This window comes from Marinobacterium sp. MBR-109, from assembly GCF_040547565.1.
GTDB lineage: Bacteria > Pseudomonadota > Gammaproteobacteria > Pseudomonadales > Balneatricaceae > Marinobacterium.
The window spans coordinates 395,972-452,783 of the sequence record NZ_JBEPPZ010000001.1 but is presented as its reverse complement, the minus strand read 5'-3'; the positions used below and the strand labels follow the sequence as shown (position 1 = coordinate 452,783).

Here is a 56,812-nt window from a genome sequence, read left to right as displayed (position 1 = left end):
TTTAAGGCTATGAAGCAGCCTTGGAATGATCTAAGCCGTGGTGCTAAACATTGGATCGACGGGCCGGACGAAGTTGCGGAGAGTATAGATTTGCTACCTATGATGAGTGGTAAGCATTCTGAAGATGAGGGCCTGTTTATCGTTCAGCATCACTACTGGCAGAAAGTGCTGGCCGAAGCGGCACGCAAGGAAAAGGGGGAGTAAGCCATGACTATCAGCTACGACGAAATTCGTGATTTCCTGCACTCTGAACAGCGTGCGCTGGATGACAAGGACTATGACAACTGGCTGGAGCACTACGACAAGGGTGCCGAGTTTTGGGTGCCGAGCTGGGATGTGGATGGTGAGCTGACCGAGGACCCGCAGTCCGAGATCTCCCTGATCTACTACGCCCGTCGTGATGGTCTGGAAGACCGTGTGTTCCGGATTTGTACCGACCGCTCCAGCGCCAGCTCGCTGCCCGAGCCGCGCACCCAGCACATGCTGAGCAACCTGGAAGTGTTCGCCGCATCGGACAATGACGCTGAAGTGCGTTACAGCTGGATGACCAACAGCGTGCGCTACAACACCGTGGATACCTATTTCGGTACCGCGTTTGTCACCCTGATCCGTGGCGAAGACGGCAAGCTGAAGATCAAGCGCAAGAAGGTCGTGCTGAAGAACGACTATATCCACCACGTTATGGATATCTATCACCTCTGATCCCGGCCCAACATAACAAGTGTCCCTCGGGGTGTCATCGACACCCCTGAAGGGGACCGAGGTAGCACACAATGTATAAAGTAGCGCTCAATTTTGAAGACGGTGTCACCCGCTTCATTACGACCCTGCCGATGGAAACGGTGGCCGATGCTGCCTATCGTTTCGGGCTCAATATACCGCTCGATTGCCGTGACGGTGCCTGTGGTACCTGCAAATGTCACTGCGAGTCGGGCCGCTATGAGATGGATGGTTATATCGAGGATGCGCTGTCCGATCAGGAAGCGGAACAGCATTATGTGCTGACCTGCCGCATGATTCCGGAATCGGACTGTGTGGTTACCGTACCGGCATCATCCGAAGTCTGTGTGCGCAGCCAGCAGGCGGATGTACATGCCAAACTGACCGATATCAATCGTCTGTCTGATTCCACTCTGTCTTTTACTGTTGCCGGTGATCAGGTGCGCGCCATGCACTTTCTGCCGGGGCAGTACGTCAACGTGCAGGTGCCGGGTACCGACCAGTCCCGTGCCTACTCCTTCAGTTCCATGGTCAACCAGGCTGACGAGTCGGTCTCTTTCCTGATCCGTGTTGTACCAGAAGGCCTGATGAGTACCTATATGGCTGAAAAGGCCAACGTCGGTGACAGCATCACCTTGCGCGGTCCTTTCGGCAGCTTCTACCTGCGCGATATCAAGCGTCCGGTGTTGATGCTGGCCGGTGGTACCGGTCTGGCACCTTTCCTGGCGATGCTGGAGAAGATTCAGCAGGATGGCAGCCAGTACCCGATTCATCTGATCTACGGCGTCACCCACGACACCGATCTGGTCGAGATGCAAAAGCTGGAAGCCTTTGCCGCCGCCATCGACAACTTCAGCTTCAGCGCCTGCGTCGCCTCGGAAGAGAGCCGCTGGCCACAGAAAGGTTATGTCACCAACCACATGGAGCCCGGTCATCTGCATGACGGCGATGTGGATATCTACCTCTGCGGTCCGCCGCCCATGGTAGAGGCGGTGAACAGCTATATGCAGGAAAAGGGCATTCAGCCGGCCAGCTTCCATTATGAAAAGTTTGCAGCCAGCAAGTAAGGACGATTCCATGAGAGCTGAACGTTTTGAAAACAAGGTAGTCGTGGTTACGGGAGCGGCACAGGGAATCGGCCGTGCCGTTGCCCTGCAGATGGCCGCCGAGAAAGCCAGTCTGCTGCTGGTAGACCGCTCCGAAATAGTTAAGGAAGTGGCCGAAGAGGCCCTGGCCGCCGGTGCCGCTAATGTCCAGACCATCAATGTGGATCTGGAACAGTATGCCGGCGCCTGCAAGGCGATGGATGCGGCAATAAGCCATTTTGGTCGCATCGACATTCTGGTCAACAACGTGGGCGGTACTATCTGGGCCAAGCCCTATGAAGCCTACGAAGAGGAGCAGATCGAGGCCGAGATTCGCCGCTCCCTGTTCCCGACCCTCTGGTGCTGTCACGCCGTTCTGGCGCAGATGCAGAAGCAGCAGAGCGGCGTGATCGTCAACGTGTCGTCCGTCGCAACCCGAGGCCTTAACCGTGTGCCCTACGCCGCGGCCAAAGGCGGTGTGAATGCGATGACCGTGTGCATGGCGTTTGAGAATGCCAAACACGGCATCCGGGTCAATGCGGTAGCGCCGGGCGGAACCGATGTGGGTGAACGACGGATTCCGCGCAACAACGACACCATGAATCAGCAGGAGAAGGACTGGTATCAAACCATTGTCGACCAGACCATCGACTTTACCTTCATGAAACGCTACAGCGTACCGGAAGAGCAGGCCAACGCCATACTCTTTCTGGCCTCGGACGAGGCCTCCTATATCACCGGTACCATCTTGCCGGTGGGCGGTGGCGATCAGGGCTGACCCTTATATCCAAACCAAGCAGGGCTCCGGCCCTGCTTTTCCGTTTTTATGCCGAGGAGAAACATGATGGCAACAAAAACAATAATTGTGCCTGAAGGAATGGAATTCATCCGTGACGAGATCGGCTACGCCCCGGCGGTGCTGGTGAATGACACCCTCTATATTGCCGGTCAGATCGGTCGCAACGATCAGCGTGAACTGGTGGCCGACAAGGAATCCCAGTTTGTGCAGGTGTTCGAAAACCTGAAGCGAGTACTGGAAGCGGCAGGCGCCCGTTTCGAGGACGTTGTGGAAATTACCAGTTACCACACCGATATGCGCGATCTGCCGCTCTACATGGAAGTACGCAACCGCTACATGAACGATTGCTACCCGGCCTGGACTGCCATTGGGGCTGCATCCCTGTGTGGTGCGCCGGGCTATTTTCTGGAGGTGAAAGCGGTCGCCGTCATCGAAAGGGGGAATGAGTGATGCTGAAGGATCTCTCCGTCTCAGCCATCATCGCCGGCCTTATGGCCGTGCTGGTGTCATATTCGGGGCCGCTGGCGATCTTTTTTCAGGCGGCACAGAATGCAGGCATCTCGGTGGAGATGATGACCTCATGGGTCTGGGCGATCTCCATTGGTGCGGCCGTGACCGGGATTGTGCTCAGCCTGTGGTTTAAAATTCCGGTGATCACCGCCTGGTCGGCACCGGGTACGGTGCTGCTGGTGACGCTGTTTCCGCAACTGTCGATCAACGAAGCGGTAGCGGCCTATATCACCGCAGCAGTCATTATCTTCCTGATCGGTATCACCGGCCTGTTCGACAGGGTGGTACAGATGATCCCGAAAGGGGTCGCCGCCGCCATGATGGCGGGCATCCTGTTCGACTTTGGCCTGGGAGCCTTCAGGGCGCTGGACTCGGTGCCACTGGTGACCAGTGTGATGATCCTTGGTTTTGTGCTGTTCAAGTTTGTCAGTCGGGCCTACTTTCTAGTGCTGATGGTGGTGCTGGGTGTGGCGTTGTCTGTCACCGCCCTAGATGCCAACCTGAGCCAGCTGGAATGGCGACTGGCCAGCCCGATGTTGATCATGCCCGAATGGAGCTGGAACTCGACACTGGGATTGGCCCTGCCGCTCGTCATTGTCAGTCTGACGGGGCAGTTTCTGCCGGGCTTCACCATCCTCAAGGCCTCGGGCTACCGCTTCGCTTCAAGACCCATCGTGTCGATGCTGTCACTGGTGTCGATACCGACCGCGTTCTTTGGTGGCATCACCACGGTGATTGCCGCCATCACCGCCTCGATCTGTACCAGCCCCGATGCGCATGAAAATCCGGACAAACGCTACTGGGCTGGTGTGGCCAATGGTGTGTTCTACCTCATCGGCGGCATTCTGGCCGGCAGCATCGTGCTGTTCTTCACCAGCTTCCCGAGCGAAATGATCGCGATCATCGCGGGTCTTGCGCTGCTCGGCGCCATCAGCAACAGCCTCAGCGCCGCGCTGGAAGACAAGGCGCATCTGGATGCATCGCTGATCACCTTTATGGCAACGGCTTCGGGAATCAGTATTCTGGGTGTTGGCTCCGCGTTCTGGGGCATTGTGCTGGGATCAGCCGTATATGCGCTGCAGAGCCTGTTGCGGGTGCGTCAGGAACATAAGAAGCCCGTTGCGAATAATCCATAGGCGTTGAATACAACTCGAAGCAAGATGCCAGTCTTGGCATATTGTATTTATCTGCGCGCTAGCCTTGGCGGGTAGAGCTTTGATGGGCGGTGGCGGCGGATGGCTTGGAGGTGCAAGTCCCGCAGGGGGAACCACTATCTGGACGGCATGGACCCTAGTACGGACCCGTATACAGGACGGAGGCCTCAGGGCCCCCTCCTACTCGATACGTCCGCCCAAGACTACGCTTGAGCCAAGGGCCTTCGCATCCAACGGCTTGCGGCAACCTTCTTTGTTTGTACGTGTTGAAGGCGATTAAGCAAAAGCCATAGATAGACTGAAAAATCTCAGGCTCAACTATGGCTTTGGTCAAACCTCTAACGTACTAGAACCGCTCAGGAACCTTGCTCTGGAGTCCCTCCGAACATCTTACCGGCACCCGCCCAGTCGGAAGGTGCAACATCCTCGAAGATGACATAGATGTACTCGGCAGGTGTACCTGTGTTCTTCATGATACTTTCAGTGATCTCTGCAGCAACGATTGCTTTCTGCGACTGCTCCTTACCTTCAAACCAGCTAACGCGTACTACGGGCATGGGGTAATCCTCTGATGATTAAGAAAATTGTTACGACCCCTATGTTAATGTAGAAAAAAATGTCGATAAACAAGCTAAAAGATTAAACTGAGTAGACATTAAATCTACACTGGATGCTTAACATGGTTTCTAATCATTCATTTCAGGGGGTTATCACGTTTACGGTCGCCGCCAGGTGCCATAGCTTTACTGAAGCAGCTGATCAGTTAGGTATTTCGAAATCGGCTGTTGGCAAGGCTATAGCGCGACTTGAAGCACGACTTGGTACCCAGCTTTTTCATAGGACGACTCGAAAAATTTCACTAACAGCTGATGGAGAAGCCTATTTTGCTGCTTGTACAGCAGCTATTGATGAAATCAGCACCGCCGAAAGCGTGTTTGGTTCTGCAGGAAAAGAGCCTTCAGGGAGTCTCAGGGTTGATGTACCGGTCGCGTTCGGTCGGCGTGTAATCGCGCCCGCGCTCTTCGAGATTGCTAGTAAGTACCCGAAGTTGCATCTGCATATGACATTTTCTGATCGATTGGTAGAGCCGATTGAGGAAGGAATAGATCTGCTTGTTCGATTTGGTGAGCTAAGTAATACTTCAGGGCTGGTGGCACGTCGTTTAGCACGACAGAGATGGTCTATCTGCGCGGCCCCTGAATACCTAGAACGTTACGGTACTCCCATTACCCTGGAGGATCTACGTCATCACCACTGCATCGTCGGGCACCGGCTTGGGCAGCCACTTTCTTGGCGAGTTATGCAAGAAGGCAAAACGGTACGTTTCACACCAGCAATCATCCATCAGATTGGGGATGGTGAGGTCATGATTCTCGGGGCCTTGGCTGGTATTGGGCTCTGTCAGATGCCTCGTTGCCTATTCAAGAATGATATAGCAGAAGGAAGATTGATAGAGGTGCTAGTGGATCTGGAACCGGAACCTGTGGATGTTCATGCCCTATGGCCGAAAGTGTCCGACCTACGTCCCAAAGTTCGATATGTTGTAGATGAACTTACAACTTTGTGTAAAAAATGGGCGAAGTGAAAGCGCTTCAGTATTGATTCAGCGATAGCCCAACCTGTACAGGTCTTTTTTATGACAGTCTGTGTGTCAATACATCATGATATATAACACTATTTCTTGAAATAGCTATTAGAGGCACGGCCACCTGAAAAATTATATTTAGCAGCACCTTTTTTTGGTGTGGTCATATATGTGCTTTATATTAACGGCGGTACTTGATGGTTTCGGAAGGTAATTCACCGAACATCTCTCGGTACTCTGATGAGAATCGTCCCAAGTGTGTGAAGCCGTAATCGAGAGCAGCCTGAGTTACGTTACGTAATTTTGTATTTCTAACCAATTCCTCACGTAAATTTTTCATCTTTGCTTTTCTTATATAGCGCTTTGGAGTCAGACCAAAGTATTTTGAAAACTGATTATAAACGGTACGTATGCTGACGTTGCTGGCTTTTGCCATCACGTGTACATCGATATCATCCTTAATATTAACATCTATATAAGTGAGCAATTTGAAGAAGCTCCTATCCATCTGGGAACTACCCATATTATGAATTTTAATCATGCCACTGAACTGCTGCAGCAATTTGCTTATTAATATGTCTCTATATGGGCGCTGAAGAGTGTCTATATCTACTTTTACTTCATTGGCTTCTGTAAGTAGTGCATCAAGGAAACTGAGAAAGCATTTCGAATTATTAAGGTCAACCACTCTTCGGTCAAAATAAAAATCATCATGCGGTAATATACCGATATGTTTTAAATATCCTTCTTTTAGTATCTCTACCGGTATCTTTATAATAATTTTTTCACAGTCATCTGAGTAAGATATATACATCCGTTCTTGTGGGTTTATCATCAAAGCTTGGCCGGGCCGCAACAGCAAACGTTGGTCATCATCATAATGCCAGCAGCACTGCCCACCGGTTACTACATGTAGGTGGTAAACATCAGATAGGCCCAGACAGCAAATCCTAACCTCATCACCATAACTAACGCGTGCAAGCCCCATGTCAGCAAAGACGCGATAGCTGAGTTTAGCGGAGAAGGTTCTGTTTTTTTTGTTTGTATTAATTATTTCAAGACGGTGCGTTCCGACGTGCTGGTTCATATACTCGGAAACCTTTAGTGGGTGTACGCCGTCAAAAACCATTGTGTTATTTAGGACATCAAGAAGCATATTAGATACCTTTTTACTTATTATCCTAATTCTTTAGGGATCCAGATTGGATCGCCCAGCGCTCCTTAAATAAACTGCTATTCAAAAAATATATCTATATCAGGGTATTGAACTGTAATCTTTGAGCAATTGGAATAACAATTTACACATATATAATCGCGACAGCAGCTGCGAAGGATCCCCATTCCTTAAGCTGAATTACTACGTCGACTTTGAGTTCTTCTAGAAAGCCATGTATAGGTATAATATCTCCTATGCTCTAATTCACCCTATAGGCATTGGGTGGTCTATAGAATCATGGTAGTTACCTGCAAGGCTCCTTTATATTGAGATTTCCACCTCTGCAGTGGAAGCGGAAATCTCATGAAGGTTATAGGGCCAAGGAAAAGGAGAAGCCAACGCAATGAGTACCAGAATACACCGGCTTCATTTCAGCTCCAGAGATAAACCCCGTTTACCTGAACATCCCATCACAATAAGTAGGACGATCAGCAGCAACCCAGCAGCACGTGTAATGAGAATAAAGTCATGACCCCCGATATTGGGGAGCAAAAGCAGTATCCCTGCTAGTGCAAATGCAAGTCGTCCTATGGGGCCCCGTTTATAGCCCAGATAGCCCACAAAGCCTACAGATACAGCCCAAACACCAGCAAGTGCACTAACCACAGCCAGTGCTATCTCGACTGTATCCCCAATCAGCAGGAGTGCAGGAGAAGAGACAAACAGGAAGGGCACGATGTAGGCAGTCCAACCCAGTCGCATGGAGGTAAATGCTGTCTTCATGGGGTCCGCCTTGGCAATGCTGGCGGCAAAAAATGCACCTATCGCAATTGGTGGTGTAATCATGGACATCATGCCCATATAGAAAATGAACAGATGTGCCGCTATTGGCTCTACACCAACCTGAACCAGTGAAGGTGCTACCAAAACTGCCAGCAGCATATAGACGCCTACCGTCGGCATCCCCATACCCAACACAATACAAACTGCCGCCGAGATCAGCAGTAGCAAAAACAAGTTACCCTGCCCGAGCTCAACCAAAAAATATGTCAGCCCAAAACCAAGACCTGTCATGTTCAGAATGCCAATAATGAAGCCTGCAGCAGCACCAATCATGATGATATCAACGATTGAATGGCCGGTTTCAGCTAATGAGTCGCGCACATCCCCCAAAGTCATGCGCTTACCTTTATAGCCTTTTGCAAGACCCACAATTAAAGCGCCCAATGCTCCCCAAAGTGCGGCAACTTCCGGGCGCGCATTGAAGAAAAAGAGTGCCCCAATAACTCCAGCGAACGGTATCACAAACAGCCAACCTTGAGAAAAAACATCTTTTTTGGCTGGTATCAATGAAGGGTCGATTTTCTTTATATGTTCTTTCGCAGCTTCCAGGTCAACTTGAATATAGAGCGCTGCATAATAAAGAATGGCTGGCACTAAGGCAGCCAGTACTACATCCGCGTAGCTAATCTGAAGAAATTCAGCCATTAGAAAAGCGACAGCACCCATGACCGGTGGCATAATCTGCCCGCCGGTTGAGGCGACTGTTTCAATCGCCGCCGCCGTCTGGGGCTTAAAACCACCCTGTTTCATCATACGGATCGTTACCACGCCAGTAGCGACAATATTGGAGACCACTACACCTGATATTGAACCGAATAAAGCGGAGGCAATGGTAGCGATTTTGCCAGACCCGCCCTGTGAGCGTCCCATCAAGACAAGTGCCAGATCATTGAAAAAGTCCGCACCACCTGATCGCAGCAGGAGCTGCCCGAACAGTACGAAGCCGATAACAATTGTTGCAGCTACACTCAGTGTCAGCCCTAGCATACCATTTGTATCTACACCTAAGTACACCATCAGGCGCGTCATCTCGATTTCGCGAGTTTGCAACGGCCCTGACAATTGGTGACCCAGCATGGCAAAAGCAAGAAAGGCCAGCACGACTACTACCAGTGCTACACCTACGACCCGGCGTAGACCTTCAAGGACAAGTACAAACAACACACTTGATATAATCAGGGCATCTATTGGCAAATCCAGTTGCCGCTCTACCAAGTCAGGGTATGCCACGGCCATGTAGCCGCCCGCAGAGAGCCCAACGAGACCGATGACACTATCGATACAGCGCCGTTTGAGTAAGGGTTGCGGTTTTAAAAATACCAAAGCCAGACTGGCGCCAAGGACAATCGACAAGTATTGCTCTGTATAAATTGAGAGTCCCAAGCGGCTGAATAGATCAGTGGCATAGGCAATCGCTGCGACTGCGATAAAGGACCCAAGAAGGGTCCGGATCAGTGGCACCGCAATAGGTTCTTTAACATGGGAACGAATGCTCATGATAGACCTCCAAAAGGCTCTGCAGTATTACTTATTTTCAACAACTTATTCTTCCAGCAGACCTTTTTCTTTAAAGTAACGCGCTGCCCCTGGATGGTACTCAAGATCGGGGTAAACCTTGTACGGCTCCTCCACGGCAAGCTCACGAAAGCCGGGGAACAGTTTCACCAACTCGTCCTTATTTTCAAGAATGGCCGTTACGAGTTGGTATACTTTCTCCTCAGAAACATCAGCACCAGCAACCAATACATTATCCCATGTTACCATTTCCATTGGGGATTCAAGCCCCGCCCGATGAGGTGCAGGTTTGACGACAGAGAAGTAGTAAGCGGGCCTAATGGCAGATATGGCTTCTAAGGATTTTTCATCGGTTGCAACTGGAAGAAATTTAACACCGCCAACCGAAGCATCTGCTTCTGCTACTTTGGGACCACCAACAGCAAAAAAGGTTGCATCCAACCTTCCTGAAGCAAAGTTATCTACAGCACGAATCAAGTCAGGCACAGGAACTTGTTCAACATCACTCCATGTAAGACCACCGGTCGCGAGCAATGCAGCCATATTAGGGCGACCCAACGGGAAGGCATTCCAACCTGCAGCGACTCGCTTTCCAGCCAGATCATTAATGCTATCGATACCTGAATCCTTACGAACGAACATGCCGACAGGCTGAGGACTGATCCGTAACACAACCCTCAGATTCCTACGTGCCCGGTCTGTGTAATCGGCTTGCCCACGAGCTGCGACGATAACATCATTGACATCATTGATCGCGAATTCGGCAAAACCTCGGTCAACCGCGTCCATCATTGCACGGTTACCACTAAAGGGCTGTACAACCACGTTAAGATTTTGCTTCGACCGCGCCACATTAGCGATCGATGTACTCATGGTGTTCCACACCGACCCCTGTGGTGGTGATGCGAACGAGAGCATCTGAGCAGATGCGAGTGCCGAACAGACTGAGAAAGACAACCCTGCGAAAAGGGAGATGGCGGTACGCTTCATAGCTATACTCCAGTTTACTTATTGTTATGGGCTGGATTTCAAGGCGTCGTTGAGGCGGACGACCCTGAACATTTATGCGGGAACCACTATAGACTCGCACTTGATATTCAGATATATAATCATGTTTATAGTATATATTCACGGAACTTATATCGGAAGGCTAATGATTCGCTTGCAAGATATCGATTTGAACCTCTTGGTGGTTTTTCAGCTAATGTATCGGGAACGTAAAACCGGGGTAGTGGCAGAACAGCTGGGCCTGAGCCAACCAGCTGTGAGCAATGCACTCAAACGGTTGAGGAAGATGCTTAATGATGAATTATTTGAGCGCACAGCAAGAGGGATGAGGCCAACTCCATTCGCTGACAGTATAGCTGAATCGATAAGTTATGCCCTTAGTGCTATACAGGAGGGGCTCAACTACAACGATTGCTTCGATCCTGGCTCCAGTGATCGAGCGTTTTCAATCGCCATGACAGACTTGGGGGAAATGTATCTTCTACCACGACTGATGGCTTACCTTACAGAGCACGCTCCCAATATCTCATTGAGTACCGTCAGGGACAACGAAAGTGCCTTGAAAGACGATATGGAGATGGGTAATGTCGACTTGGCGATTGGGCTATTACCGCAGCTGGAGGCAGGTTTCTATCAGCGACGTCTTTTTGATCAACGATATGTTTGCCTGATGCGCCAAGGCCATCCACTGTCTGAAGGTGCGTTTACACTCGAAAAATTTTCGCAGGCTAAACACATTGTCATCGAAGCCCGTGGTACAGGACACGGGCGGGTTGAAAAGCAGCTTGCCCAGATCGGGATCACGCGGATTATCCGTTTGCGTTTGACACATTTCATGTCCGCCCCTTATATCGTGAGCGAGACAGATTTCATTACGACAGTAACAGAAAAACTGGCACTACAAACCCAAAAGAGTCTTGGCTTAGTAGTGCGCACTCACCCCGTGGACATACATCCAGTTCAGATCAATCTGTTTTGGAATCGCAGATACCATCGTGATGCCGGTAATATCTGGTTACGCAACTTGATTTTTGAACTCTTTTCTGAGTAGTCATCATGTTATGCGTCAGACTAAGAAATCATTCCGAACTCTGCATGCAAAAGTTACAGACGGTATCAGCCAGCAGTTTACCACCTTTCACCTTCCTCCATTAGTGTCACATTTACAATTTGAGCTCCCGACCCCATTTGCTGACTTGGCAGGCCAGCTCTAGGTCGGGGCAGGCGCATTCAGCTTAATGCCTCATTGTTAATATTCACGCCAGTGATAATGGTTATATTGATTTGAATATTTACTTATATGTCGGCCTTCTCTATTTTCACTCAACACATCACCGTGGGGAGTGTGGTCAGGCAGACACTCACACAACAGCATGAGACGCTGCAACTCATCGGTCTCTGTTAAAAGCCCCTACATGATGTCATTCGCACTTTCTCAATTTTTGTCTACATCTAATAAGAAAGAGATGATCATTATGAATGAAAAAGAAATGAATAAAGTACGCCGTATTGCTGTCGTTGGTGGCGGTATTGGCGGCCTAACCTTTGCGATTGCAATGCGTCACCATGGTATTGATGTCGATGTATATGAACAAGCAGATGAGTTGCGTGAGGTAGGTGCAGCGGTGGCTTTATCCGCTAACGCTACACGTTTCTATTATGATAAATGGGGTATGGGGGAGTCGTTCGAAGAGGCAGCGTTTGAAATCTCTGCCTTAATTTATCGAGATGGAAAGACCGGTCAAGAAATTGGCCGGCATGCAGGAGGGCAGGCATATAGAGAGCTTTTTGGCGCACCATATCTTGGTATTCACCGAGCTGAGCTGCAAAGAATTCTTTCTGCCAAGGTAGGTATGGACCGCATCCACTTGGGCAAGCGTTTGGAAAATATCGATGACACTGGTGAGCAGGTAGTGCTGCAGTTTAAAGATGGCAGCAAGGCGGAAGCGGATATCGTCATTGGTGCTGACGGGGTGCGTTCTACCGTACGAAACTTGATGCTGGGCTATGAAGATTACATCTATGCAGGATACACGGCATTTCGCGGGATTGTACCAATTGATAAGCTACCTAATATGCCTGATCCAACTGCAATTCAATTCTGGATGGGTGAGTCGGGCCACTGCCTCCACTACCCAATAGGTGGGGACAGAAAAGGGGATATCAACTTCTTTCTTGTTGAACGTACGCCGACGACATGGCCGTTAAACCGATCAACGGCACCAACAGAAGACGGTGAGCAGCTTCGTCTGTTTAAAGACTGGCACCCCGCACTTGTCGAGATGATTGCTTCAAATACTTTGAAGACAGTTAACGAACGATGGGGCATGGTATATCGCATGACCTTGGGCCGCTGGAGCAAAGGACGAGTAACACTGCTCGGCGATGCTGCACATTCACTGGTACCACATCATGGGCAGGGTGCTAACCAGTCGATTGAGGATGCAGTAGTTCTTGCAGACTGCATCGCCGCCGCTGGGTCTGAATCAATTGCTGAGACCTTCGAGCGTTACGAGCGTCTGCGTCGTGGTCGTGCACGTAAGGTTGTGTATGCGTCCGTAACTACAGGAGATATGTTGCACTTGCCACCCGGTGAAACCCGAGATCAGCGTGATGCGCGCCTTGCTTCACATAAAGCTATGTTGCATCACCTCGATTGGATTCATGGTTTCGACGCTGGTGATCTCAACGAGCCAAATGATCGCCAAGGTGGGACTTGGCTATAAATAAAGAGCGCTTTTAACACGGCATTTAAATGAAATAAAAAACTTTAAACGTGTGGCACAATTCCGCTTTTTTGAGCGGCATTGTGCCACAGTAGAGGTGATTTCATTTAAGTTGATGTTTCTATCTGTTCTAATCCTTGTTTTTCAATCTAAGGTAGATGCAATCAATTTCGCGGCATAAGATGTACCCGCCTTTACACGTTTTTCGGCGTAGAGTGGATCTGCAAGTCACCTATCGCTGATAGCGATCTCTGCGCGCCAGAAAGGCTTATAGAGCTTGGTATGAAGCGGATTGATGCTTCTATTTCCTGCCCGGTGAGTGAGATGTTCGAGTAACTGCTGATGCCCTGAAAGGCGAAACTTCGAAACATGGAAGTTTTACCGCTACTCGGATGGTTGTTATTAGCTGAACAGGTCAAGGTTTTGCCAATCAAGGCGGAACTGAGCAAAAAATATCGCTGTAGCAAACGGTCCTGAGTACACCGTCTTGAACCTATTGGCGAAGTATATATCAAGGACTGTGAGATGAGCGTCGATTTTGGTGCTGTGACAACCCTTAATGAAGTGGTGACCGTGATTGCCACCGCGCCATTGACAGACAATGAGCATTGGCATCGATTGCAGGCCGGAGAGCTGGTGGTGTTCCGGGATGGCGAAGTGGTGTGTCAGCTACCGGAGGCCCGTTGATGGCGGCACCCGGCCCCGTGTTCGACAGTCTGTCTGATATGGTGCAGCAGCTGGCGCGCCGGTTTGACGAACAGCCGGCCTTTGGTCATATGGGCGCCAGCATCAGTTTTGCCGACCTTGACCGCATGTCGCGCCGTTTTGCGGCTTGGGTGCAGCATGAAACCGACCTGCAGCCGGGCGATCGTATCGCGCTGCAGTTGCCTAATGTGATGCAGTACCCGGTCGTTCTGTTCGGTGCTCGACGGGCGGGGCTCGTGGTGGTGAACACCAACCCTCTCTATTGTTGCGATGAGTTGTGTCAGCACCTGAAGGATTCGGGTGCGCGAGCGCTGGTGGCGTTTGCCCCACTGGAAGCCGGGCTGTGTCAGCGCCTTGACAGTATTGAAGTCGAGTATCTGATTACGACGGAGTTGGGTGACCTGCATCCAATTGGCAAGCGCTGGGCGTTGAATTTGGCTGCTCGCCTGAAGCGTGGCGGGAGTCCGGGGTTGCTGCCGGCAGCGCCCGTCGTTCCGGGTGTGACAGGCATACGATTGACGCAGGTGATGCAGAAGGGCAGTAGCCTGATCTGGCAGCCACCGGAGCGCTTCGGGCAGCTGGAATCACTGGCACTGTTGCAGTATACCGGTGGCACGACCGGGCCTGCCAAGGGCGCAATGCTGACAGAAAAGGCACTGTTGGCGAATCTGGCTCAAATCCGCAATCTGCTGGATGACTATTGCGAGCCCGGGGGAGAAAAGCTGCTGCAGCCTCTTCCGCTCTATCACATTTATTCCTTCATGCTGACGCTGGTGATGTTCAGTATCGGCAGCTGCATCGAACTGGTACCTGATCCGCGCCGCATTCGTGGTTTGGTCAAGTGCTGGGATCGTTTTGATCCCAGCGTGGTCGCCGGTATCAATCCGTTGTTCATTTTTCTGTGTCAGCAGCCTGAATTTCAGAGGCTGGACTTCAGTCGCTTGAAACTGACCATTTCCGGAGGTATGGCGCTGACGCGCTCCGTGGCACAGCGTTGGCAACAGGTGACGGGGCATTCGATTTGTGAAGGATACGGTCTGACCGAGTGTTCGCCGGTTGTCAGCGTCAATCGGCCCGATGCCATTCACCTGGGCAGTGTTGGACGGCCGCTGCCGGATACCGAGATAAAAATACTGGGTGAGCAGGGGCAGGTCCTGCCGGATGGCGAGATTGGTTCCATCTTCGTACGTGGACCGCAGTTGATGCAGGGCTACTGGTACCAACACGAGGAAACCCAGCAAGTACTGCAGGGTGGCTGGTTGGATACAGGGGATATTGGTCTGATCGACGCACAGGGCTATTTATATATTACTGATAGGCGTAAGGAGTTGATTAATGTCTCCGGTTTCAAGGTTTATCCAAGCGAGGTGGAAGATATCATCGCTTGCCACCCAGACATTCTGGAGTGTGCAGTGATCGGGCTGCCGGACAGCTGCAGGGGGGAGCAGATCAAGCTGTATGTGGTGCCTGCAAGTCGGCAGTTGACTATTAAAGCGGTACGCGACTATTGCCGTGAACGGCTGACACTCTATAAAGTGCCGCGTCTGGTTGAATTTTGCCAGCAGCTGCCGCGCACGTCCATTGGTAAGGTGTCGCGACGAACATTGCGCGAACAGGCGCTGGGGCGACATACGGGTTGAATATATCTGCTAATAGCCCCTGAGATGTTGTACTGGCATTAGCATCTTGTCTCTGTTGGGCGGCCGATGGGTACGTTGTCAACCTTGTGTGCGTGGGGGCAGATATTTGAGAGCACAGTTTAGTCCTCCTGTCTTCTTAAAAAAGCGGTTGCAGCCTGTGAAAAGAGATAAGCGCGAGTAGTGTATAGCTTTGATACAAAATAGTGTGCTAACAAGCTGGTAAGAGTTTCCTATACACTCTTTGGCGCTCACATCTACTTGACCATCGGCTGTTTTCACTTTTTGGATAGTGTTGATGTAAAAAATGGATAGTTTTAGCCTATATCGTTCTGTTTTCATTAACCGCCCCAATATTAAAAAGATAATAAATAGGAAGGTTAAATGTTAATCAGAAATAAATTGACGCTGGCAATTATAACAGCAAGTCTCACAACCCAGATTCATGCACTCGAGTTGGGTGAGTTCAATGGCACTTCGTTCAGCATTGGCGGATATGTAAAGGCGGAAGCCCGTTTTACCGATGCTGACAACGGTGACAGCGAGTTTGATGGCACTGCCCGCCAGTCACGCCTCAACTTTACTGCCAAGCGCAATATTGAAGGCCACTCTTTGATGGGCTTTGTGGAAGGGGACTTCTATGGTGGCGATGCCACGGGGTCGACCTACGACTGGCGTTTGCGCCACGCGTTTCTCAAGGTCGATAACCTGACACTGGGACAAACCTGGAGCGGTCAGTTCTTGGCTTCGGTTCCCTATGATGTTCCGCAACTTGACTTCTTCAATCCTGGTAAGGGTAACACTGGTGGAAATGGTGGTGTTGTTCGACCGGATATGGTCATGCATTACCAGATGGGCGATGTCCGCTTCACGTTGCAGGACCCCATTAATGATGATGCGGATTACCCTGACTTCGTTATCAACTATGCGAAAAAATTCGAAGGTGGTCATGCCGCGAGCATTGCTCTGGCTGGACGAGATGTTGCCAGAAGCAACACCACCAACAGCAGTGACGATTCGGAGTTTGGTGCCGCTTTGATCTATGCGGGCAAGTACTCACTGGGCGCGACCACACTGCACTTGAACGGCTATCACGGTGAAGGGCAGGGGGTCTATTCCGGATTCGGTTACGGTGGTGCCTGGCACCCGACTCTCAGGCCAGCCGTTGATGCGAATGCTGCCGGTGAGTTGATTAAAACCACAGGCATCGTTGCGGGTGTCTCGCACAAGTTCAATGACAAACTGACAGGCGCAGTTCGCTATGCCCAAATTGAGGCCGATGAAACGTCAGCCGGGGCCGAAGATACATTGAAGATTGGTCACGTCAATCTGGTGTACAACTACTTGCCAGGGCTTGATTTTGGTATCGAGTGGCGAGACCAGAACCTGGCCACACACGGTACACGTCCTGCGGGGCAGCAGCTTGAGCTGATGGCGATGTACAAGTTCTGATTATTGATTAGAACAGCATGAAGAGTAACCCGGGTCCCCTTCCCCGGGTTATTTTTTTGAGGCGCGGTCAGCATGATGGTACCGGTTGGTGGTTCATCCGGCCAAAGCGGTAAAAACAAAGTTCCCTGTCGATATTCCATGTATGATCCTAATTCCCGAAACTGGAATCACCAACCCCCGTTTTTGCGCCTTCTATCCCGTTTTTGCAACGCTATACTGGATTTCACTCTAATGCACCGCCTTCAGTACAGGCAGTGACTGTGTAATCCGACCATAAAAGTCCGCGACCTGATCAACCCGGTCGCAACCAACAAGGTGAGCCATGAAAGAGTTCAAACACTTTATCAACGGTGAGTATGTCGCCTCAGCCAGCGGCAAGACCTTCGAGAACCGTTGCCCGGTGGACAACAGCCTGATCGGTATGGTCCATGAAGCCGGTGAGGCTGAAGTCGATGCTGCGGTGCGCGCCGCCAAGGCCGCGCTGAAAGGTCCCTGGAGCAAGTTGACTCAGGCCCAGCGTACCACGCTGCTGAACAAGGTTGCGGATCGCATCAACGAGCGTTTTGAAGAGTTTCTCGCAGCCGAGTGTCTCGATACCGGCAAGCCGCGTTCCATCGCCAGCCACATCGACATTCCGCGTGGTGCGGCCAACTTCAAGGCCTTCTCCGAAACCCTTGCCAACCATCCTACTGAAGCGTTCCGCATGGATACGCCGGATGGACAGGGTGCGCTGAACGTGGGTCATCGTACACCCAAGGGCGTCATCGCGGTTATCTCGCCATGGAACCTGCCGCTGCTGTTGATGACCTTCAAGGTCGGTCCGGCACTGGCCTGTGGCAACACCGTTGTGGTCAAGCCGTCTGAAGAGACACCGGCTACCACCACCCTGCTGGGTGAAGTGATGAACGAGTGTGGCGTGCCGCCGGGTGTATTCAACGTGGTGCACGGTTTTGGCCCCAACTCTGCGGGCGAATTCCTGACCACTCACCCGCTGATCAATGCCATCACTTTTACCGGTGAAACCCGTACCGGTGAGGCGATCATGCGCGCTGCCTCCGTGGGCCTGCGCAACATCTCCATGGAGTGTGGCGGCAAGAACCCGGGCATCGTGTTTGCTGATTGCGATATCGAGAAAGCCGTTGAAGGCACCATGCGTTCCGCATTCGTCAACTGCGGTCAGGTGTGTCTGGGTACCGAACGTGTCTACGTTGAGCGCCCCATTTTCGACAAGTTCCTGTCGCGGATGAAGGAAGAGGTGGCCAAGCTGAAGCTGGGCCGTCCGGAAGACCCCGCTGCCAACTTTGGCCCGCTGGTCAGTCTGGAGCACCGCAACAAGGTCAAATACTACTACGATCTGGCCCGCGAAGAGGGTGCAACGGTCGAGATCGGCGGCGGCATCCCGGACATGGGCGCAGAGCTGAATGACGGTGCCTGGATTGAGCCGACCATCTGGACCGGCCTGTCTGATGATGCCCGCGTGATCCGTGAAGAGATCTTTGGTCCTTGCTGCCATATTCGTCCGTTCGACACCGAAGAAGAGGTGATCGAGCTGGCCAATGACACCGAGTACGGACTGGCGTGCGCCATCTGGACCGAGAATTCATCCCGTGCGGTGCGTGTTGCCGAGCAGATGGAAGTGGGTCTGGCCTGGGTCAACTCCTGGTTCCTGCGTGACTTGCGTACCTCCTTCGGTGGTGCCAAGCAGTCCGGTATCGGCCGCGAAGGCGGGGTGCACGGACTCGAGTTCTACACCGAAACCAAAAACATCTGCATCAAGCTGTAAGGGACAAATCATGGATAAGCAACAGATTCAGGCGTGTGGTGACGAACTGTACGAAGCGATGATCAAGCGCACGCCGGTGCGTCCGCTGACCGAACGCTTCAGCGATATCACCATTGATGACGCCTACCATATTTCCCTGCGCATGCTGGAACGCCGCATCGAAGCCGGCGAGCGTGTGATCGGCAAGAAAATCGGTCTGACCTCCAAGGCGGTGCAGAACATGCTCAAGGTTGGCCAGCCGGACTTTGGTTACCTGACCGACTCTATGGCGTTCAGCCAAGGTGAAGAGATGCCGATCTCCGAGCGTCTGATGCAGCCCAAGGCTGAGGGCGAGATCGCGTTCATCCTGAAAAGGGACCTGATGGGCCCTGGCATCACCAATGCCGATGTCCTGGCGGCGACCGATTGCGTCATTCCCTGCTTTGAAGTGGTGGACTCCCGCGTCGAGAACTGGGAGATCAAGATTCAGGATACCGTGGCAGACAACGCCTCCTGTGGTCTGTTTGTACTGGGTGACCGTGCGGTTGATCCGCGCAAGGTCGATCTGGCCACCTGCGGCATGGTGGTGGAGAAAAACGGTTCCATCATCAGCACCGGTGCTGGTGCCGCAGCACTGGGCAGCCCGGTGAACTGCGTAACCTGGCTGGCCAACACTCTGGGCCAGTTCGGCATTCCGCTGAAGGCCGGTGAAGTGATTCTGTCCGGTTCTCTGGTTCCGCTGGAGCCGGTCAAGGCGGGTGATTTCATGAGTGTCAGCATCGGTGGCATCGGCAGCGCATCTGTCCGTTTTGTCTGATCGGTCTCGTTGATTACAGGAATAAAAACATGAGCAAAAAACTCAAAGCGGTCATCATTGGCCCGGGTAACATCGGCACCGACCTGCTGATGAAAATGCAGCGTTCCGAGTGGATCGAGCCGGTCTGGATGGTGGGCATCGACCCCGAGTCCGAAGGCCTCAAGCGCGCCGCCGAAATGGGCATCAAGACCTGCGCCACCGGCGTGGATGGCATTCTGCCGCATATCATTGAAGACGATATCCGTGTCGCCTTCGACGCCACCTCCGCCTACGTGCATGCCGAGAACAGCCGCAAGCTGAACGAACTGGGCGTGATCATGGTTGACCTGACCCCCGCCGCCATCGGCCCGTTCTGCGTGCCGCCGGTGAACCTGGCCGACCACGCCAAGAACCTGGAGATGAACGTCAACATGGTCACCTGCGGTGGCCAGGCGACCATCCCGATGGTCGCAGCAGTCAGCCGTGTACAGCCGGTTGAATACGGCGAGATCATCGCCACCGTCTCCTCCCGCTCCGTCGGGCCGGGCACGCGTCAGAACATCGACGAATTCACCCGCACCACCGCCGGTGCCGTAGAGAAGGTGGGCGGTGCCAAGCAGGGCAAGGCGATCATCATCATCAACCCGGCCGAGCCGCCGCTGATCATGCGTGACACCATCCACTGCCTCACCGAAGGCGAGCCGGATCAGGCCGCCATCACCGAGTCCGTGCACGCCATGGTGAAAGAGGTGCAGAAGTACGTACCGGGCTACCGTCTGGTCAATGGTCCAATCTTCGATGGCAACCGCGTCTCCTGCTTCATGGAAGTGGAAGGCCTGGGTGACTTCCTGCCCAAGTACGCCGGCAACCTGGACATCATGACCGCTGCCGGCTTGCGCACCGCCGAGATGTTCGCTGAAGAAGCGGCCAACGGCGTCATCACACTGCCTGCACGCGGCTAAGGGGAGAACAGCACATGAACCTGAACGGCAAGAAAGTAACCCTGCACGACATGAGCCTGCGTGACGGTATGCACGCAAAGCGTCACCAGATCAGCCTGGACGAAATGGTCCGCATCGCTACCGGCATGGATGAAGCCGGTATGCCGCTGATCGAAGTCACCCACGGCGATGGGCTGGGCGGCGCCTCCGTCAACTACGGCTTCCCGGCCCACAGCGATGAGGAATACCTCAACGCCGTCGTGCCCAAAATGAAAAACGCCAAAATCTCCGCGCTGCTGCTGCCGGGGATCGGTACCGTTGACCATCTGAAGATGGCCAAGGACTGCGGCGTGTCCACCATTCGCGTGGCCACCCACTGCACCGAAGCGGACGTGTCCGAGCAGCATATCGGCATGGCCGCCAAGATGGAAATGGACACCGTCGGCTTCCTGATGATGGCCCACATGGTCAGCCCGGAGAAGATCCTGGAACAGGCCAAACTGATGGTCAGCTACGGCGCCAACTGCATCTACGCTACCGACTCGGCCGGCTACATGCTGCCGGATGACGTCACTGCCCGCATCGGCCTGCTGCGTGCCGAACTGCCGAAAGAGGTCGAGATCGGCTTCCACGGTCACCACAACATGGGCATGGCGATCGCCAACTCCCTGGCCGCGATTGAAGCCGGTGCCACGCGCATCGACGGCTCCGTAGCGGGTCTGGGTGCCGGTGCCGGCAACACGCCGCTAGAAGTGTTCTGCGCCGTGCTGGATCGCATGGGTGTGGAAACAGGCGTTGATCTGTACAAGATCATGGATGTGGCCGAAGACCTGATCGTGCCGATCATGGACCAGCCGATCCGCGTCGATCGCAACGCACTGACCCTGGGCTACGCCGGTGTGTACTCCTCCTTCCTGTTGTTCGCCAAGCGCGCAGAAGAGAAGTACGGCATCTCCGCCCGTGACATTCTGGTAGAGCTCGGCCGCCGCGGTACCGTGGGTGGTCAGGAAGACATGATTGAAGACCTGGCACTGACCATGGCGAAAGAAAAGGGGCTGATCTGATGGCTGAAGTATACGAAAACAAGCTGACACAATCTCAGATTGAAGAGCTGGCGATTCACTGCGAAAACGCCGAACTGGAAGCCTACGAGATCACCAAGATCACCGATGACTTCCCGCAGATGACCTACAAGGATGCGTTCGACATTCAGTGGGAAATTCGTCGCCGCAAGGAAGAGCGTGGTCACAAGATCGTCGGTATGAAGATGGGTCTGACCTCCTGGGCCAAGATGGCGCAGATGGGTGTCGAGCAGCCCTGCTACGGCTTCCTGGCCGACTACTTCAGTGTACCTGAAGGTGGCGAGATCAAGCACGATGAGCTGATCCACCCGAAGATTGAAGCCGAGCTTGCGTTCGTGCTGAAAGAAGAGCTGAAGGGCCCGGGCGTGCATATCGGTGATGTGCTGCGCGCCACCGACTTCGTCATGCCGGCCGTTGAAGTGATCGACTCGCGCTACAAGGATTTCAAATTCGACCTCAAGAGCGTGATTGCCGACAACTCCTCTTCCAGCCGCTTCATCACCGGTGGCCGCATGGCCGATATCGCTGATGTGGATCTGAAAAACATCGGTGTGGTCATGGAGATCAACGGTGAAGTGGTACAGACCGGTGCCGGCGCTGCCGTACTGGGTCATCCGGCTGCCTCCGTTGCCATGCTGGCCAACATGATGGCTGACCGTGGTGAAAGCCTGCCGGCCGGCAGCTTCATCATGATCGGCGCCATCACGGCTGCGGTACAGGTGAACAAGGGTGATGCCTTCACCGTGCGTTATCAGGGTCTGGGTACTCTGAGCGGCAAGTTCGTCTGAGGAGGCCGTCATGCCCGTTGCACAAATCCATATCATGGAAGGGCGTTCGGATGAGCAGAAAGAGCAGTTGATCGCAGAAGTGACCAGCGCGATTGCTCGCTCACTCGACTCTCCCGAGGCCAATGTACGGGTCATCATTACCGAGATGCCGAAACAGCATTTCGGCATCGGTGGCCAGTCGGCCAAAAAGCTGGGGCGCTAGGCCCCGGCGGTTCCATCGTTTCGACTCTCGTTGACTGTAGCTTTTACCCCGCCAATGGCGGGGTTCTTTTTGCGAGCCTGATACGGCCCGTATACAATCGCGTCTTTGGGACATTATCTCGCAGAGGGGCTCATGCACGACAATCAATTGGCCGAATTCATGGCCTTTGCCGAACACCTGGCCGATACCTCGGCCGAGGTCATAAAACCCTATTTTCGCTCCTCGCTTGCTGTCAGTGACAAGGGACAGGGCCGTTTCGACCCCGTATCCGAGGCTGACCAGGCCGCCGAGCGCGTCATGCGGGAGCAGATCCAGGCCCGATACCCCGAGCACGGTATTCTCGGAGAGGAAGAGGATCGCGTGGAGGGGAGCAGCCCATGGACATGGGTGCTTGATCCGATTGATGGAACACGGGCATTCATCACGGGAATGCCCCTGTGGGGTACGCTGATTGCGTTGAACGACGGTAATCGTCCAGTGCTGGGGGTGATGAATCAGCCTTTTACCGGGGAGCGGTTCATCGGCTCTGCCTCCGGCGCCTGGGCTGACGGCAAGCGCCTGACGACCCGAGCCTGCCCTGATCTCGCTGCAGCGGTTTTGATGTGTACCACGCCGGACATGTTCAGCACTGATGAACAGCTGTCCGCCTTTCAGGGTGTTGCACGCCAGGTCAAACTGATGCGCTTTGGCGGCGACTGTTACGCTTATTGCATGCTGGCTTCCGGCCTTGTGGATATCATCATCGAGGCAGACCTCAAGCCCTATGATGTGCAAGCGCTGATTCCGATCATCGAAGCGGCCGGTGGCGTCATCACCAACTGGCAGGGAGGCGATGCGCAGCATGGGGGGGCGGTGGTCGCCTGTGGTGACCCGCAACTGCATGCTCAATTGATCGAGATCCTGCGCCAGGTTCCGGCCTGAAATCTGAGCGCGTGGATCGTTCTGCCGGATTGATTCCGCTGATCAGACATATAGCCTGAACCGATTGGACGCCGTGCTCAGCGCGGCGCTAAGATGGAACGAAATGCCCCAGGAATGGTACTGCTGTCATGGATCAGGTTCAGGCACCCGGTTACAGCTTTCGTGATGCGCTCTGGCGCGAGATTCGTCAGCATCGTTTTGCGGCCATCGGTATGGCCGTTGCCATTTCGGCTGTGCTGTTGCTGCTGTTGCAGAACAGTCTGGTCGAGATCGGCAATGGCGGTGGTGAGCGTTTCGGCTATGCGATGCTTGGCGGTCTGGGCGGTTTTGTTTCAACGGCCATAGGTGCCAGCCTGGCGTTGCTGCTGCGTGATATCAAGGCCAAAACACAGGATACGATGCTTGGGTTTGCTGCCGGTATGATGCTGGCGGCCAGTGCATTTGCCTTGATTTTGCCGGGTATTGAAGCCGCCGAGCAGTTGGTATCGGTTGGTGCGGTTGCCGTCGCAGTCGTGATTACCGGTATGGGGCTGGGTGTGCTGCTGATGCTGGGGCTGGACAAGTTCACCCCGCATGAGCATGAAAACGAGGGTCCCTGTGGTCCGGGATGCGAGCGAATCGGCCGAGTCTGGCTGTTCTTTCTGGCGATCGCACTGCATAACCTCCCCGAAGGCATGGCGATCGGTGTCAGTTTTGCCAACAACGATATGAGCGTTGGCATGCCGCTTACTATCGCCATTCTATGTCAGAACGTCCCCGAGGGTCTGGCCGTTGCGCTTGCGCTCAGGGCTGCAATGTTGAGCCCGGTGATGGCTGCAGTGGTGGCATCAGGCACCGGTCTTATGGAACTGCTGGGTGCGTTTCTGGGCATCGGTCTGGCCGGTGGTCTGCCGCTCGCTTACCCGGTGGGGCTGGGTCTTGCCGCCGGTGCCATGATTTTTGTGGTATCTCATGAGGTCATTCCCGAAACCCACCGCAACGGCCACCAGACACCGGCCACCATCGGCCTGATGGGCGGTTTTGCCGCCATGCTGGTACTGGATACGGTAGTGGGGTAGGCGGCTTTTCACCTTGGTTCACCGGTTTGATTCACTGCCTGATGACTAGTATCACAAGGCTTGATATTTTTCGGGCTAAACAATCTTTAGTTTGATCCATCGATAAATTGGAATGAGGTATCCTTGCACTCGGCTATGTCACCATTCCAGCTCAAAATTATAAAATATCGGAGTTTACAGATGTCGATCAAACGCTTTCTCAGTCCTGTTATGACCGGAGCATTGGCACTTGCGATGGTGCTGCCGGCACATGCCCGCGACTTCCGTCTTGGCCTGATTACCCCTCCGTCTCATCAGTGGACACAGGCTGCCGAGGCCTTCGCCAATGAGGTGAAAGAGCAATCCGGTGGCGAGCATAGTATTGCAATATTTCCGGCTCAGCAGCTGGGCAATGAAGCTCAGATGGTGCAGCAGCTGCAAACCGGTGCGCTGGATATGGCGTTTTTGACCATCGCCGAGATCTCCAACCGAGTACCTGATTTTGGTGCACTTTACGCGCCCTATCTGGTTGACAATATTGATCAGGCGGCGGCACTGCTGCGTTCTGACACGGCTATTGAGCTGCTGGATCAGCTACCCGCCGAAGCAGGACTGGTCGGTGTTGGCTACGGCATGGCGGGGATGCGTCAGGTCATGAGCCGTACAGCTGCCAAAGGACCGCAAGACTTGGCTGGCAAGAAACTGCGCATTACGCCGTTCGAGCCGCTGCGTGATTTCTATATCGCAACCGGTGCTGCGCCGACTCCTCTGCCGCTGCCGGCCGTATACGATGCGCTGGCCAATGGGCAGATCGATGCAATTGACATGGATTTCGACTCCATCCTGATCTTCAAGTTTTATGAGCGTGCCGATAACCTGCTGATTTCGAACCACATGATGTTCCCGATGGTGGGTGTTGTGTCCGGTCGCGTTTGGAAAGATCTGAGCAAAGAGGATCGTCAGCTGTTCCAGACGAGCATGCGTAAGCACCTGGATGGAGTGATTGATCACTTCCAGCAGCAGGAGCGTCAGCAGGAGCAGCAGCTGCGTGCACTCGATATCACCATTGAAGAAGCAGGCAAGGACGATTTTGCCACTGCCATCAGTGATTGGGAAAAAATCTGGTCCAACAAGGCCAAATCGTTGCCCAGCCTGCGACAGGCTGCCGCCGAGATCAAGGCTAACTGATCCAGAGCGATTTAGTAAAAGCCCGCAGCGCTCAGCCGCTGCGGGTGAGGATTCAACATGTTGAAAACCTTTTCCGAAGCTCTGGCCAAAATTGAGATGGCCGCGGCAGCCACATTGGCCGCAGCTGTGACGCTTTTGGTTTTGCTGAACATCGCCAGCCGCTCCCTGGGGATGGCGATCTACTGGGTCGATGAGCTGGCTATCTATGCCATGGTCTGGACCACATTTCTGGCTACATCGGTTGTGCTTAAAAAACGTCAGATCATTGCGGTCACTCTTTTGGTCGATCTGCTGGGCGAACGCAGCAGGATCTGGATGCAATGCTTTTCCGACTTGATGATTCTGACCTTTGCAGTCAGTTTAATGCTGCTATGTTGGCGCTGGCTTGAGCCCGCAACGCTGTATTCCTTTGATTTCGATATTCGTGCCTTTCAGGGTGATACATTCAACTTTGTATATTCTGAAAAAACAAACACTCTGGGGGTGCGCAAGATATGGCCTTGGCTGATACTGCCCTGGTTTGCATTCAGCCTTTCGATCCATGCTGCCGGCAATATTCTGGGCAGCCTTAAGCGGGCGATTTATTTCAAAAGGGCGGCTGTATGACACTGGCGTTTTTTCTGGTACTTCTTTTCTGTGCTGTTCCCATCGCGCTTGTTTTGGCCCTGACGGCGCTCTGGTATATCGCAACTTCCGGTAATACGGTGCTGTTCAGCTCCTATCCGCAGCAACTCTTCGGCGCCATCGAGAGCTACGGTCTGCTGGCGATTCCGCTGTTCATGCTGGCCGGCGAGCTGATGAACGAGGGTGGGCTGACCTCCCGCCTGATCAATCTGGCGCGCATCTTTGTCGGTGGCTTCAGGGGTGGGCTTGCCTATATCAACCTGGTCGCCAACATGATGATGGCCGCGATCATGGGATCGGCAGCATCACAGATCGCGATCATGTCGCGCGCCATGGTGCCTGCAATGGAGAAAGAGGGGTACTCCGGCTCCTATGCGGCCGCGATTACGGCTGCGGGCGGTTTGCTCTCGCCCATCATTCCGCCCTCCATGCTGTTTGTTCTCTTTGGGGTACTGGCGCAGATCCCCATTGCAGAGATGTTCATCGCCGGTATCGTACCGGGACTGTTGATGTCGGGGCTGTTTTTTATTGTCATTGCCGTAATTGGGCTGGTACAGCAGTATCCTGCCGGTCAGTGGCCTGACCGCAAACAGATGAAAAGCTACCTGTTGATGGGGATTCCTGCCGGTCTCATACCCATGGTAATCATAGGCGGCATTCTCACTGGCCTGGCGACACCGACGGAGTCGGCCGCGCTGGCCTCGCTGGCCGCACTGTTGATCGGCAAGTATGTCTATAAAGACCTGAAGTTTTCCCACCTACCGGAGATTCTCAAGCGCACCGCCCTTAACTCTGGCATGGTGATCATGCTGATCTCGGCAGCTGGTGTGTTTGGCTGGGTGATTGTGTACGAGCAGATTCCGCAGGCGGCCGCCGCGTGGATTGCACAGCAGACGGCAGATCCCTTTGTGTTCCTGCTGATGGTGGTAGGTGTACTGATTCTGGTGGGCATGGTGATCGATGGCATCGCGGCCCTGATTCTGGTGGTGCCCATCCTGTTGCCGATCGCACAGCAACAGTTTGATATCAGTGCCTATCAGTTTGGTGTTGTGGTGTGTCTGACGCTGGTCATGGGGCTGCTGACACCACCTGTGGGGGCAGGGTTGTTCATCGGGTCGTCAATGACCGGCATCCCGCCGATGAAAATCTTTCGCTCACTGCTGCCGTTCCTGCTGGCAACACTGGTCACTCTGGTACTGCTCAGTGCTTTCCCTCAGCTGTCACTGATGCTGCTCTAACCGGTCATCAGACTCAAGGCAAGGCGCGGGCTTTCAGGCCTGCGCCTTGCGTTTGGTTTGGCTGGGCTTCTCGCCAAACAGCAGCTGATATTCCTTGCTGAAGCGCCCCATATGTGAAAACCCCCAGTGTATGGCTGTGTCGGTAACGGTCCGGTGATTATCAGGATTCTGTAGCGATTCTCGTACGCGCTGGAGCCGAACGTTACGCAGGAACTCCATCGGACTCATGTGGCGAAAGTCGCGAAACCCGGCATACAGTGTACGTACGCTTACACCCGCCAGTTCGGCCAGCATGCCGGGAGTGAGCGGGTCCTGAGCATGGGTCTCGATGTATTCTTCCACTCGTTTGACATGGCGGGGAGCCAGTGAGCGAGCATCCTGTGTGAGCTCCTCCAGGTAATTGCTGGACTGCTGGCTCAGCAGAGTGCTGATGACCAGCTCTTCCAGCTGCCGGGACACCAGCGTTTGCTGAAGACAGTCAGGTGCATCTTTTTGCAGCTGAATGATGTATTCAAGCATATGCAGCCAGGCAGGCGAGTGCAGCCAGTCAAGGTGACAGTCAAACTCTATCGGATGTTTGAGGTTGTGCCCCAACAAACGGCTGCAGACTTGCTCCAGCTCCAGGCGGCTAATGCGCAGCATCAACTGATCGCATTCGCTGTTGTAGTGCATCTTGAGACGTTGGGTCGGGTTTAAAACCACTCCCTGCTGGCAGTTTGAGAGTAACGAACAGTCACCACAACTGATCTCGGCCTTGCCTGCCAGCGGCATCTGGACCAGGAAAAAGTCGTCCAGACATTCCGGGTCAACCTCGACCTCTCCACCATACTTAAGTCGGTGAAATGAGACGTGCCCCACTGAAAACTGGTGCAGTCTGGATTCGAGAGCGGACGTGTGTCGGACAGGCTTCAAATTATGAGGCTTGAATGACTGGCCAACCGTATTTCTGACCTCGTCAATATCGCATGAGCTCAGTACCAGATTTTCGGGCTGGTACAGCAAGGCGTTCGCCAACACGGGCGGAATGGCTTTTTTGGGTGGCATGGGCTACTTCCCTTCTTATATTTATCTTTCCGCATTTAGAGCTGCGGCTGCTCAGGGTGTGATCATTATAAACAGGTGATGTGCAGGAGGTGGATAAACAATTTTACTTTTCTGCACTATATGGATAGTTGCTGCTGGAAATGGATCGTTTAAAAAGGCGAATTCTAAATAGTATGGGCTCTGTAATATGAAAAATAATAAAAGGAGCCATATATGGGAATTCAGATTGATATCGACTCAAAAGACGGTTCAGGCGTATTTGCCGGTTATCTGGCGGTTCCGTCGGCAGGGACGGGTCCGGGTCTGGTTTTGCTGCAGGAGATTTTTGGTGTCAACGCTACGATGCGCCAGATCGCGGACTACTATGCCGAGGAGGGGTATGTCGTTCTGGTGCCGGACCTGTTCTGGCGTCAGGAGGCCAATGTAGAGCTGGGCTATGACCAGAACTCCTGGCAGAAGGCGTTTGGGCTTTATCAGGGCTTTGATCAGGACAAGGGTGTTGATGATATTGATGCCGCCCTGACAGCCCTGCGCAGCCGGGAAGAGTGTACCGGGGGCGCTGCTGTACTGGGCTTTTGCCTGGGTGCTCGCATGGCGTATCTGACGGCCTGTCGCTGTGACGTGGATGCGGCCATCGGTTACTACGGCATGGGGATGGAGAACCACCTGGACGAAGCGGATAACATTAAGGGACGCCTGCTGCTGCATTTTGCCGAGAACGATGAATACTGTCCGGCCTCCGCACGTAACGATATCTTTGCGGCTCTGGAGTCGCGCGAGAATGTTGAGCTGTACCTCTACCCCGGGGTAGATCATGCCTTTGCGCGTCCAGGCTCTGAGCATTATCACAAACCTTCAGCCCTGATTGCTCATGAACGTTCAGTTGCCGTATTGCGCCGAGCCATCGGTCCTCATTACAACCTGTCTCACCTGTGGGACAAGCACTGTGAGTACGAATTCGATACCCGCAACGTCGACGATACCATGGCAACCATGGTGGCAGACCCCTATGTTAACCACATTCCGACGCTGACCGGCGGGGTGGGTTACAAGGACCTGTACCGTTTTTACAAACATCACTTCGTCAACTCAAATCCGGCTGACACCAAGCTGATCCCGATTTCCCGCACCATAGGGGATACCCAGATCGTGGATGAGCTGCTGTTCTGTTTTACCCATGACCGCGAAATCGACTGGCTGGTGCCAGGTATCGAGCCGACCGGCAAGTATGTGGAAGTTCCTTTTGTTGCAGTGGTGAAATTCCGCGGCGACAAGCTTTATCACGAGCATATCTACTGGGATCAGGCCACGGTACTGGTACAGCTGGGCGTACTGGATCCCAAGGGATTGCCGGTGGCCGGTCGTGAAACGGCCGCCAAATTGCTGGACGAGACTCTGCCATCCAATGAGCTGATGCCAACCTGGCCCAGCAGCGCTGGAAAGGAGTGAGGACGCGGCCATGAATGAGTTCAATAACCGCACGGCGTTGATCACAGGCGGGGCCACCTTGATTGGTGCGGCTCTGGCTGAAGCCTTTGTTCGCGATGGAGCCAATGTGGCGATTCTGGATATCGATGCCCAGGCTGGCGCGAATCTGGCTGACCGGTTGGGTCCTGCAGCTCTGTTTATCGAAACCGACATTACCGACGACAGTCAGCTCGAAGCCGCTGTAAGGCAGACGGCAGAGCACTTCGGCGGGCTGCATTTTCTGATTAATCTGGCGTGCAGTTACCTCGACGAGGGCGCCGACTCCAACCGTGAGGACTGGCTCAAGGCGTTGGACATCAATGTGGTCAGTGCCGTCATGGCCGCACGGGCAGTGCGTCCCTGGCTGAGCGAGTCAAACGGCGGCTGCATCGTCAACTTTACCAGCATTTCGGCTCAGGCCGCCCAGACCGGCCGCTGGATTTACCCCGCCAGCAAAGCGGCTCTCAAGCATTTGACCCGCAGCATGGCACTGGATTTCGCCGCGGATGGCATTCGGGTCAACTCGGTCTCGCCGGGCTGGACCTGGTCTCGTGTAATTGAAGAGGTCAGTGGCGGTGACCGAGCCAAGGCTGACCGTGTTGCAGCCCCTTTTCACATGTTGGGGCGTCTGGGTGGTCCTGATGAAGTGGCGGAAGTGGTGCTTTTCCTCTGCTCGCCAAGGGCAAGTTTTGTAACCGGTGCGGACTACGCCGTTGATGGTGGCTATTCCTCATTGGGGCCTGAACAGCAGGAACCGGCCATTCCCAAGCTGGCGGAATAACCGTCCGGCTTTAACTCAATAGCGGGTCGAGTCAGTCGGCCGGCGGCATAACAATAAGATCGGAGTCTCTCCATGACACGCAAAATCGCAATCGTAGGTGCGGGCCAGTCTGGCCTGCAAACCGGTATCGGCCTGCTCAAGGCCGGTTATGACGTGACCATTCTTTCCAACCGTACCGGCGATCAGATTCGCGGCGGTAAGGTGATGTCCAGTCAGTGCATGTTTGATCAGGCACTGCAGACCGAGCGAGAGCTGGGCTTGAATTTCTGGGAACACGACTGCCCACCGGTAGAGGGAATAGGGGTGTCAGTCCCCAATCCCGAGAAGGCAGGTGACAGGTTGATCGACTGGTCTGCCCGACTGGACAATAAGGCGCAGTCAGTGGATCAACGCCTGAAAATGCCGGTCTGGATGGATGAATTTGAACGGCTGGGTGGTGAGCTGCAGATCTGTGACGTGGGCATTGCAGAGCTGGAAGAGTTGGCGGCAGCCTATGAGCTGGTATTGGTAGCCGCTGGCAAGGGCGAAATTGTGCGCATGTTTGAACGTGATGAACAGCGCTCTCGCTTTGATAAGCCGCAGCGCGCATTGGCGCTGACCTACGTTCACGGCATGACCCCCAAAGAGCCCTACTCTCGTGTGGCCTTCAATCTGATACCGGGAGTGGGCGAATACTTTGTCTTTCCGGCTCTCACCTTGAGCGGCCCCTGTGAAATTATGGTTTTTGAGGGGATCCCGGGCGGCCCCATGGACTGCTGGGGCGATGTCACTACGCCGCAGGAGCACCTGCAGCGCAGCCTTGAAATCATCCGTACCTATGCGCCCTGGGAAGCCGAACGCTGCCATAACGTTGAGCTGACGGATGATGGTGGCGTGCTGGCCGGCCGTTTCGCACCAACGGTCCGCAAGCCAGTGGCAACTCTGCCGTCAGGTCGCAAGGTAATGGGTATTGCAGATGCGCTGGTGGTGAACGATCCAATCACCGGCCAAGGCTCCAATAATGGCGCAAAGTGCAGCCGGGTGTACCTCGAAGCGATACTGTCTCATGGCGAACAGCCGTTCACGGAACAGTGGATGCAGCAGACCTTTGAAACTTACTGGGCGTATGCGTCTCAGGTGGTCGAGTGGACCAATGCTTTCCTTCTGCCCCCGCCGCCGCACATTCTTGAACTGTTGGGAGCTGCCCAACAGTCACCATCGCTGGCAGCGCGTCTTGCCAACGGTTTCGACAACCCGCCCGACTACATGCCCTGGTGGCTGGATGCCGACGCGTGCGAGAGCCTGATCAACACCCATATGCAACAGGGAGCCGCCTGAGATGACGACAATGAACACTGCCAATGCTGCCATCGAAGCGAGCGCGCCTGCCGCTGCTACGCTCGCACCTTCAATCGATCCGCGAACACTGCGTGATGCGCTTGGGCTGTTTGCAACCGGGGTGACAGTGGTAACGGCTCCGGGGAGCGATGGGCAGCCGGTCGGGATAACGGCGAACTCTTTCTCTTCTTTGTCTCTGGAGCCGCCGCTGGTGCTCTGGAGTCTGGCGCTGCGATCGCCAAACTGCGGTGCTTTTGAAGAGGGGCGACCGTTTGCGATTAACGTCCTTCAACGAGAACAGGAAGCGCTTGCGTTGCAGTTTGCTCGCCCGGTGGAAGACAAGTTCCGGGACGTGGAGTACCAACTCAACAGTCATCGGGTGCCGCTGCTTGATGGGGCGCAGGCACAGTTGGAGTGTACGGTGGAGTTCACGCGGGTGTTGGGAGACCACCTATTGATCGTCGGACGTGTTGATGCATTGACGACCTTACCGAGCGAGCCCTTGCTGTTTTACAGAGGGGCATTTGTACAGCTGGCAAATTGAAACCACAGGGCGCTGTCTTTGCGCGGTGCCCTGATAACAATAACAACACAGGATTCTGTGCATGATGAATGTATCAAGTAAACAGGGGTTGGCCGCCGCCATTGCGCTGACATTGATGTTGACTGTTGAGGCTCGGGCGACAGAGGGGGGTGGCTCCAACTATCCGATGGGAGCCGAGAACTACCTGATGGGGGCCCTGCCACCGCCTGGGGTGTATCCACTGATCTATGCCAACCGCTATTCAGCGGATGACCTGAAGGATAACTCCGGCGACAGCCTGCCGATCGATTTTCGCTTGCGTGCCAACGTCGTGGCACCGCGTCTGGTTTGGGTAACCGACAGGACCATTCTGGGTGGTCAACTGTTCCATGCAGCTTTATTGCCGCTGGTGGATTTGGATGTGTCCGTTAACGGAATGAGCGACCGCAATCAGGGTGTTGGTGACCTTGATCTGACAGCCTTCGCGCTGGCTTACCATCACAGCCCGAATTTCCATTCGGTGGTGGGTATGGATGTGTTTGTCCCTATCGGTGAGTACGATACGGGAGCGATGGCCAATATTGGACGCAACTATTGGGCGGTACAGGCCGCCTATGCCGCTTCCTGGGTAAACCCTACCGGCTGGAATGCCGACATCAAGCTGATGTATGACTACAACTTCGAGAACGACGATACGAACTACCAGTCAGGCCAGGAGCTTCATTTTGATTACTCGCTTGGCTACGGCGTCAGTCCCAATTGGGTCGTGGGTGTGGGGGGCTATGGTTACAAACAGACCACACCGGACAAGGTGAACGGTGTCAAAATCGGCAATGAGGGACAGGCCTTCGCCATTGGTCCATCGATCAAGTACGACAACGGCCAGGGCTTTTTCATCTCGTTGAAATATCAGCAGGAATTTGCTGTCGAAAACCGCCCGGAAGGTGATGCCTTCTGGATCAAGACCATCATCCCCTTCTGATCGGTCTTGCCGGCCCTGCTCACAGGGCCGGCGTTTACCGCGTGCCCATTCTTCCCTTGTCATGTGCCTGCAGAGCGATACTGCTAAAATCTCGGTACAATGTGCTTTGAACAAGGATGCTGTTATGGATGGTCTCATGCTCCCCAACGAAAAAATATTGCTCGAAATTCGTCGCTCCCCCCTGGCGTTGTTGCGTGGCCTGTTTGATCTGACCATTGCACTGCTTCTGTTCTGGGGCATGTTCAAGGCGATGGCAGAGGTGCCGTTCTGGGACAGTTGGTGGCTGGTGGGGCAGTACCGTGAGCTGGCTACCCGCTTTCTGTGGGAAGGGGCGGGCATACCGGCCAGCTGGATAGCGGCCCTGTTCGGCCTGCTGGCGCTGCTGGTCGGTGTGGGGGCGTTGCGCCAGCTGATGCGCGAAGCGAGCCGTCGCTACTCGGTTACCAGCCTGCGTGTAATGAACCGCCGCGGCTTTGTGGGGCGTGCTACAGATGAACTCTACCTGCTCAGCGTAGATGGCGTATCGCTGCATCAAAGCCTGTTTGGGCGCTTGTTGGGGCATGCCAGCCTGATAATTGCCGGCAGGGGGAATAACCAGTTGCGGTTTACCTTTGTCCGCAAACCTGACGAGGTGAGGGAAAAGATTGATCGTATTGTACTGGCTCGGCGGAATAAACAGCCCCAGGAATGATATTGGCTCAGGGCTGCGCTGTTCAGGGGTAGGTGACGATGCGGGCATCGCCACCCAAAGGCGGATCAGTTACGGATCAGGTAGTCAAAGGCACCCAGTGCAGCGGTCGAGCCGGACCCCATTGAGATGATGATCTGCTTGTACGGTGTGGCGGTCACATCGCCGGCGGCGAATACACCCGGCATAGAGGTGGCGCCGTGGCTGTCGATGACGATCTCGCCGCGCTCGGTCAGTTCCAGGGTGTTCTTCAGCCACTCGCTGTTCGGCACCAGACCGATCTGAACGAAGATACCGGCCACATCCACCACATGAGACTCATCGGTCTTGCGGTCCTTGTATTTCAGACCGATCACCTTGTTGCCATCACCCAGCACCTCGGTGGTCATCGCCTGCTTGATGATCTTGATGTTGGGCAGAGATTCCGCCTTCTTCACCAGCACGCTGTCGGCGCGCAGGGTGTCGGAGAACTCCAGCACCGTTACATCTTTCACGAGTCCGGCCAGGTCGATTGCCGCTTCGATGCCGGAGTTGCCGCCACCGATCACCGCCACGCTCTTGCCCTTGAACAGCGGACCGTCGCAGTGCGGGCAGTAGGCCACGCCCTTGCCGCGGTATTCCTGCTCGCCCGGCACGTTCATTTCACGCCAGCGGGCACCGGTGGCTAGAATCACGCTGCGGCTTTTCAGGGTCGCGCCGCTGGCCAGTTCCACCTCGATCAGTTCGCCCTTGGTCAGCTTGGCGGCGGACTGTTCGGTGATCACGTCCACTTCATACTCGTTAACGTGCTGCTCCAGGCTGGCCACCAGTTTCGGGCCTTCGGTGTAGGGCACGGAGATGAAGTTCTCGATACCGACGGTATCCATCACCTGTCCACCAAACCGTTCGGCTACCAGGCCGGTGCGGATACCCTTGCGTGCCGCGTAAATTGCTGCTGAAGCCCCGGCGGGGCCGCCACCAACAATCAAGACTTCGTAGGGCTCGCGCTCGTTCAGCTCGGCTGCCTTTTTCTCAGCGGCGCCGGTGTCCAGCTTGTTGACGATCTCCGGCAGCGTCATGCGGCCCTGACCGAAGTGTTCACCGTTCAGGTAGACGGAAGGAACGGCCATGATCTGACGTTCTTCCACCTCTTTCTGGAACAGCGCACCGTCGATCATGGTGTGGGTGATGTTCGGATTCAGCACTGCCATCAGGTTCAGCGCCTGTACCACGTCCGGGCAGTTCTGGCATGACAGCGAGATGTAGGTCTCGAAGTGGAACTCGCCCTTTAGGTTACGGATCTGCTCCTGCAGCGCGGCATCAGCCTTGGACGGGTGACCACCGGCCTGCAGCAGTGCCAGCACCAGCGAGGTGAACTCGTGGCCCATGGGGATACCGGCGAAGTTCACCCGCGGTGCCTGACCGGCAGGACCAACCGCCAGACTGGGAGCGCGTGCGCCATCAACCTGTCTGAGGGTGATTTTTTCATTAAGCTCAGCAATCTCCTGTGCCAGATCGCTGAGTTCTCGGGATTTGGGGCTGTCGTTACTCGACACGCTCAGCTCAATCGGGGCCACAATATTCTGCAGGTAGGTGTTCAATTGCTGTTTCAGATTGGCATCCAACATATACGTATCCCTGTGTTTGGTGAGGTCGTGTCAGACAAGCATGTATAACGAAAAGGATTTTGCAAAGCGGGGGGAGAGAGGAAGACCCGCCGGTCAGTGCAAACCGGCGGGGGACAGCAGGCTGATCTTAGATCTTGCCAACCAGGTCCAGAGACGGTGCCAGAGTGGCTTCGCCTTCTTTCCACTTCGCCGGGCATACTTCACCCGGATGAGACGCTACGTACTGAGCGGCTTTAACCTTGCGCAGCAGGTCGTCAGCGTCACGGCCGATGCCTTCAGCAGTGATTTCAACAGCCTGGATCACACCCTGCGGGTCGATCAGGAAGGTGGCGCGGTCAGCCAGACCCATGCCTTCACGCATGACACCGAAGTTGTTGGTGATGGTGCCGGTCTGGTCGCCAACCATGTAGTACTGGATCTTGCCGATGGTTTCAGACGTGTCGTGCCATGCCTTGTGGGTGAAGTGAGTGTCGGTAGACACGGAGTACACTTCAACGCCCAGCTTCTGCAGTTCTTCATATTTGTCAGCTACGTCACCCAGCTCGGTCGGGCAGACGAAAGTGAAGTCAGCCGGGTAGAAGAAGAATACGGCCCACTTGCCTTTTACATCAGCTTCGGTGATTTCAACGAACTCACCCGCTTTGAATGCAGTTGCCTTGAACGGTTTGATTTCGGTATTGACGATACCCATGTGTGTATTTCTCCTTGGCTCGATTGAGTGGATCGTTTTGAAGTCGAAGACAATACTAGAGCAGAATTGCAGTCTAATGAAATTGATAGCTGCTAATTGGTTGATAAATTTTAACTATCAATGATGATGCTGCAAAACAGTCCACGTCAGTTTATGCTGATCTTGACGAATGGCAACTGCCACCGGGTCTGAGCTCTGGCAAACACCGCTGGTGTCCGTACCGGATATAGGCCATGCAATATAATGCAGCCATCAGGGGTTGAAACCAGGCAGAGTCGCCCCGAAGAATGATGTAAGGACCGTTTTTCTACGCCAAGCCAAGTAAGGAGGCGAATATGCAAACCAACCGTATCGGACTGGACAGCGATAAATCGAAGCAGCTGGCAGACAAACTCAATAAGCTGCTGGCCAGCTATCAGATTTTTTACATGAACGTGCGCGGTTACCACTGGAATGTACGCGGCCCCGAGTTTTTTGAACTGCATGTGAAGTTCGAAGAGCAGTACAACGATCTGCTGCTCAAGGTGGATGAGATTGCCGAGCGTGTGCTGACGCTGGGGCATCGGCCGATGCATGCATTCAGTGCGTACCTTGAAAACAGTGACATCAAGGAAGCCAAGAACGTCACAGAGGGCAAGCTCTGTGTGCAGGGACTGCTTGAGGGCTACAAGCAGTTGATCAGCATGCAACGCGAAGTGATGGAGCTGGCGCAGGAAGCGCAGGATGAGGGCACGGCTACCCTGATGAGTGACTACATCACCCAGCAGGAAAAAACCGTGTGGATGTTCAGTGCCTGGATGGGCTGATCAGCTGCCGCTGTAATCATCAAGCGCGGCCTGACGGGCACGCTTGTAGTCTACAACCGGAGCGGGACGACCGAGGTGTTGTCCCGCTCCGGGCTTGTGACGTTCCCTTGCCGGCAGCTTGTCCAGCTGTGGCAGCCAATGTGCAATAAACTCCCCTTTGGGATCAAACTTCTCGCTCTGCAATTGTGGATTGAAGATGCGGAAGTAGGGTGCAGCATCCGCGCCCACCGATGCGCTCCACGCCCAGCCGCCCAGGTTGGAGGCAAAGTCCCCATCGATCAGCTTTGACATGAAGAAGGCCTCGCCACGACGCCAGTCGATGCGCAGCAGCTTGGTCAAAAAGCTGGCCACAATCATGCGCAGACGGTTATGCATCCACCCAGTGGCGAGCAACTGTTTCATGGCGGCGTCGACGATCGGGTAACCGGTTTCGCCCGCTTTCCAGGCCTCAAAGGCCGCCTCGTTCTCCAGCCAGCTGATTCGCGCCTCAACTTCGGGTCTGAACGGCTCCAGCCGGCTCTGGCCGGGAAAGGCAACCAGCAGGTGACGGTAGAACTCACGCCAGATCAGCTCATTCAGCCAGGTACTTTCCAGCCAGCTGTCACCAATGCGTGCCAGTTGCAGGGCCGCCAGACATTGCCGAGCGGACAGTGCGCCGATGCTCAGTGCCGGTGACAGCGCAGAGGTGCCGTTGAGCGCTGGAAAATCGCGCAGACGCGCGTAATCAGCCTCGCGCTCATAAATAAACCGCTCAAGCTGAGCCTCCAGCCGATTCTGTTCAACCGGCCAGCGTGTGCGATCATAGTCACTGTTGCCGGTCTCGCCAGTGCTGACCGTGATCGGTGAGCCCGTGGTTTTTACTGCGGTGGGTGCCGCAACAGGTGCATGATCCGTCTGCAGCAATTGGCGACGCCAGGCGCGACTGAAAGGGGTGAATACCTTGAATGGCCCGCCGTTGCCGGTCAGTACACTGCCCGGTGGCAGAATCAGGTCGCCATGGTATCCCCAGGCGGGGGTACCAACAGCCTGTAGTGCCTGGCAAACGGCACGGTCTCGGTTCTGCTCGTTGAGCGGGTATTCGTAATTGAAATGCAGAGCGCTGGCGTTCAGCTCCCGGCACAGCGCCAGAAGCGCCGCGGGGCAGTCACTGAAATGCTGCAACGGCAGCCGGATCAGCCTTATGTTGCGGTTGTCAAGCTCGGCTTCCAGCCACGCCAGGCGGTCATGCCAGTAAGCGATGCGGGCGGGCGATTCATTGTGCTGCGCCCATTGCCCGGGCGTGAGACAGACCACTGCCGTGACCGGCCCGGTGCTGCTGCAGGCGGCGGCCAGCGCCGGATTGTCCTGCAGGCGCAGGTCATTGCGAAACCAGACGAGTTGCATTCAGATGTAGTTCCTCAGCCCCAGTTCATGTGGGTGCGGATTCAGGTAGGTCTGTGCACGAATGTAATCGGAGCCGTAGCGCTTGATGTAGTGCTTGAGCAATGCGAGTGGCACCACCAGGTGTACATGCCCCTGCCGGTATTGTTCGATGGCGTCGATCAGTTCCTGCTTGCAGTCACTGTCGATCTCTTTCTTCAGGTACCCCAGAAGATGCATCAGCACATTGGTGTGTGTCTTGCGGTTCGCCTTGCAGCTCAGGTGGTGCATGAAGCGAAGGAGATAATGCTGCATCACCTCGGCAAGGGGCTGATCGTGGGCATCGGCCAGGTAGCGGCCCAGTTCGCGGTAGCCTTCATAGTGGTGCGCCATCAGCAGGTATTTTTGTCGACTGTGGAACTGAATGATGGCGTGGTAGGACGGTTCCGGCTCAACGCTGGTTTTCCAGTCGTCATAGGCAAACACCCGCACAATGAAGTTTTCCCTCAGCACTGCATCGTTCATGCGGGCTTCCTCTTCCAGCGGCAGCACAGGATTGACCTGACGCAGAGCGCGCACAAACAGACCCTGATCGGCTGTATTGGGCATGCCGTTGGGGTGGTATACCTTGACCCGCTCCATGCCGCAGCTGGGTGAGCCCTTCATCAGGATAAAGCCGCGCAACGCGGTATTCTGCTCGGCGAAACGTGTGCCCACCGACAGTAGATCGTCGGTTGCATCCATATCAGGATCGTTGGTGCCCAGCGCACGTGGCAACTCGCCGGCCAGACCGACCAGCCGAATGGGCTCGCGTGGAACACCCAAACCGGCGGCCACTTCAGGACAGAACAGCTTGAACTCGAAACAATCCTGCAGTACGTCAAGACAGTAGCGGGACTGTTTGTGGCCGCCGTTGTAGCGTACCTTCTCGCCGGTCAGGCAGGCGCTGATGCCGACCGGTATCTTGTGTTCAGGCTGAGCCGACATGTGTACTCCCTGTTAATCACAGACCAATGAAAGGCTGTACCAGACGTCCAACCAGCCCCGAAAACTTCAGTGGGGCATCGGTAGCGATCAGGCAGATACACTCTTCATCGGTATCGACCAGTGGCTGATGGCTCACCTCACCATCAAGGTCGGCTACATCACCCTGACAGAAACGCCCCAGTTCATCATTATAGGAGCCTTTCAGGATCAGCGTCAGTTCATTGCCGCCGTGAGTGTGATGCGGTACCGATACCCCCGGTGAAATGCGCAACAGACGTGCGGCACCGGGGCCACTCAGGTGCAGATCCAGCTGTTTTACACCGTATCCGATTCGTTTCCAGGGCAGTTCATCCAGTGGTTTGTCGAGCAGTTGTGCCAACGGTGTCGGCAGCGCCTGGTTGGAGCCGGCCTCAGGTGCCGAAGTGGACAGCTCTTGCTCCGGCTCGTCAAGCCGTGCCAGCAGCTGTTCAAAGGCATCCGCCTTCAGACTGCTCGGTGGCAGTTGTTCCAGCAGTGCTCCGCCAACCGCATCGGTGGCGTGCATCCGTTCACGACAGTGCGGGCACCAGTGCAGATGGCAGGCAACCAACAGCGCCATGCCCTGCGGCAAGGTACCAGCGGAGTACGCCATCAGGGTCGCGTCGTCAAAATGATGGCTGATTTTCACTCTTCTTCCCCCCAGTGGGCCTTGAGCTTACTGAAAGCGAGTCTCAGTCGTGACTTTACACTGCCCAGTGGTATACCCAGCTGGTCAGCAATCTCGGAATGGCTCTTGCCCTCGTAATAGGACAGGTGCAGTACCTGAGCCTGGTTTTCGGGCAATGTCTCAATGGCTGCGCGCATGCGATCTTCCAGTACCCCGTGCTCGTTCATGTCACGTTCGTCCGGATCCGGTTCTTCTTCCGGCAGTTCATACAGCGGCATTTTGTCGCGCCGCATCCGGTCGATGCTCTGGTTTCGGGCCAAAGTAAAGATCCAGGTGCTGGCACTGGCCTTGGCACGATTGAACAGGTGCGCCTTGCGCCAGACCAGCAGCATTGCTTCCTGGGTGATCTCTTCAGCACTGGCTTCAGGCATCCCCAAACGCAAGATGTAGGATTTGACCCGAGGGGCAAAGTGGGAGAACAGGCGAGCAAATTCAGACTTGTCCCGGCTTTCGGCCAGTGCAGTCAGACAGGCACTCCAGTCATCACGCACCTGCTTTCTCCTTTCCTCTGAGTCGCGCGCTCTGAGAGCGGCAGAATCAACAGCGGCAGCGTTCACATCGCCTCCTTCAGGCTGGTCTATCTGCATTTGCTCTCCATACGCGTGAGTGGATGTGGGTGGATCAGGCTTGATACTGATATTTCTGTTGTTGATACAGTATCGGCTTCACAATGTCGATGATCCAGCCATATCAGGGACGCGTAAGAGGCAGCAGATGCATTTTTTTGAAAAGGCCCCACGCATGAACGTTAAAGTGATCAGACCGTTGAAGATTGCCGTCATTGGCTCAGGGATCTCCGGGCTGTCAGCGGCATGGCTGCTCAACAGGCAGCATGATGTTACCTTGTTTGAGAAAGATGACCGCCCGGGCGGTCACTCCAATACCGTGACGGTCGCCACCGATGAAGGGGATATGGCGGTCGATACCGGCTTTATTGTGTACAACCCGGTCAACTACCCCAACCTGGTCGAGTTTTTTCGTACCCTGGGTGTGCCCAGCATGAATACTGACATGTCATTTGGCGTGTCCATCAATGCCGGTGCACTCGAGTACAGCGGCTGTGGACTCGCTGGGGTGTTTGCGCAAAAACGCAACCTGTTGCGCCCCGGTTACTGGAAAATGCTGGCGGACCTGATGCGCTTCTATCGCGAAGCTCCAGGCTTGATTGATGATCCGGAGGTGCAACCGCAGACTCTTGGTGAAATGTTGTACAGCCGCGGCTACGGTCGTACCTTCATCTATCAGCACCTGATTCCCATGGGAGCCGCGATCTGGTCCACTCCCGCCGATCAGATGCTGGACTACCCGGCGGTGACCTTTCTTCGTTTCTGTCAAAACCACGGTCTGGTGCAGCTGAAGGATCGCCCCCAGTGGCGCACGGTAGCCGGGGGCAGTCGCGAGTATGTGCAGCGGATCTGTGATGAGCTCAAGGGCGGGGTGCGCCTGAACAGCCGCATTCACCGCATTCACCGCCGAGGAGGTCAGGCGGTGGTCGAATTCATGCATGGCGAGAGTGAAAACTTTGACCATGTGGTGCTCGCCTGTCATGCCGATCAGGCACTGGCGCTGCTGGCTGATCCCAGCCCGGATGAGAAGCGCCTGTTGAGCTGCTTTCCCTATCAACGCAATCGTGCACTGCTGCACACCGATTCTGCATTGATGCCAAGGCGCGAGGCCGCCTGGGCCAGCTGGAACTATCTCAGCGACAGCCACAGCCCAGACAGGCTGCCAAGGGCGATTTCGGTCACATACTGGATGAACCGCTTGCAGCACCTGCCGCAGCAGCATCCTGTTTTTGTGACCCTGAATCCGGTTGAAGAGCCCGCTGAAGGCAAGATTTTGCGCAGCTTTCTGTATGACCATCCGGTGTTCAATCTGGACTCCATCGCAGCACAGAAAGAGTTGTGGTCGCTGCAGGGTAAGCAGAACACCTGGTTCTGCGGTGCCTATTTCGGTTACGGCTTCCATGAGGATGGCTTGCAGTCCGGTTTGGCTGTAGCTGAACAGCTCGGTGGCACGAAACGTCCCTGGACGCTGGATGATCCCAACAGCCGCATCCATGTGCAGCCGCCTGAAAAACCGCGGGTTGTATGGTTGCATGGGGCTGTGGCATGACACACTCGTGCCTGTACGCCGGTCAGGTGATGCACCACCGGATGAAGCCGAAGAGGCATCGCTTCATCTACCGTGTTACCTCAATGTTGATCGATCTGGATGAGCTGGATCAGCTTGGCCGCACACTGAAGTGGTTTTCGCGCAACCGTTTCAATCTGTTTTCATTCCATGATCGTGACCACGGTGATGGCAGTAAGCAGCCGCTGGTCGAGCAGGTAAGGGCTGTGCTCCGTGAGAGTGGCATTGATACCGGTCAAGGCTCGATTCGTCTGCTGTGCTACCCGCGACTGCTGGGCTATGTGTTCAATCCCTTGAGCGTCTTCTACTGCCATGACGAGTCCGGCCAGTTGCGTGCGATCCTGTACGAGGTGAGCAACACGTTCAATCAGAAGCACAATTACCTGATCCCGGTAGACCATGCGGCGTCCGATCAGATTCGTCAGTCCTGTGACAAGGATTTTTACGTGTCTCCGTTCATCAGCATGGAAACACGTTATCACTTTCGCATGCAGCCGCCCGGCAGCCGGATTGCGGTATGCATACGTCAAACCGACAGCGAGAGCGCCGTACTGCACGCGACCTTCACCGGGCAGCGCCGCGAACTGAGTGATCAGGCTCTGCTGAGAACCTTTTTCAGCCACCCGTTGATGACGCTTAAGGTGATTGCCGGCATTCACTGGGAGGCGCTGCTGATCTGGCGCAAGAAGGTTCCGTTGCAGCCTCGCCCGACACCGCCGGCACATCGCACCACACTGGTCAGTCAGACAGGGGAGCAACACTGATGAAACATTCACCTACACCCAGTCTCAGTACACAGGATTCCCTGTCGCGTACCGGCTGGCTGAATCGCTGGTGCCTGCAGGCCCTGCTGGATCATCTGCCTCGGATCGAGTTCGGTACCCTGGATCTGCAGTTGCCTTCAGGTCAACTGCTGCAGTTTGGTCAGGCCCGAGAAGGTGAGCCGCGTGCAGAAATCCGCCTGCATCATTACCGTGCCCTGCGCCGTCTGCTGCGTGGCGGCGCCATAGGCTGGGCCGAGGGGTACATGGAGGGCGACTGGGACAGCCCGGATCTTGAGTCGCTGCTGCGGTGGGCGTTGGGCAATGAAAGGGCGATGCAGAATCTGATTCGCGGCAACCTGCTGCTGCGCCTGTTCAACCGCCTGCGTCATCTGCGCCGTGCCAACACCCGCAAGGGCAGTCGACGCAATATCGCCTATCACTATGACCTGGGCAACGACTTCTACCGGCTTTGGCTGGATCGCAGCATGACCTATTCCGCTGCCCTGTATGAAGATGTGGATGCGCAGGGGCAGGAAGCGCTGTACCGGGCACAGCTGGCCAAATATCGGCGTATCGCCGAGATGCTAGAGCTGCAGCCTGGACAGCGGGTGCTTGAGGTCGGTTGTGGCTGGGGTGGTTTTGCCGAATTGGCGGCGCAAGAATACGGTGTCGACGTGCACGGGATTACCCTGTCCACCGAGCAGCTGATCTATGCCCGTGAGCGGATCGAGAAGGCCGGGCTGAATGAGCAGTGCCGCTTTACCCTGACCGATTATCGCGATGTGGATGAAACCTACGATCATATTGTCTCGATTGAAATGTTCGAGGCGGTGGGTGAAGAGCACTGGCCGGTCTACTTCAACCAGCTCAAGCGCTGCCTCAGGCCCGGTGGTCGAGCGGTACTGCAGATCATCAGTATTGAAGATCAGCGCTTTGAGCGCTATCGCAACAGTGCCGAGTTTATTCAGACCTATATCTTTCCCGGCGGCATGTTACCCGGCCCGGCCCGTTTGCGAGCCGAGATCGCCGCGGGTGGTCTGCAACTGCAGCAGGAGCACACCTTTGCACTGGGTTACGCCCGTACTCTGCGGGAATGGCACCACAGCTTCATCGAACAGTGGCCCAGGGTTCAGGCTCAGGGGTTTGATGAGCGCTTCCGCCGCATGTGGGTCTATTATCTGGCCTACTGCGAGGCTGGCTTTCGCCACGGCAGCATCGATGTGGGCCTCTATCAGCTGAGTCGCTGAGATGAAGGCTGCCAGGCTTGGCCGCCAAGAGCTGTTCAACTATGCTCTGCCCGCACTGCCGCTGGCGGTGCCAACGGTTGGTCTCTATGTTCTGTTGCCAACCTGGTATGTGGAGCAGGGCGGTCTGGCGCTTTGGCTGGTCGGGCTCATTCTGATGCTGGCCCGGGTCAGCGATCTGATCACTGATCCGCTGATCGGCTACTGGCTGGATCGAGGCCGGCCGGTGCGCTATCGGCAGTTCATACTGGCCGGGGCAGTGTTGTGTCTGCCCGGGCTGGCACTGCTTGTACTGCCGCTTGCCGGCTTTCACGCGCTGTCCCTGCTGCTGGGATCAATGTTGCTCTATCTTGGCTGGACTCTGGTGCAGGTGCCTTACTTGAGCTGGCTGGCGGCTCTCAGCCCCGAGTCGTATCAGCGGGCTCGCGCTGCCAGCCTGCGTGAGGGCTTCGGCCTGATAGGGCTGTTGCTGTCGGCGGTTCTGCCGGCGGCCGGTTTAATGCTCGCGCTCAGCACACAGCAGGTACTTTGGTTGATTGCCGGTTTTACGCTCTTGCCCGGTGGCTGGGCGCTGTGGCGTCTGCTGCGCTATCTGGAGTTGCCGGCGCAGGAGATGTCGAACCACTCCGGTACCGACTGGAGCAGTCTCTGGCGCAACCGTCCCGCTCGTATTCTGCTGCAAAGCTGGTTCTGGAACGGCATTGCCAACGGCGTACCGGCGGTGCTGTTTCCGCTCTATGTCACGCGTAACCTTGCGGGCAGTGAAGCTGACCGAGGCTTGCTGATACTGATCTATTTCGGTGCAGCGGTGCTGTCGTTGCCGCTTTGGCTGGGCCTCAGCCGCGTGTTCGACAAGGCTGACCTGTGGCGCAGCGCCATGCTGTTTGCCGTCGGTGCCTTCCTGCCTGCAAGTTGGCTGGGAGCCGGTGATCTGTACTGGTTCATGCTGGTCTGCGTACTCACAGGTCTGGCGCTTGGAGCCGATCTGGCATTGCCCCATGCGTTACAGGCAGAAGTCTGTGATTGGGACCGTTTCCGCCATCGTCGTCAGCGCAGAGGGTTGCTGTTCGCGTGCTGGAATGGTGCCAACAAACTGGCATTGGCACTGGCCGCTCTGATCGGGTTCGGCCTGCTCAATCTGGCTGATGGGCTTGTGCCCGAACATTCGGATCTGCTGTTGGCGCTTTTGTATGCAGGCATCCCCTGTGTAATGAAATTGATAGCCATCTGGCGGCTGCGACACTACCCGCTGAGAACGCGGCTGCATGCCAGATTGGTGCAGCGCCTCCAACGGCCGTTGCCGGAATGATCTGTAGGCCAGCCGTGAACGTAATGCAGTGCATGTCGTACCGGTGTGCGGCGCAAAGGAGACCGCCATGCGGATATTCGCTTTTCTGTTTGTGTTGACCACTGTTTTGATAACCGGATGCTCACCCATGAATACTGACCGATTGAGCCAGCAGGACCCGACCCTCAAGATCGAAGAGTTCTTTGATGGCAAGGTGTACGCTTGGGGGATTTTTGAAGATCGATTTGGCAATCTGCGGCGGCAGTTTCAGGTCGAGATCGATGGTGACTGGGATGGGCAGCGGCTGGTGCTGGACGAGAAGTTTCTGTACAGCGATGGTGAGCGCGATACCCGAGTCTGGACCATCGTGCCCAAAGGCGAGGGTGAGTACGAAGGCCGTGCAGGGGATATTATCGGGACTGCACAGGGCTACAGTGAGGGTAATCGCCTCAACTGGCGCTATCGCATGGAGCTGAAAGTGGGTGATGGCAGCTGGAAAGTCAGTTTCGATGACTGGATGTATCTGCAGCCCGGTAACGTGCTCGTTAACCGGGCCGGTGTGAACAAGTGGGGCGTTCAGCTCGGGGTGGTTACCCTGTTTTTCATGCGTGCCGAGCAGCTGAAGGAGGCGCCGTTCGCCCTTTGACCGCAGTGGTCTGCAGCCCTAGCCTTCCAGTTTCCAGCGCAGGGTTTCGCCGGCGCGCAGTGGCACGATGGTCTCCTGGCCGAAGGGCATTTCAGCAGGTACCTGCCATGGCTGTTTCACAAGCGTGATGCTGTCAGTGTTGCGCGGCAGGCCGTAGAAGTCCGCTCCGTAGTGGCTGGCGAATCCCTCAAGCTTGTCGAGTACACCCAGGTCTTCGAATATTTCGGCATAGAGCTCAATGGCTGCATAGGCGCTGTAGCAACCGGCACAGCCGCATGCGTTTTCCTTTGCGCCCCTGGCGTGGGGTGCCGAGTCGGTGCCGAGGAAAAATTTGTGGCTACCGCTGACAACCGCGTCCTGAAGCGCCTGCTGGTGCACGTTGCGCTTGAGGATCGGCAGGCAGAACAGGTGCGGACGGATACCGCCCACCAGCATGTGGTTGCGGTTATAGGCCAAGTGTTGAACGGTAATGGTCGCACCCACGTTATCGCCGTGGGCATTCACAAATTCCGCGGCGTCACGGGTGGTGATATGTTCAACCACCAGTTTCATGCTGGCGTGACGGCCGGCCAGTGGTGTCAGGATCTCGTCCAGAAATTGCTTTTCACGGTCGAAGATATCCACATGGTTGTGGGTGACTTCGCCATGTACCAGCAATGGCATGCCGGCTTCGGCCAGCGCTGCGCAGATATCGTCCAGCTTGCCCAGATCGGTCACGCCTGAATCCGAGTTGGTGGTGGCACCGGCAGGGTAGAGCTTGACCGCGGCAACCCGCCCGCTGGCCATGGCCTCGGCAATCATTTCCGGGGTGGTGTTATCGGTCAGGTAAAGTGTCATAAGAGGGTCGAAATGGCTGCCCTTTGGTGCCTGAGCCAGAATGCGCTCACGGTAGGCCAGTGCCTGGGCGGCATCGGTTACCGGGGGGCGCAGGTTGGGCATTACAATGGCACGCCCCATCTGGCGAGCGGTGGCAGGTACAACATGTGTGAGCACCTCACCATCACGCAGATGCAGGTGCCAGTCATCGGGGCGGGTAATTGTCAGGCGTTCAGTCATGGGGCTATCCAGGCTGGTGGTAAAAAATGCAAGTATACCGGATTGAGCATGTGTTTCGCACAGCAAGTGGAGCCGTGGGCCTTTTCGAGGTTTAATAGCGGCTGTTGAGAGCCGACTGGATTGGTGGATGAATGTATACAGAAGATGATGTACGCCGGCTGACCTGGCAGTGTCGCCGTGGAATGCTGGAACTGGATGTGTTGCTGTTGCCGTTCATGCAGGACGCTTTTGCTGACCTTGCACTGGAGGATCAGCAGCGTTTTGTGAAGCTTCTGGACTGCGAAGACCAGGACATGTTTGTCTGGTTCATGCAGCGAGAGGAGCCTCAGGACGAGGACCTGAAACGTATCATAAGGATCATGCTTGAACGGGTTCAACCGGATTGAACTACAGCTGAAACCGGGGACCAGGCTGCACGTGCTGTGTCTGGTCCTGTGGGTTGCGGCAGAGTTGGCAGTCTGGCTGATGCTGCCGGATGTGGGCCTGCGGCTGTTGTCCATGCTGGCGCTGCTGGTTGTCATGCCTCTGCTGTGCTGGCCGTTACTGCATCCAAATGCAGATGATGCGGTCGCTGGGCTCGCATGGGAGCCGGATCTGGGCGACATGCAGTTGCTGACTCGCTCCGGTGACTGGTGCCAGGTGGAGCGGATCCCCTTCAGTTGTTCTGTGCCTGGGCTGATTCAGGTGCTCAAGTTGCAACGTGTGGATCGGGCGCGGCCAACCTGGCTGCTGATCACACCGGAGCAGATCAGCCGCACCGACGTGCGGCGTCTGCACGTGGTGCTCAGATGGGCGTCTCCACTCGCGTCGCGTCAGGCCACTGGAAGTTAGCCGGCGCCAGAACGGTATCACTGCGCTCGGCAGAGGGTTGCGGGTAGTCCAGCGTATAGTGCAGGCCGCGACTCTCCTTGCGGCGGATGGCGCTGCGGATGATCAGTTCGGCAACAGTGGCCAGGTTGCGCAACTCGATCAGGTCGGAGCTGACACGATAGTTGCTGTAATACTCGCTGATCTCCTGCAGCAACAGCTCGATCCGGTGTTGTGCCCGCGCCAGACGCTTGTCGGTGCGCACGATCCCCACATAGTCCCACATGAAGCGGCGCAGCTCATCCCAGTTGTGCGAGATGATGACATCCTCATCCGAATCGGTGACCAGTGATTCGTCCCAGCCCGGAATGTCGGGCAGTTCGGGCCGAGCCTGTGTCATGTCTGCCGTAATCGATCGTGCGGCAGCCCGGCCCGAAACAATGCACTCCAGCAGTGAGTTCGAAGCCAGCCGGTTTGCGCCGTGCAGCCCGGTGAAGGCGGTCTCGCCGATGGCGTATAATCCTGCCAGATCGGTCTGGCCATCCGCATCGGTAACGATCCCGCCGCAGGTGTAGTGAGCTGCCGGCACCACCGGGATCGGATCTCGGGTAATGTCGATGCCCAGCTCCAGGCAGCGCTGGTGAATGGTGGGGAAGTGTTCGCGGATAAAATCCGCGGGCCGGTGGCTGATATCCAGATAGACACAGTCACAGCCCAGCCGCTTCATTTCGTGGTCGATGGCGCGGGCCACAATATCACGCGGTGCCAGTTCGGCGCGCTCATCAAAGTGCTGCATGAAACGAGAGCCGTCCGGCAGCAGCAGTTTGCCGCCCTCGCCACGTACCGCCTCGCTGATCAGGAACGACTTGGCCTGAGGGTGGTACAGGCAGGTCGGGTGAAACTGGTTGAATTCCATATTGGCGATGCGACAGCCTGCACGCCAGGCCATGGCGATGCCGTCACCGGTAGAACCATCACTGTTGCTGGTGTACAGGTAGGCCTTGGCGGCCCCGCCGGTTGCCAGTATCACCTGTGGTGCCCGGAAGGCACGAATGTGGCCGCTGCGAATATCCAGTACATAGGCACCGATACAACGATTGTGTGGCAGTTTCAGCTTGCGCCGCGTAATCAGATCAATGGCAACATGGCGGTCCAGCAATGTAATGTTGGATGCCTTTTGAGCGCGGGCAAGCAGGGTTTCGTGTACCGCGCGGCCGGTAGCGTCGGTGGCATGGATGATGCGACGGTGGGAGTGGCCGCCTTCCTTGGTGAGGTGGTAGTGGTCCCCCTCGCGCGTAAAAGGCACGCCCTGATCGATCAGCCAGCGAATGCTGTCCGGGCCTTCCTGCACCATCCGCGTCACGGCATCGGGGCGGCTAAGGTCGGCTCCGGCGGTCAACGTATCGCGGATATGGTCTTCAAGGCTGTCGCCTTCCTCCAATACAGCGGCAATGCCGCCCTGAGCCAGCCAGGTAGAGCCGCTCTCGAAGCTGCCCTTGCTGAGCAGTGCAATCTGCAGGTGCCCCGGCAACTGCAGTGCCAGCGTCAGGCCTGCAGCACCACTGCCGATGATCAGTACATCGAAGTCCTGAGGGGGGCTCTGTGTTGTACTCATATTCAGATTCCGTACCTGTAGGGCGAACTATTATGCGGTCTTGCACAGACAAGTGTAAGGTTGCCGCAAATTTAAATTGTGTTGGAACTTCATCCCTGATTCAGGTTCATACCAGTTGCGAGCCTGCTCAAGACATGAGGTTGCAATGCATCAGGTCATCCATACATACTTTATTGAATCATGATCTCCTCGCATCTGCAGGAAAAACAGTCACAGTGACTTAAGGATACCGAGTGTCTAACGAGAGTCAGGCAGCCGCCGACCAGTTGCTGGTCAAGCGGGTTCAGGCTGGTGACAAACGTGCTTTCGACCTGCTGGTCAAACAGTACCAGCACAAGATCATCGGACTGATCGGACGTTATGTATACGATCAGCACGAGGCACTGGATGTTGCCCAGGAAGCTTTTATAAAGGCTTATCGAGCGTTGCCCGGTTTTCGTGGCGACAGCGCGTTTTATACCTGGTTGTACCGGATTGCGATCAACACCGCCAAGAACCATCTGGTTGCCCGCAATCGCCGGCCACCGGATGTGGACGTGGATGTGGACGATGCCCAGTACCTGGGGGCGGAGAATGAGCTGCGAGATCTGGAGACCCCGGAAAACGCACTCTACCGCGATGAGCTGGAACGTGTCGTCAAGCAGACGCTTGATCGTCTGCCGGAAGATTTGCGAGTGGCACTGACGCTGCGCGAATTTGAAGGCATGAGTTATGAAGATATTGCCAACGTCATGGATTGTCCTGTTGGCACGGTTCGGTCAAGGATTTTCAGGGCACGCGAGGCGATCGACAAGGAGATCGCGCCGCTGCTCAATAACAACTGAGAGATCATATGACTGCCGTTTGCAGCCATTCGGGGTAAGTCTATGCGAGAAGCGAATGAATCCATATCGGCACTCCTCGATGGAGAGGTCAGTGACTTCGAGTTGCGCCGCACACTGGAGCAGGTCGGGCAAGACCCGCAGCTGGGTCAGCAGTGGCATCGTTACCAGGTTGTGCGATCGGCTCTGAAGCGTGAAACGGTTGCCGCCATTGACATCGATCTCAGTGATCGGGTCATGGCTGCGCTGGAGCAGGAGCCGGTGTACCACCCAAGTGCGGATCAGCCGGATGAATCGTCACTGGGACAGCGTGCCTTCAGGCCGGTGTCCCGCTGGTGGCGTTCGGTATCCAGCATGGCGGTGGCGGCATCTGTCACTGCGGTGGTGATTCTGGGAGCAGGGTCACTCAGTGAAACCGGTGATACGGCACGCCCGACCTATACTCTGCCTGGGGCAACGGCCAGTGCCGATCTGATGCGCACTCAGCTGGGAACGCGCTCGGTTTCTCCGTCGGCCCGTTATGACTCGGCGGATGTAATCCGTCTGTCGGACGGGCTCAAACGTTACATCGACCAGCATCAGCATCTGCTCAGTACTCAGAAAGTGCCGCAGTGGACGACACGCTGGCTGCCCGAGGGGTACTCGATTGTACGCCATGAGCTTCTGCCTCACGGCGAAGTGATGGTGTTTGCCAATGCGCGTGATGCCTTTTCGGTCAGTGTTGAGGAGATTGGTCACCAGAGCATGCCCGAGGGGGTTGCTCAGGCCGATGGCTACATTGCAGTCGGCAAGCGGCGCGGAGAGCACTTCGTGACCGTGGTCGGTGATGTGCCGCTGATGATCGCGGATCGCATCGCCAGTGCGGTTCAGCCTGAGCGCTGAGCATGATTGAAGAAGTGGCGACCGTCACCTGGAGCGGCCAGGGGCTGGCGCGGGTTGAAGCGGCCCGTAACAGTGCCTGTGCCCGGTGCAGCAGTCGCTCGAACTGCAGCCAGGGTGTGCTGTCGCAGTGGTCACGCGGGCGTACCGTCGAGATCGAGGTGCTAAACCCTGACAACCTTTCACTGGTGCCTGGGCAGCAGGTATTGATCGGGCTTGAGGAGGGCGGTCTCATGCGTGCTTCGCTGTTGCTGTATCTGTTGCCCCTGCTGATGCTGGTGGCCGGTGCCCTGGTTGCCAGTATGCTGGGGGCCAGTGAGGCAATACAGATGCTGGCGGCTGCACTGATGCTGCTGGCCGGTTTTGCGGCGGTACGCTTTTTGACCCGAAACACGGCTGAACTCAGTCGCTATCAGCCGGTCCTATTGAAAATCCTGTAATCGACAAAAGGTGAAAATCAGTGAAAAGCATCAAGATCAGCCTTGGTTTCATGCTTGCCTGGCTTTGTGCCCCTTTGGTGAATGCGGCGGCGTTGCCCGACTTCACCGAACTGGTCGAGGAGACCTCGCCAGCGGTGGTCAATATCAGTACGGTCAGCCGCAGCGAACAGTCACTTTCGACCCCTTTTGGACAGTTTGAATTTCACGGCCCGCAAGGGGAAGATGTACCGGAAATCTTTCGACACTTCTTCCGTGACATGCCGCAGTTCCGTGAAGGACCTCGCAAGGCGCCTCGCTCTCTGGGCTCCGGGTTTATCATCTCCAGCGACGGCTACATCCTCACCAATCATCATGTGATCAAGGATGCCGAAGAGGTGCTGGTACGTCTCAATGACCGGCGTGAACTTCAGGCCGAAGTGATCGGCTCTGATGAGCGTACTGATGTGGCGCTGTTGCGGATTGATGCGCGCGACCTGCCGGTGGTGAAGAAAGGCCGCTCAGCCGACCTCAAGGTGGGTGAGTGGGTACTGGCGATCGGCTCTCCATTTGGTTTTGACCACAGTGTCACGGCCGGTATTGTCAGTGCCACCGAACGGGCGCTGGCCAATGAAACCTACGTACCGTTCATCCAGACTGATGTAGCGATCAACCCGGGCAACTCCGGTGGGCCGCTGTTTAATCTCGAGGGTGAAGTGGTGGGGATCAATTCCCAGATCTACACCCGCTCTGGTGGTTTCATGGGGCTTTCGTTCGCCATCCCGATCGATGTTGCGATGGATGTGGCTGACCAGCTGAAAAACCAGGGGTTTGTACAGCGTGGCTGGCTGGGCGTAATCATTCAGGAGGTCAACCGCGATCTGGCCGAGTCGTTTGGGCTCAAGAAGCCCGCAGGTGCACTGGTAGCCAAGGTCTTGCCAGGCAGCCCGGCACAGTCCGGTGGGCTGCAGGAGGGGGATGTGATTCTCAAGCTCAATGGCAAGTCCGTTGAACTGTCCTCAGATCTGCCGCCGCTGGTGGGCCGCATCAAGCCGGGCCAGACGGCACGTCTTGAAGTGATGCGCTCAGGTCGGCGTGAAGTGGTAGAGCTGGTCATCGGCACCATGCCGGATGAAGAGCAGCAGGCATCCCGCACCGCTGACAAGCCGGCTGAAACGGGTCGTCTTGGGCTGGTCGTGGCGCCGCTGGATCCGACCCTGAAAGACAAGTGGGCCATCAGTTCAGGCGTCATGGTGCAGCAGGTCATGGAAGGGGCCGGACTTCAGGCGGGTCTGGTGCGCGGCGATGTCATCACCATGCTGAACGGGCAGCGAATCGAGACGGTTGAGCAGTTTGAGCAGGTTGCGTCTTCACTGCCGGAGGGGCGCTCCGTACCGCTCAGAATTGTGCGCCGCGGCAGCCCGCTGTTCATTGCCCTCAAGATTGAGTGACCCTTCTCCCGGGGAGCAAGCCTCCCCGGGTTTCTGTGCTTAATTCATAAACGACTAGAGTTTAGACCAAGCTGCTGCCGCAACCACGCCAGCATCAGCCCCTGCAGCTCGTTTGCGATCTCGGGCTTGGACAGGTAATCCATTGCCATGCCCTGCTGGGTGTCCATGCGGGCGATCACGGCGGCATCCATCGCCTTGGGGAAGTCGCCATTCATGACCGCAGCATCGGTGTTGTGGCGGATCTGATCCATCACGCTTTCATTCTCGGTCAGCTTGCTGGCCAGGCCCTGTACGAAGTCGAGCTTGTCGCCATCGGTGGTTTCGGTGCCGAACAGTTCGTTCATCTTCTCGACGATGTGTGACAGCAGATCGTATTCACCTTCCTTCGGCTTGCCGGTGCCCACGGCGGTGGTGCCGGTGATGTATTGGCCTTCACCGTCCTTCAGCTTCAGGTCCTGAGTGCGCTTCTGCTTCAGGTTGTAGTGGCTCAGCGCCACGGCGGTTAGGTCGATCTCATCCTCTTCGATCACTTCCTGACGCAGCAGCGGCAGCAGGTGGCGTGCGTAGACGTTGAGCTGTTCCAACGCAGGGTCTTCAAATGGCGTGATCTGGCTGATGAACTCGTAAAAGCGGATATAGCTGTTCACGTCTTTCTTGAACAGATCCAGGCTGTCGCGGGTTTCCTCGGCGGCTTTCACCGAGCGTTCGGCATTGACACGTTCGCTGTCGCTGCCGGATTGGATAAAGCGCTTGAGCTGGATACGGGCATCGCGCAGCACTTCGTTGGCATGGCGGTAGCGCTGGATAAAGCGATCCACGGCAGGCTTGATGTAGCCGGTTAGTGCCTCGGCACCGCGCTTGGGGTCGAAGTAAGCATCGGCAAAGGCTTCCACCTCATGCCACTGGAGGATGCTGTTCTCCAGCAGCTTGTGCTGCAGGTCATAGACCAGGTTCGGGTCCGAGGTCTGATCGAGCTGGGCGGTTTCAAAGTATTTCTGGAACTCAGCCAGCACCTCCTGCGGGTCGTTGGTGAAGTCCAGCACATAGGTGGTGTCCTTGCCCGGATAGGTGCGGTTGAGCCGTGACAGGGTCTGGATACAGTCCACGCCGGTCAGTTTCTTGTCCACGTACATGGCGCAGAGCTTGGGTTGATCAAACCCGGTCTGGAACTTATTCGCCACCAGCATCACTTGATAGTCGTCAGTATCGAACGCCTTGCGCATATCACGCCCCTTGAGGTCGGGGTTCATATTGCGCTCAGTGAAGGGCTCGGGGCCACTTTCAAGATCGTTGACCTCACCGGAGAAGGCCACCATAGCCTGAATGCGCTCGTAGCCCTGCTCTCTGACGTACTTGTCGAACGCCAGCTTGTAGCGCACCGCTTCCACGCGGCTGCCGGTGACTACCATCGCCTTGGCTTCACCCGCCAGCAGGTGCATCACGTTCTCGCGGAAGTGCTCGATGATTACCTGCACCTTCTGGCCGATGTTGTGCGGATGCAGGCGGACCCAGCGTGACAGCCGGGTTTTGGCCTTCTTGCTGTCCACCTCCTGATCGGCGTCCTGCTGCATCGCCAGCCGGTACGCCAGCGAGTAACTGGTGTAGTTGCGCAGCACATCGAGGATAAAGCCCTCTTCAATCGCCTGGCGCATGGAATACACATGGAAGGGGTGGGGCGGGTTGTCGTCGCTGATCGGCATGCTCGGGTCTTCTGGGCGGCCGAACAGCTCCAGCGTCTTGGCCTTGGGGGTCGCGGTAAAGGCGAAATAGCTGATCTTGTCGGAACCGCCACGGGCTGCTAGGGTGGCGTTCATCACGTCCTCGGCAGACAGTTCCTCCTCGTCCTTCAGCTGCTCCGCCATCAACACTTCGCGCAGCTGGCGCGCGGTGCTGCCGGTTTGGCTGGAGTGGGCTTCGTCGGCAATGACGGCAAAGGTGCGATCCTGCAGGCCGGTGCTTTCCTGTATCGCCTTGAGCACATGGGGGAAGGTCTGGATGGTGACGATGATAATCGGCGTGCCCCGGCTCAGGGCATCAGCCAGTTGGGCCGACTTGCTGCCGTCGCCTTCTTCGCGGTTGATGCGGCTGACAACGCCGGATTTGTGCTCAAACTGGGAGATGGTCTCCTGCAACTGGCTGTCCAGCACGGTGCGGTCGGTAATCACGATCACCGAGTTGAATACCTTGTTGCCCTCAGCATCGCACAGGCTCGAAACCTGATGCGCCAGCCAGGCGATGGAGTTGGACTTGCCGGAGCCAGCCGAATGCTGGATAAGGTACTTGTGGCCAGTGCCTTCCACGCGCGCGGTGTTGAGCAGTGTCTGCACCACCGCCCACTGGTGATAACGCGGAAAGATCATCGTCTCTTTGGTATGGATATGGCCCAGCTCGTCGAACACCTCTTTCGACTCCAGATGCACAAAACGGTGCAGCAGCTTGAGCCAGTTGTCGGGCTGGAATACCTCGTTCCACAGATACTCGGTGGCATAGCCCTGTTCGCCATTAACACTGCCAGGCTGATCATTACCCGCGCCGCCCGCCGCCGTGCCCCGGTTGAAGGGCAGGAAGAAGGTATCCTTGCCGGCCAGTTTGGTGGTCATCGCCACCTCAAACTGATTCACGGCAAAGTGAACAAGGGCACCGCGCTTGAACTTCAGCAGCGGCTCGTCCTTGCCGTTGGTTTTCGGCTTGCGGTCATAGCGGTACTGCTTCTTGGCGTTCTCCAGACTCTGCTTGAAGCAGGATTTCAGCTCCAGCGTGGCTACAGGCAGGCCGTTGACGAACAGTGTCAGATCGATGCGGCCATCATAACCGTGGGGGCTGTAGATTAGCTCCGGCACCACCCGCAGGCGGTTGGCGGCATAGCGCTGTTCCAGCTCGGGATTAAGGCTGTTGTCCGGCTTGAAGGTGGCCACTTTGAGGCGCACGCCGCGATCTTCGATCTGGTTACGCAGCAACCAGAGAGTGCCCTTGCGGCTCAGACTGCGCTCAGCAGCGTTGAGCAGATGATGTTCCGGTTCTCGGCCGTAGATCTTGCAGAACTTGGCCCAGGCGTCAGGCTGGGTCTCCTGCACATAGGCGATCAGGTCGTCCGGGTAGAGGGCGCGTTTGCGGTCGTACTGGCTCGACTGCCCCACCTGCCAGCCCTGCGCCTGCAGGGCGGCGATGATATCGTTCTGAAATGCCAGTTCGCGGCTGTCAGCCATGACGGTTCCTCTTCCATGTGTCTGCTGTTATTAAAGCTGGATGTGCCAGCGGGT

At 55.7% G+C, this 56,812-nt stretch carries 54 protein-coding genes and 1 pseudogene (1 of these 55 only partly in view); 41 read left to right on the top strand and 14 right to left on the bottom strand.

Annotated features, from left to right (window positions below):
- The 6 genes from benA to ABIE60_RS02150 form a co-directional block, all read left to right on the top strand.
- On the top strand, positions 1-204 hold the end of the coding sequence (benA, locus tag ABIE60_RS02175) for a benzoate 1,2-dioxygenase large subunit (protein WP_354467386.1). 1,137 nt of this gene lie to the left of the window's left edge; only the last 204 of its 1,341 coding nucleotides appear in the window; the start codon falls outside the window, past its left edge; its stop codon occupies positions 202-204.
- 3 nt (positions 205-207) lie between these two features.
- The gene (locus ABIE60_RS02170) at positions 208-702 is read left to right on the top strand and encodes an aromatic-ring-hydroxylating dioxygenase subunit beta (protein WP_354467384.1); all 495 of its coding nucleotides are present in this window, start codon (positions 208-210) and stop codon (positions 700-702) included.
- Between the two features lie 71 nt (positions 703-773).
- Positions 774-1,787 carry a benzoate 1,2-dioxygenase electron transfer component BenC gene (gene benC / locus ABIE60_RS02165; protein WP_354467382.1) on the top strand — a complete coding sequence of 338 codons (1,014 nt, stop codon included), beginning with the start codon at positions 774-776 and terminating at the stop codon, positions 1,785-1,787.
- Positions 1,788-1,797: 10 nt separating this feature from the next.
- Positions 1,798-2,583: a 1,6-dihydroxycyclohexa-2,4-diene-1-carboxylate dehydrogenase gene (locus tag ABIE60_RS02160; protein WP_354467380.1), complete on the top strand. Its 786-nt coding sequence runs from the start codon at positions 1,798-1,800 to the stop codon at positions 2,581-2,583.
- 66 nt (positions 2,584-2,649) lie between these two features.
- Complete coding sequence (locus ABIE60_RS02155) at positions 2,650-3,054, top strand: RidA family protein (protein WP_354467378.1); 405 nt, start codon at positions 2,650-2,652, stop codon at positions 3,052-3,054.
- A complete protein-coding gene (locus tag ABIE60_RS02150; protein WP_354467376.1) occupies positions 3,054-4,250 on the top strand; it encodes a benzoate/H(+) symporter BenE family transporter in 1,197 nt (398 codons plus the stop codon). Before ABIE60_RS02155 ends, ABIE60_RS02150 begins: the two co-directional genes overlap by 1 nt.
- Before the next feature lie 374 nt (positions 4,251-4,624).
- On the opposite strand, the gene ABIE60_RS02145 is transcribed toward ABIE60_RS02150, so the two are convergent.
- The gene (locus ABIE60_RS02145) at positions 4,625-4,825 is read right to left on the bottom strand and encodes a tautomerase family protein (protein WP_206840126.1); all 201 of its coding nucleotides are present in this window, start codon (positions 4,823-4,825) and stop codon (positions 4,625-4,627) included.
- 122 nt (positions 4,826-4,947) lie between these two features.
- Here ABIE60_RS02145 and ABIE60_RS02140 point away from each other — a divergent pair, with 122 nt between their 5' ends.
- The gene (locus ABIE60_RS02140) at positions 4,948-5,853 is read left to right on the top strand and encodes a LysR family transcriptional regulator (RefSeq protein WP_354467374.1); all 906 of its coding nucleotides are present in this window, start codon (positions 4,948-4,950) and stop codon (positions 5,851-5,853) included.
- 181 nt (positions 5,854-6,034) lie between these two features.
- Here ABIE60_RS02140 and ABIE60_RS02135 read toward each other — a convergent pair whose 3' ends face one another.
- From ABIE60_RS02135 to ABIE60_RS02125, 3 genes are all read right to left on the bottom strand, one after another.
- A complete protein-coding gene (locus ABIE60_RS02135) occupies positions 6,035-7,009 on the bottom strand; it encodes an AraC family transcriptional regulator (protein WP_354467372.1) in 975 nt (324 codons plus the stop codon).
- A gap of 426 nt (positions 7,010-7,435) precedes the next feature.
- Positions 7,436-9,349: a TRAP transporter permease gene (locus ABIE60_RS02130; protein WP_354467370.1), complete on the bottom strand. Its 1,914-nt coding sequence runs from the start codon at positions 9,347-9,349 to the stop codon at positions 7,436-7,438.
- Positions 9,350-9,394: 45 nt separating this feature from the next.
- The gene (locus ABIE60_RS02125; RefSeq protein ID WP_354467368.1) at positions 9,395-10,357 is read right to left on the bottom strand and encodes a TAXI family TRAP transporter solute-binding subunit; all 963 of its coding nucleotides are present in this window, start codon (positions 10,355-10,357) and stop codon (positions 9,395-9,397) included.
- A gap of 163 nt (positions 10,358-10,520) precedes the next feature.
- On the opposite strand from ABIE60_RS02125, the gene ABIE60_RS02120 reads away from it, so the two are divergent.
- The 16 genes and pseudogenes from ABIE60_RS02120 to ABIE60_RS02045 all read left to right on the top strand — a co-directional run bounded on the left by ABIE60_RS02120 (position 10,521) and on the right by ABIE60_RS02045 (position 27,474).
- Positions 10,521-11,426: a LysR family transcriptional regulator gene (locus tag ABIE60_RS02120; RefSeq protein ID WP_354467367.1), complete on the top strand. Its 906-nt coding sequence runs from the start codon at positions 10,521-10,523 to the stop codon at positions 11,424-11,426.
- A 367-nt stretch (positions 11,427-11,793) separates the two neighbouring features.
- Positions 11,794-13,101: an FAD-dependent monooxygenase gene (locus ABIE60_RS02115; protein ID WP_354467365.1), complete on the top strand. Its 1,308-nt coding sequence runs from the start codon at positions 11,794-11,796 to the stop codon at positions 13,099-13,101.
- A 489-nt stretch (positions 13,102-13,590) separates the two neighbouring features.
- Positions 13,591-13,788: pseudogene (locus ABIE60_RS02110) on the top strand (class II glutamine amidotransferase); the annotation flags it as partial.
- A complete protein-coding gene (locus tag ABIE60_RS02105; protein ID WP_354467363.1) occupies positions 13,788-15,446 on the top strand; it encodes an AMP-binding protein in 1,659 nt (552 codons plus the stop codon). The pseudogene ABIE60_RS02110 and the gene ABIE60_RS02105, both read left to right, overlap by 1 nt.
- A 381-nt stretch (positions 15,447-15,827) precedes the next feature.
- Entirely contained in the window at positions 15,828-16,895 is a 1,068-nt protein-coding gene (locus ABIE60_RS02100) for a hypothetical protein (RefSeq protein WP_354410018.1), read from the top strand.
- Between the two features lie 322 nt (positions 16,896-17,217).
- Complete coding sequence (locus tag ABIE60_RS02095) at positions 17,218-18,678, top strand: 2-hydroxymuconic semialdehyde dehydrogenase (protein ID WP_354467362.1); 1,461 nt, start codon at positions 17,218-17,220, stop codon at positions 18,676-18,678.
- A gap of 10 nt (positions 18,679-18,688) precedes the next feature.
- A complete protein-coding gene (gene dmpE, locus ABIE60_RS02090; RefSeq protein ID WP_354467360.1) occupies positions 18,689-19,474 on the top strand; it encodes a 2-oxopent-4-enoate hydratase in 786 nt (261 codons plus the stop codon).
- Between the two features lie 29 nt (positions 19,475-19,503).
- A complete protein-coding gene (locus ABIE60_RS02085) occupies positions 19,504-20,415 on the top strand; it encodes an acetaldehyde dehydrogenase (acetylating) (protein ID WP_354467358.1) in 912 nt (303 codons plus the stop codon).
- Positions 20,416-20,429: 14 nt separating this feature from the next.
- On the top strand, positions 20,430-21,458 hold the full coding sequence (gene dmpG, locus ABIE60_RS02080) for a 4-hydroxy-2-oxovalerate aldolase (RefSeq protein WP_354467356.1): 1,029 nt from the start codon (positions 20,430-20,432) through the stop codon (positions 21,456-21,458).
- Complete coding sequence (gene dmpH, locus ABIE60_RS02075) at positions 21,458-22,264, top strand: 2-oxo-3-hexenedioate decarboxylase (protein ID WP_354467355.1); 807 nt, start codon at positions 21,458-21,460, stop codon at positions 22,262-22,264. The genes dmpG and dmpH overlap by 1 nt, the downstream gene beginning before the upstream one ends.
- Before the next feature lie 10 nt (positions 22,265-22,274).
- Positions 22,275-22,466 carry a 4-oxalocrotonate tautomerase gene (locus tag ABIE60_RS02070; protein WP_091825178.1) on the top strand — a complete coding sequence of 64 codons (192 nt, stop codon included), beginning with the start codon at positions 22,275-22,277 and terminating at the stop codon, positions 22,464-22,466.
- Positions 22,467-22,598: 132 nt separating this feature from the next.
- A complete protein-coding gene (gene hisN / locus ABIE60_RS02065) occupies positions 22,599-23,387 on the top strand; it encodes a histidinol-phosphatase (RefSeq protein WP_354467353.1) in 789 nt (262 codons plus the stop codon).
- Positions 23,388-23,515: 128 nt separating this feature from the next.
- Complete coding sequence (locus ABIE60_RS02060; RefSeq protein WP_354467352.1) at positions 23,516-24,445, top strand: ZIP family metal transporter; 930 nt, start codon at positions 23,516-23,518, stop codon at positions 24,443-24,445.
- A 180-nt stretch (positions 24,446-24,625) separates the two neighbouring features.
- On the top strand, positions 24,626-25,612 hold the full coding sequence (locus ABIE60_RS02055) for a TRAP transporter substrate-binding protein (RefSeq protein ID WP_354467350.1): 987 nt from the start codon (positions 24,626-24,628) through the stop codon (positions 25,610-25,612).
- 57 nt (positions 25,613-25,669) lie between these two features.
- The gene (locus ABIE60_RS02050; RefSeq protein WP_354467349.1) at positions 25,670-26,218 is read left to right on the top strand and encodes a TRAP transporter small permease; all 549 of its coding nucleotides are present in this window, start codon (positions 25,670-25,672) and stop codon (positions 26,216-26,218) included.
- Positions 26,215-27,474 carry a TRAP transporter large permease gene (locus tag ABIE60_RS02045; protein ID WP_354467347.1) on the top strand — a complete coding sequence of 420 codons (1,260 nt, stop codon included), beginning with the start codon at positions 26,215-26,217 and terminating at the stop codon, positions 27,472-27,474. Before ABIE60_RS02050 ends, ABIE60_RS02045 begins: the two co-directional genes overlap by 4 nt.
- A 33-nt stretch (positions 27,475-27,507) precedes the next feature.
- Here ABIE60_RS02045 and ABIE60_RS02040 read toward each other — a convergent pair whose 3' ends face one another.
- A complete protein-coding gene (locus tag ABIE60_RS02040; protein ID WP_354467345.1) occupies positions 27,508-28,518 on the bottom strand; it encodes an AraC family transcriptional regulator in 1,011 nt (336 codons plus the stop codon).
- A gap of 213 nt (positions 28,519-28,731) precedes the next feature.
- Between ABIE60_RS02040 and ABIE60_RS02035 the strand changes: the two genes are divergently transcribed.
- From ABIE60_RS02035 to ABIE60_RS02010, 6 genes are all read left to right on the top strand, one after another.
- Positions 28,732-29,967, top strand: coding sequence for a dienelactone hydrolase family protein (locus tag ABIE60_RS02035; RefSeq protein ID WP_354467343.1), 1,236 nt, complete (start codon positions 28,732-28,734; stop codon positions 29,965-29,967).
- Between the two features lie 10 nt (positions 29,968-29,977).
- Positions 29,978-30,766: an SDR family oxidoreductase gene (locus ABIE60_RS02030; protein ID WP_354467341.1), complete on the top strand. Its 789-nt coding sequence runs from the start codon at positions 29,978-29,980 to the stop codon at positions 30,764-30,766.
- 72 nt (positions 30,767-30,838) lie between these two features.
- Positions 30,839-32,083 carry a styrene monooxygenase/indole monooxygenase family protein gene (locus ABIE60_RS02025; protein ID WP_354467339.1) on the top strand — a complete coding sequence of 415 codons (1,245 nt, stop codon included), beginning with the start codon at positions 30,839-30,841 and terminating at the stop codon, positions 32,081-32,083.
- 1 nt (position 32,084) lies between these two features.
- Positions 32,085-32,627: a flavin reductase family protein gene (locus ABIE60_RS02020; protein WP_354467337.1), complete on the top strand. Its 543-nt coding sequence runs from the start codon at positions 32,085-32,087 to the stop codon at positions 32,625-32,627.
- 61 nt (positions 32,628-32,688) lie between these two features.
- Complete coding sequence (locus ABIE60_RS02015) at positions 32,689-33,588, top strand: SphA family protein (protein ID WP_354467336.1); 900 nt, start codon at positions 32,689-32,691, stop codon at positions 33,586-33,588.
- Positions 33,589-33,712: 124 nt separating this feature from the next.
- On the top strand, positions 33,713-34,279 hold the full coding sequence (locus ABIE60_RS02010; RefSeq protein ID WP_354467334.1) for a PH domain-containing protein: 567 nt from the start codon (positions 33,713-33,715) through the stop codon (positions 34,277-34,279).
- A 65-nt stretch (positions 34,280-34,344) separates the two neighbouring features.
- On the opposite strand, the gene ahpF is transcribed toward ABIE60_RS02010, so the two are convergent.
- On the bottom strand, positions 34,345-35,883 hold the full coding sequence (gene ahpF / locus ABIE60_RS02005; protein ID WP_354467333.1) for an alkyl hydroperoxide reductase subunit F: 1,539 nt from the start codon (positions 35,881-35,883) through the stop codon (positions 34,345-34,347).
- Between the two features lie 127 nt (positions 35,884-36,010).
- Positions 36,011-36,568, bottom strand: coding sequence for an alkyl hydroperoxide reductase subunit C (ahpC, locus tag ABIE60_RS02000; protein ID WP_502914934.1), 558 nt, complete (start codon positions 36,566-36,568; stop codon positions 36,011-36,013).
- Between the two features lie 341 nt (positions 36,569-36,909).
- Between ahpC and ABIE60_RS01995 the strand changes: the two genes are divergently transcribed.
- Positions 36,910-37,380, top strand: a complete 471-nt coding sequence (locus tag ABIE60_RS01995) for a Dps family protein (RefSeq protein WP_354467329.1) — start codon at positions 36,910-36,912, stop codon at positions 37,378-37,380.
- Here the strand turns inward: ABIE60_RS01995 and phrB are convergent, their stop codons facing one another.
- From phrB to ABIE60_RS01975, 4 genes are read right to left on the bottom strand one after another with little or no spacing between them, the layout of a single operon-like run.
- Positions 37,381-38,763, bottom strand: a complete 1,383-nt coding sequence (gene phrB / locus ABIE60_RS01990) for a deoxyribodipyrimidine photo-lyase (protein ID WP_354467327.1) — start codon at positions 38,761-38,763, stop codon at positions 37,381-37,383.
- The gene (locus tag ABIE60_RS01985) at positions 38,764-39,726 is read right to left on the bottom strand and encodes a YbgA family protein (RefSeq protein ID WP_354467325.1); all 963 of its coding nucleotides are present in this window, start codon (positions 39,724-39,726) and stop codon (positions 38,764-38,766) included.
- Positions 39,727-39,742: 16 nt separating this feature from the next.
- Positions 39,743-40,393: a ChrR family anti-sigma-E factor gene (locus tag ABIE60_RS01980; RefSeq protein ID WP_354467324.1), complete on the bottom strand. Its 651-nt coding sequence runs from the start codon at positions 40,391-40,393 to the stop codon at positions 39,743-39,745.
- Positions 40,390-41,019 (bottom strand): sigma-70 family RNA polymerase sigma factor, encoded by a 630-nt coding sequence (locus tag ABIE60_RS01975; RefSeq protein WP_206840233.1) that lies wholly within the window; start codon positions 41,017-41,019, stop codon positions 40,390-40,392. Before ABIE60_RS01975 ends, ABIE60_RS01980 begins: the two co-directional genes overlap by 4 nt.
- Before the next feature lie 154 nt (positions 41,020-41,173).
- Between ABIE60_RS01975 and ABIE60_RS01970 the strand changes: the two genes are divergently transcribed.
- From ABIE60_RS01970 to ABIE60_RS01950, 5 genes are all read left to right on the top strand, one after another.
- The gene (locus ABIE60_RS01970) at positions 41,174-42,547 is read left to right on the top strand and encodes an NAD(P)/FAD-dependent oxidoreductase (RefSeq protein ID WP_354467323.1); all 1,374 of its coding nucleotides are present in this window, start codon (positions 41,174-41,176) and stop codon (positions 42,545-42,547) included.
- Positions 42,544-43,329: a DUF1365 domain-containing protein gene (locus ABIE60_RS01965; RefSeq protein WP_354467322.1), complete on the top strand. Its 786-nt coding sequence runs from the start codon at positions 42,544-42,546 to the stop codon at positions 43,327-43,329. The genes ABIE60_RS01970 and ABIE60_RS01965 overlap by 4 nt, the downstream gene beginning before the upstream one ends.
- The gene (locus tag ABIE60_RS01960; RefSeq protein WP_354467320.1) at positions 43,329-44,576 is read left to right on the top strand and encodes a class I SAM-dependent methyltransferase; all 1,248 of its coding nucleotides are present in this window, start codon (positions 43,329-43,331) and stop codon (positions 44,574-44,576) included. The genes ABIE60_RS01965 and ABIE60_RS01960 overlap by 1 nt, the downstream gene beginning before the upstream one ends.
- A gap of 1 nt (position 44,577) precedes the next feature.
- On the top strand, positions 44,578-45,882 hold the full coding sequence (locus ABIE60_RS01955; RefSeq protein ID WP_354467319.1) for an MFS transporter: 1,305 nt from the start codon (positions 44,578-44,580) through the stop codon (positions 45,880-45,882).
- A 67-nt stretch (positions 45,883-45,949) separates the two neighbouring features.
- Entirely contained in the window at positions 45,950-46,507 is a 558-nt protein-coding gene (locus ABIE60_RS01950) for a DUF3833 domain-containing protein (RefSeq protein ID WP_354467317.1), read from the top strand.
- An 18-nt stretch (positions 46,508-46,525) separates the two neighbouring features.
- On the opposite strand, the gene pyrC is transcribed toward ABIE60_RS01950, so the two are convergent.
- Positions 46,526-47,563 (bottom strand): dihydroorotase, encoded by a 1,038-nt coding sequence (pyrC, locus tag ABIE60_RS01945; protein ID WP_354467316.1) that lies wholly within the window; start codon positions 47,561-47,563, stop codon positions 46,526-46,528.
- Between the two features lie 131 nt (positions 47,564-47,694).
- On the opposite strand from pyrC, the gene ABIE60_RS01940 reads away from it, so the two are divergent.
- Positions 47,695-47,949, top strand: a complete 255-nt coding sequence (locus ABIE60_RS01940; protein WP_354467314.1) for an FAD assembly factor SdhE — start codon at positions 47,695-47,697, stop codon at positions 47,947-47,949.
- Complete coding sequence (locus tag ABIE60_RS01935; protein WP_354467312.1) at positions 47,927-48,394, top strand: hypothetical protein; 468 nt, start codon at positions 47,927-47,929, stop codon at positions 48,392-48,394. The genes ABIE60_RS01940 and ABIE60_RS01935 overlap by 23 nt, the downstream gene beginning before the upstream one ends.
- Here the strand turns inward: ABIE60_RS01935 and nadB are convergent.
- Positions 48,348-49,985, bottom strand: a complete 1,638-nt coding sequence (gene nadB / locus ABIE60_RS01930) for an L-aspartate oxidase (protein WP_354467310.1) — start codon at positions 49,983-49,985, stop codon at positions 48,348-48,350. The two genes, ABIE60_RS01935 and nadB, sit on opposite strands and share 47 nt — an antisense overlap.
- A gap of 233 nt (positions 49,986-50,218) precedes the next feature.
- On the opposite strand from nadB, the gene rpoE reads away from it, so the two are divergent.
- The 4 genes from rpoE to ABIE60_RS01910 are packed head-to-tail and all read left to right on the top strand — an operon-like array spanning position 50,219 to position 53,552.
- Positions 50,219-50,809, top strand: coding sequence for an RNA polymerase sigma factor RpoE (rpoE, locus tag ABIE60_RS01925; RefSeq protein WP_354467308.1), 591 nt, complete (start codon positions 50,219-50,221; stop codon positions 50,807-50,809).
- 42 nt (positions 50,810-50,851) lie between these two features.
- Positions 50,852-51,688 (top strand): MucB/RseB C-terminal domain-containing protein, encoded by an 837-nt coding sequence (locus tag ABIE60_RS01920; protein ID WP_354467306.1) that lies wholly within the window; start codon positions 50,852-50,854, stop codon positions 51,686-51,688.
- Between the two features lie 2 nt (positions 51,689-51,690).
- Positions 51,691-52,125, top strand: a complete 435-nt coding sequence (locus tag ABIE60_RS01915; RefSeq protein WP_354467304.1) for a SoxR reducing system RseC family protein — start codon at positions 51,691-51,693, stop codon at positions 52,123-52,125.
- 50 nt (positions 52,126-52,175) lie between these two features.
- Complete coding sequence (locus tag ABIE60_RS01910) at positions 52,176-53,552, top strand: DegQ family serine endoprotease (protein WP_354467637.1); 1,377 nt, start codon at positions 52,176-52,178, stop codon at positions 53,550-53,552.
- A gap of 44 nt (positions 53,553-53,596) precedes the next feature.
- Here ABIE60_RS01910 and ABIE60_RS01905 read toward each other — a convergent pair whose 3' ends face one another.
- The gene (locus ABIE60_RS01905) at positions 53,597-56,758 is read right to left on the bottom strand and encodes a type I restriction endonuclease subunit R (RefSeq protein WP_354467302.1); all 3,162 of its coding nucleotides are present in this window, start codon (positions 56,756-56,758) and stop codon (positions 53,597-53,599) included.
- Positions 56,759-56,812: the final 54 nt, after the last annotated feature.

Bases quoted from the DNA above. Each gene is read 5' to 3' on its own strand.
- ABIE60_RS02170 (WP_354467384.1), top strand. From the start codon at position 208: ATGACTATCAGCTACGACGAAATTCGTGATTTCCTGCACTCTGAACAG.
- benC (WP_354467382.1), top strand. From the start codon at position 774: ATGTATAAAGTAGCGCTCAATTTTGAAGACGGTGTCACCCGCTTCATT.
- ABIE60_RS02160 (WP_354467380.1), top strand. From the start codon at position 1,798: ATGAGAGCTGAACGTTTTGAAAACAAGGTAGTCGTGGTTACGGGAGCG.
- ABIE60_RS02155 (WP_354467378.1), top strand. From the start codon at position 2,650: ATGGCAACAAAAACAATAATTGTGCCTGAAGGAATGGAATTCATCCGT.
- ABIE60_RS02150 (WP_354467376.1), top strand. From the start codon at position 3,054: ATGCTGAAGGATCTCTCCGTCTCAGCCATCATCGCCGGCCTTATGGCC.
- ABIE60_RS02145 (WP_206840126.1), bottom strand. From the start codon at position 4,825: ATGCCCGTAGTACGCGTTAGCTGGTTTGAAGGTAAGGAGCAGTCGCAG.
- ABIE60_RS02140 (WP_354467374.1), top strand. From the start codon at position 4,948: ATGGTTTCTAATCATTCATTTCAGGGGGTTATCACGTTTACGGTCGCC.
- ABIE60_RS02135 (WP_354467372.1), bottom strand. From the start codon at position 7,009: ATGCTTCTTGATGTCCTAAATAACACAATGGTTTTTGACGGCGTACAC.
- ABIE60_RS02130 (WP_354467370.1), bottom strand. From the start codon at position 9,349: ATGAGCATTCGTTCCCATGTTAAAGAACCTATTGCGGTGCCACTGATC.
- ABIE60_RS02125 (WP_354467368.1), bottom strand. From the start codon at position 10,357: ATGAAGCGTACCGCCATCTCCCTTTTCGCAGGGTTGTCTTTCTCAGTC.
- ABIE60_RS02120 (WP_354467367.1), top strand. From the start codon at position 10,521: ATGATTCGCTTGCAAGATATCGATTTGAACCTCTTGGTGGTTTTTCAG.
- ABIE60_RS02115 (WP_354467365.1), top strand. From the start codon at position 11,794: ATGTCATTCGCACTTTCTCAATTTTTGTCTACATCTAATAAGAAAGAG.
- ABIE60_RS02105 (WP_354467363.1), top strand. From the start codon at position 13,788: ATGGCGGCACCCGGCCCCGTGTTCGACAGTCTGTCTGATATGGTGCAG.
- ABIE60_RS02100 (WP_354410018.1), top strand. From the start codon at position 15,828: ATGTTAATCAGAAATAAATTGACGCTGGCAATTATAACAGCAAGTCTC.
- ABIE60_RS02095 (WP_354467362.1), top strand. From the start codon at position 17,218: ATGAAAGAGTTCAAACACTTTATCAACGGTGAGTATGTCGCCTCAGCC.
- dmpE (WP_354467360.1), top strand. From the start codon at position 18,689: ATGGATAAGCAACAGATTCAGGCGTGTGGTGACGAACTGTACGAAGCG.
- ABIE60_RS02085 (WP_354467358.1), top strand. From the start codon at position 19,504: ATGAGCAAAAAACTCAAAGCGGTCATCATTGGCCCGGGTAACATCGGC.
- dmpG (WP_354467356.1), top strand. From the start codon at position 20,430: ATGAACCTGAACGGCAAGAAAGTAACCCTGCACGACATGAGCCTGCGT.
- dmpH (WP_354467355.1), top strand. From the start codon at position 21,458: ATGGCTGAAGTATACGAAAACAAGCTGACACAATCTCAGATTGAAGAG.
- ABIE60_RS02070 (WP_091825178.1), top strand. From the start codon at position 22,275: ATGCCCGTTGCACAAATCCATATCATGGAAGGGCGTTCGGATGAGCAG.
- hisN (WP_354467353.1), top strand. From the start codon at position 22,599: ATGCACGACAATCAATTGGCCGAATTCATGGCCTTTGCCGAACACCTG.
- ABIE60_RS02060 (WP_354467352.1), top strand. From the start codon at position 23,516: ATGGATCAGGTTCAGGCACCCGGTTACAGCTTTCGTGATGCGCTCTGG.
- ABIE60_RS02055 (WP_354467350.1), top strand. From the start codon at position 24,626: ATGTCGATCAAACGCTTTCTCAGTCCTGTTATGACCGGAGCATTGGCA.
- ABIE60_RS02050 (WP_354467349.1), top strand. From the start codon at position 25,670: ATGTTGAAAACCTTTTCCGAAGCTCTGGCCAAAATTGAGATGGCCGCG.
- ABIE60_RS02045 (WP_354467347.1), top strand. From the start codon at position 26,215: ATGACACTGGCGTTTTTTCTGGTACTTCTTTTCTGTGCTGTTCCCATC.
- ABIE60_RS02040 (WP_354467345.1), bottom strand. From the start codon at position 28,518: ATGCCACCCAAAAAAGCCATTCCGCCCGTGTTGGCGAACGCCTTGCTG.
- ABIE60_RS02035 (WP_354467343.1), top strand. From the start codon at position 28,732: ATGGGAATTCAGATTGATATCGACTCAAAAGACGGTTCAGGCGTATTT.
- ABIE60_RS02030 (WP_354467341.1), top strand. From the start codon at position 29,978: ATGAATGAGTTCAATAACCGCACGGCGTTGATCACAGGCGGGGCCACC.
- ABIE60_RS02025 (WP_354467339.1), top strand. From the start codon at position 30,839: ATGACACGCAAAATCGCAATCGTAGGTGCGGGCCAGTCTGGCCTGCAA.
- ABIE60_RS02020 (WP_354467337.1), top strand. From the start codon at position 32,085: ATGACGACAATGAACACTGCCAATGCTGCCATCGAAGCGAGCGCGCCT.
- ABIE60_RS02015 (WP_354467336.1), top strand. From the start codon at position 32,689: ATGATGAATGTATCAAGTAAACAGGGGTTGGCCGCCGCCATTGCGCTG.
- ABIE60_RS02010 (WP_354467334.1), top strand. From the start codon at position 33,713: ATGGATGGTCTCATGCTCCCCAACGAAAAAATATTGCTCGAAATTCGT.
- ahpF (WP_354467333.1), bottom strand. From the start codon at position 35,883: ATGTTGGATGCCAATCTGAAACAGCAATTGAACACCTACCTGCAGAAT.
- ABIE60_RS01995 (WP_354467329.1), top strand. From the start codon at position 36,910: ATGCAAACCAACCGTATCGGACTGGACAGCGATAAATCGAAGCAGCTG.
- phrB (WP_354467327.1), bottom strand. From the start codon at position 38,763: ATGCAACTCGTCTGGTTTCGCAATGACCTGCGCCTGCAGGACAATCCG.
- ABIE60_RS01985 (WP_354467325.1), bottom strand. From the start codon at position 39,726: ATGTCGGCTCAGCCTGAACACAAGATACCGGTCGGCATCAGCGCCTGC.
- ABIE60_RS01975 (WP_206840233.1), bottom strand. From the start codon at position 41,019: ATGCAGATAGACCAGCCTGAAGGAGGCGATGTGAACGCTGCCGCTGTT.
- ABIE60_RS01970 (WP_354467323.1), top strand. From the start codon at position 41,174: ATGAACGTTAAAGTGATCAGACCGTTGAAGATTGCCGTCATTGGCTCA.
- ABIE60_RS01965 (WP_354467322.1), top strand. From the start codon at position 42,544: ATGACACACTCGTGCCTGTACGCCGGTCAGGTGATGCACCACCGGATG.
- ABIE60_RS01960 (WP_354467320.1), top strand. From the start codon at position 43,329: ATGAAACATTCACCTACACCCAGTCTCAGTACACAGGATTCCCTGTCG.
- ABIE60_RS01955 (WP_354467319.1), top strand. From the start codon at position 44,578: ATGAAGGCTGCCAGGCTTGGCCGCCAAGAGCTGTTCAACTATGCTCTG.
- ABIE60_RS01950 (WP_354467317.1), top strand. From the start codon at position 45,950: ATGCGGATATTCGCTTTTCTGTTTGTGTTGACCACTGTTTTGATAACC.
- pyrC (WP_354467316.1), bottom strand. From the start codon at position 47,563: ATGACTGAACGCCTGACAATTACCCGCCCCGATGACTGGCACCTGCAT.
- ABIE60_RS01940 (WP_354467314.1), top strand. From the start codon at position 47,695: ATGTATACAGAAGATGATGTACGCCGGCTGACCTGGCAGTGTCGCCGT.
- nadB (WP_354467310.1), bottom strand. From the start codon at position 49,985: ATGAGTACAACACAGAGCCCCCCTCAGGACTTCGATGTACTGATCATC.
- ABIE60_RS01920 (WP_354467306.1), top strand. From the start codon at position 50,852: ATGCGAGAAGCGAATGAATCCATATCGGCACTCCTCGATGGAGAGGTC.
- ABIE60_RS01915 (WP_354467304.1), top strand. From the start codon at position 51,691: ATGATTGAAGAAGTGGCGACCGTCACCTGGAGCGGCCAGGGGCTGGCG.
- ABIE60_RS01910 (WP_354467637.1), top strand. From the start codon at position 52,176: ATGCTTGCCTGGCTTTGTGCCCCTTTGGTGAATGCGGCGGCGTTGCCC.
- ABIE60_RS01905 (WP_354467302.1), bottom strand. From the start codon at position 56,758: ATGGCTGACAGCCGCGAACTGGCATTTCAGAACGATATCATCGCCGCC.